Source organism: Rhodobacteraceae bacterium IMCC1335 (genome assembly GCA_039640495.1).
In the GTDB taxonomy this organism is placed as follows: domain Bacteria; phylum Pseudomonadota; class Alphaproteobacteria; order Rhodobacterales; family Rhodobacteraceae; genus Thalassovivens.
Genome location: CP046864.1, coordinates 2,304,516 through 2,358,776, shown reverse-complemented (window position 1 = coordinate 2,358,776; position 54,261 = coordinate 2,304,516). Strand labels below are relative to the sequence as shown.

Annotated in this window: 68 protein-coding genes and 3 tRNA genes (2 of these 71 running past the window's edge); 47 read left to right on the top strand and 24 right to left on the bottom strand. The window is 50.6% G+C overall.

Going from position 1 to position 54,261, the window contains the following annotated elements:
* The 5 genes in view from GN241_11345 to GN241_11325 are tightly spaced (at most 56 nt apart) and all read left to right on the top strand, a layout consistent with a single transcriptional unit that may run on beyond the window.
* A protein-coding gene (locus tag GN241_11345; protein XAT59267.1) for a glutaredoxin crosses the window boundary here: on the top strand, positions 1–462 show its 3' portion. 249 nt of this gene lie to the left of the window's left edge; the window shows 462 of its 711 coding nt (coding positions 250–711); the start codon falls outside the window, past its left edge; its stop codon occupies positions 460–462.
* A 56-nt stretch (positions 463–518) separates the two neighbouring features.
* Positions 519–938, top strand: a complete 420-nt coding sequence (locus tag GN241_11340) for a c-type cytochrome (GenBank protein ID XAT57901.1) — start codon at positions 519–521, stop codon at positions 936–938.
* A gap of 17 nt (positions 939–955) precedes the next feature.
* The gene (locus GN241_11335; GenBank protein ID XAT57900.1) at positions 956–1,384 is read left to right on the top strand and encodes a cytochrome c; all 429 of its coding nucleotides are present in this window, start codon (positions 956–958) and stop codon (positions 1,382–1,384) included.
* Positions 1,385–1,402: 18 nt separating this feature from the next.
* Entirely contained in the window at positions 1,403–2,269 is an 867-nt protein-coding gene (locus GN241_11330; protein XAT57899.1) for a c-type cytochrome, read from the top strand.
* The gene (locus GN241_11325) at positions 2,262–2,714 is read left to right on the top strand and encodes a c-type cytochrome (protein ID XAT57898.1); all 453 of its coding nucleotides are present in this window, start codon (positions 2,262–2,264) and stop codon (positions 2,712–2,714) included. The genes GN241_11330 and GN241_11325 overlap by 8 nt, the downstream gene beginning before the upstream one ends.
* Before the next feature lie 386 nt (positions 2,715–3,100).
* On the opposite strand, the gene GN241_11320 is transcribed toward GN241_11325, so the two are convergent.
* From GN241_11320 to GN241_11305, 4 genes are all read right to left on the bottom strand, one after another.
* Positions 3,101–4,156, bottom strand: coding sequence for a hypothetical protein (locus GN241_11320; GenBank protein XAT57897.1), 1,056 nt, complete (start codon positions 4,154–4,156; stop codon positions 3,101–3,103).
* On the bottom strand, positions 4,156–4,683 hold the full coding sequence (locus GN241_11315; protein ID XAT57896.1) for a hypothetical protein: 528 nt from the start codon (positions 4,681–4,683) through the stop codon (positions 4,156–4,158). The genes GN241_11320 and GN241_11315 overlap by 1 nt, the downstream gene beginning before the upstream one ends.
* Positions 4,684–4,710: 27 nt before the next feature.
* Positions 4,711–4,908: a hypothetical protein gene (locus GN241_11310; protein ID XAT57895.1), complete on the bottom strand. Its 198-nt coding sequence runs from the start codon at positions 4,906–4,908 to the stop codon at positions 4,711–4,713.
* Positions 4,909–5,524: 616 nt separating this feature from the next.
* A tRNA-Ile gene (locus GN241_11305) sits at positions 5,525–5,601 on the bottom strand.
* Between the two features lie 105 nt (positions 5,602–5,706).
* On the opposite strand from GN241_11305, the gene GN241_11300 reads away from it, so the two are divergent.
* From GN241_11300 to GN241_11285, 4 genes are all read left to right on the top strand, one after another.
* A complete protein-coding gene (locus tag GN241_11300; GenBank protein ID XAT57894.1) occupies positions 5,707–6,753 on the top strand; it encodes a phosphoribosylformylglycinamidine cyclo-ligase in 1,047 nt (348 codons plus the stop codon).
* Complete coding sequence (locus tag GN241_11295) at positions 6,750–7,349, top strand: phosphoribosylglycinamide formyltransferase (GenBank protein ID XAT57893.1); 600 nt, start codon at positions 6,750–6,752, stop codon at positions 7,347–7,349. Before GN241_11300 ends, GN241_11295 begins: the two co-directional genes overlap by 4 nt.
* Before the next feature lie 70 nt (positions 7,350–7,419).
* Complete coding sequence (gene rnd / locus GN241_11290; GenBank protein XAT57892.1) at positions 7,420–8,583, top strand: ribonuclease D; 1,164 nt, start codon at positions 7,420–7,422, stop codon at positions 8,581–8,583.
* An 87-nt stretch (positions 8,584–8,670) separates the two neighbouring features.
* Positions 8,671–9,087: a cysteine desulfuration protein SufE gene (locus GN241_11285; protein ID XAT57891.1), complete on the top strand. Its 417-nt coding sequence runs from the start codon at positions 8,671–8,673 to the stop codon at positions 9,085–9,087.
* On the opposite strand, the gene GN241_11280 is transcribed toward GN241_11285, so the two are convergent.
* The 3 genes from GN241_11280 to bmt all read right to left on the bottom strand — a co-directional run bounded on the left by GN241_11280 (position 9,078) and on the right by bmt (position 11,932).
* Positions 9,078–9,671, bottom strand: coding sequence for a DUF1638 domain-containing protein (locus tag GN241_11280; protein XAT59266.1), 594 nt, complete (start codon positions 9,669–9,671; stop codon positions 9,078–9,080). The genes GN241_11285 and GN241_11280 overlap by 10 nt on opposite strands.
* Before the next feature lie 121 nt (positions 9,672–9,792).
* On the bottom strand, positions 9,793–10,494 hold the full coding sequence (locus GN241_11275; protein XAT57890.1) for a cobalamin-binding protein: 702 nt from the start codon (positions 10,492–10,494) through the stop codon (positions 9,793–9,795).
* A 424-nt stretch (positions 10,495–10,918) separates the two neighbouring features.
* Positions 10,919–11,932: a betaine--homocysteine S-methyltransferase gene (gene bmt, locus GN241_11270; protein XAT57889.1), complete on the bottom strand. Its 1,014-nt coding sequence runs from the start codon at positions 11,930–11,932 to the stop codon at positions 10,919–10,921.
* A gap of 219 nt (positions 11,933–12,151) precedes the next feature.
* Here bmt and GN241_11265 point away from each other — a divergent pair, with 219 nt between their 5' ends.
* The 5 genes from GN241_11265 to GN241_11245 are packed head-to-tail and all read left to right on the top strand — an operon-like array spanning position 12,152 to position 17,027.
* Complete coding sequence (locus tag GN241_11265) at positions 12,152–12,913, top strand: phosphoribosylaminoimidazolesuccinocarboxamide synthase (GenBank protein XAT57888.1); 762 nt, start codon at positions 12,152–12,154, stop codon at positions 12,911–12,913.
* 36 nt (positions 12,914–12,949) lie between these two features.
* On the top strand, positions 12,950–13,192 hold the full coding sequence (purS, locus tag GN241_11260; protein ID XAT57887.1) for a phosphoribosylformylglycinamidine synthase subunit PurS: 243 nt from the start codon (positions 12,950–12,952) through the stop codon (positions 13,190–13,192).
* Positions 13,189–13,857 carry a phosphoribosylformylglycinamidine synthase subunit PurQ gene (gene purQ, locus GN241_11255; GenBank protein ID XAT57886.1) on the top strand — a complete coding sequence of 223 codons (669 nt, stop codon included), beginning with the start codon at positions 13,189–13,191 and terminating at the stop codon, positions 13,855–13,857. Before purS ends, purQ begins: the two co-directional genes overlap by 4 nt.
* A gap of 34 nt (positions 13,858–13,891) precedes the next feature.
* Positions 13,892–15,688: a sensor histidine kinase gene (locus tag GN241_11250; GenBank protein ID XAT57885.1), complete on the top strand. Its 1,797-nt coding sequence runs from the start codon at positions 13,892–13,894 to the stop codon at positions 15,686–15,688.
* Between the two features lie 4 nt (positions 15,689–15,692).
* Positions 15,693–17,027, top strand: a complete 1,335-nt coding sequence (locus tag GN241_11245; protein ID XAT57884.1) for a response regulator — start codon at positions 15,693–15,695, stop codon at positions 17,025–17,027.
* Here the strand turns inward: GN241_11245 and GN241_11240 are convergent.
* The 3 genes from GN241_11240 to GN241_11230 form a co-directional block, all read right to left on the bottom strand.
* Entirely contained in the window at positions 17,022–17,519 is a 498-nt protein-coding gene (locus GN241_11240) for a disulfide bond formation protein B (GenBank protein ID XAT57883.1), read from the bottom strand. The genes GN241_11245 and GN241_11240 overlap by 6 nt on opposite strands.
* Positions 17,510–18,088, bottom strand: a complete 579-nt coding sequence (locus GN241_11235; GenBank protein ID XAT57882.1) for a DedA family protein — start codon at positions 18,086–18,088, stop codon at positions 17,510–17,512. Before GN241_11235 ends, GN241_11240 begins: the two co-directional genes overlap by 10 nt.
* Before the next feature lie 114 nt (positions 18,089–18,202).
* Positions 18,203–18,658 (bottom strand): hypothetical protein, encoded by a 456-nt coding sequence (locus tag GN241_11230; protein ID XAT57881.1) that lies wholly within the window; start codon positions 18,656–18,658, stop codon positions 18,203–18,205.
* 573 nt (positions 18,659–19,231) lie between these two features.
* Between GN241_11230 and GN241_11225 the strand changes: the two genes are divergently transcribed.
* The gene (locus GN241_11225) at positions 19,232–19,528 is read left to right on the top strand and encodes a DUF1330 domain-containing protein (GenBank protein XAT57880.1); all 297 of its coding nucleotides are present in this window, start codon (positions 19,232–19,234) and stop codon (positions 19,526–19,528) included.
* A gap of 68 nt (positions 19,529–19,596) precedes the next feature.
* Here GN241_11225 and GN241_11220 read toward each other — a convergent pair whose 3' ends face one another.
* The 3 genes from GN241_11220 to GN241_11210 form a co-directional block, all read right to left on the bottom strand.
* A complete protein-coding gene (locus GN241_11220; protein XAT57879.1) occupies positions 19,597–20,055 on the bottom strand; it encodes a cupin domain-containing protein in 459 nt (152 codons plus the stop codon).
* Between the two features lie 55 nt (positions 20,056–20,110).
* Positions 20,111–21,115: an aldo/keto reductase gene (locus tag GN241_11215; GenBank protein XAT57878.1), complete on the bottom strand. Its 1,005-nt coding sequence runs from the start codon at positions 21,113–21,115 to the stop codon at positions 20,111–20,113.
* 224 nt (positions 21,116–21,339) lie between these two features.
* Positions 21,340–21,741 carry a hypothetical protein gene (locus tag GN241_11210; GenBank protein ID XAT57877.1) on the bottom strand — a complete coding sequence of 134 codons (402 nt, stop codon included), beginning with the start codon at positions 21,739–21,741 and terminating at the stop codon, positions 21,340–21,342.
* Positions 21,742–21,989: 248 nt separating this feature from the next.
* Here GN241_11210 and GN241_11205 point away from each other — a divergent pair.
* Positions 21,990–22,075: transfer RNA gene (locus GN241_11205), tRNA-Leu, on the top strand.
* A 618-nt stretch (positions 22,076–22,693) separates the two neighbouring features.
* Here GN241_11205 and GN241_11200 read toward each other — a convergent pair.
* Positions 22,694–23,521, bottom strand: coding sequence for a PhzF family phenazine biosynthesis isomerase (locus GN241_11200; GenBank protein ID XAT57876.1), 828 nt, complete (start codon positions 23,519–23,521; stop codon positions 22,694–22,696).
* Positions 23,522–23,922: 401 nt separating this feature from the next.
* On the opposite strand from GN241_11200, the gene GN241_11195 reads away from it, so the two are divergent.
* Positions 23,923–23,998: transfer RNA gene (locus tag GN241_11195), tRNA-Thr, on the top strand.
* 74 nt (positions 23,999–24,072) lie between these two features.
* Here the strand turns inward: GN241_11195 and GN241_11190 are convergent.
* From GN241_11190 to GN241_11150, 9 genes are all read right to left on the bottom strand, one after another.
* Entirely contained in the window at positions 24,073–24,960 is an 888-nt protein-coding gene (locus GN241_11190; GenBank protein XAT59265.1) for a tyrosine-type recombinase/integrase, read from the bottom strand.
* Between the two features lie 373 nt (positions 24,961–25,333).
* Complete coding sequence (locus tag GN241_11185; GenBank protein XAT57875.1) at positions 25,334–25,489, bottom strand: DUF5131 family protein; 156 nt, start codon at positions 25,487–25,489, stop codon at positions 25,334–25,336.
* 57 nt (positions 25,490–25,546) lie between these two features.
* On the bottom strand, positions 25,547–25,744 hold the full coding sequence (locus GN241_11180) for a hypothetical protein (protein ID XAT57874.1): 198 nt from the start codon (positions 25,742–25,744) through the stop codon (positions 25,547–25,549).
* Positions 25,745–25,807: 63 nt separating this feature from the next.
* Positions 25,808–26,827, bottom strand: a complete 1,020-nt coding sequence (locus tag GN241_11175) for a DUF2303 family protein (protein XAT57873.1) — start codon at positions 26,825–26,827, stop codon at positions 25,808–25,810.
* Between the two features lie 40 nt (positions 26,828–26,867).
* Positions 26,868–27,290, bottom strand: coding sequence for a hypothetical protein (locus GN241_11170; protein XAT57872.1), 423 nt, complete (start codon positions 27,288–27,290; stop codon positions 26,868–26,870).
* 18 nt (positions 27,291–27,308) lie between these two features.
* The gene (locus GN241_11165) at positions 27,309–27,584 is read right to left on the bottom strand and encodes a hypothetical protein (GenBank protein ID XAT57871.1); all 276 of its coding nucleotides are present in this window, start codon (positions 27,582–27,584) and stop codon (positions 27,309–27,311) included.
* Positions 27,581–27,871, bottom strand: coding sequence for a hypothetical protein (locus tag GN241_11160; protein ID XAT57870.1), 291 nt, complete (start codon positions 27,869–27,871; stop codon positions 27,581–27,583). Before GN241_11160 ends, GN241_11165 begins: the two co-directional genes overlap by 4 nt.
* 214 nt (positions 27,872–28,085) lie before the next feature.
* Complete coding sequence (locus GN241_11155; protein ID XAT57869.1) at positions 28,086–28,391, bottom strand: hypothetical protein; 306 nt, start codon at positions 28,389–28,391, stop codon at positions 28,086–28,088.
* Positions 28,392–28,734: 343 nt separating this feature from the next.
* Positions 28,735–29,073, bottom strand: coding sequence for a hypothetical protein (locus tag GN241_11150; GenBank protein ID XAT57868.1), 339 nt, complete (start codon positions 29,071–29,073; stop codon positions 28,735–28,737).
* Positions 29,074–29,159: 86 nt separating this feature from the next.
* Here GN241_11150 and GN241_11145 point away from each other — a divergent pair, with 86 nt between their 5' ends.
* Both GN241_11145 and GN241_11140 read left to right on the top strand, forming a co-directional pair.
* Positions 29,160–29,375, top strand: a complete 216-nt coding sequence (locus GN241_11145) for a hypothetical protein (GenBank protein ID XAT57867.1) — start codon at positions 29,160–29,162, stop codon at positions 29,373–29,375.
* 132 nt (positions 29,376–29,507) lie between these two features.
* Positions 29,508–29,948, top strand: a complete 441-nt coding sequence (locus GN241_11140; protein ID XAT57866.1) for a hypothetical protein — start codon at positions 29,508–29,510, stop codon at positions 29,946–29,948.
* A gap of 11 nt (positions 29,949–29,959) precedes the next feature.
* Here GN241_11140 and GN241_11135 read toward each other — a convergent pair whose 3' ends face one another.
* A complete protein-coding gene (locus GN241_11135; GenBank protein ID XAT57865.1) occupies positions 29,960–30,580 on the bottom strand; it encodes a hypothetical protein in 621 nt (206 codons plus the stop codon).
* A gap of 158 nt (positions 30,581–30,738) precedes the next feature.
* On the opposite strand from GN241_11135, the gene GN241_11130 reads away from it, so the two are divergent.
* The 28 genes from GN241_11130 to GN241_10995 all read left to right on the top strand — a co-directional run.
* The gene (locus GN241_11130; protein XAT57864.1) at positions 30,739–31,215 is read left to right on the top strand and encodes a hypothetical protein; all 477 of its coding nucleotides are present in this window, start codon (positions 30,739–30,741) and stop codon (positions 31,213–31,215) included.
* On the top strand, positions 31,212–31,550 hold the full coding sequence (locus GN241_11125; protein ID XAT57863.1) for a hypothetical protein: 339 nt from the start codon (positions 31,212–31,214) through the stop codon (positions 31,548–31,550). Before GN241_11130 ends, GN241_11125 begins: the two co-directional genes overlap by 4 nt.
* Positions 31,550–32,041 (top strand): hypothetical protein, encoded by a 492-nt coding sequence (locus tag GN241_11120; GenBank protein XAT57862.1) that lies wholly within the window; start codon positions 31,550–31,552, stop codon positions 32,039–32,041. Before GN241_11125 ends, GN241_11120 begins: the two co-directional genes overlap by 1 nt.
* Entirely contained in the window at positions 32,041–32,292 is a 252-nt protein-coding gene (locus GN241_11115; GenBank protein XAT57861.1) for a hypothetical protein, read from the top strand. The genes GN241_11120 and GN241_11115 overlap by 1 nt, the downstream gene beginning before the upstream one ends.
* Positions 32,289–32,900, top strand: a complete 612-nt coding sequence (locus tag GN241_11110) for a hypothetical protein (GenBank protein ID XAT57860.1) — start codon at positions 32,289–32,291, stop codon at positions 32,898–32,900. Before GN241_11115 ends, GN241_11110 begins: the two co-directional genes overlap by 4 nt.
* A gap of 221 nt (positions 32,901–33,121) precedes the next feature.
* Positions 33,122–33,703, top strand: a complete 582-nt coding sequence (locus GN241_11105; GenBank protein ID XAT57859.1) for a hypothetical protein — start codon at positions 33,122–33,124, stop codon at positions 33,701–33,703.
* A gap of 32 nt (positions 33,704–33,735) precedes the next feature.
* Positions 33,736–34,482: a hypothetical protein gene (locus GN241_11100; protein XAT59264.1), complete on the top strand. Its 747-nt coding sequence runs from the start codon at positions 33,736–33,738 to the stop codon at positions 34,480–34,482.
* A gap of 577 nt (positions 34,483–35,059) precedes the next feature.
* Positions 35,060–35,512, top strand: coding sequence for a hypothetical protein (locus GN241_11095; GenBank protein ID XAT57858.1), 453 nt, complete (start codon positions 35,060–35,062; stop codon positions 35,510–35,512).
* Positions 35,513–35,515: 3 nt separating this feature from the next.
* On the top strand, positions 35,516–37,264 hold the full coding sequence (locus GN241_11090; protein XAT57857.1) for a hypothetical protein: 1,749 nt from the start codon (positions 35,516–35,518) through the stop codon (positions 37,262–37,264).
* Positions 37,257–38,597, top strand: a complete 1,341-nt coding sequence (locus tag GN241_11085) for a phage portal protein (protein XAT57856.1) — start codon at positions 37,257–37,259, stop codon at positions 38,595–38,597. Before GN241_11090 ends, GN241_11085 begins: the two co-directional genes overlap by 8 nt.
* A gap of 98 nt (positions 38,598–38,695) precedes the next feature.
* Complete coding sequence (locus GN241_11080) at positions 38,696–39,331, top strand: Clp protease ClpP (protein XAT59263.1); 636 nt, start codon at positions 38,696–38,698, stop codon at positions 39,329–39,331.
* Positions 39,332–39,399: 68 nt separating this feature from the next.
* Positions 39,400–40,641, top strand: coding sequence for a phage major capsid protein (locus GN241_11075; GenBank protein ID XAT57855.1), 1,242 nt, complete (start codon positions 39,400–39,402; stop codon positions 40,639–40,641).
* 74 nt (positions 40,642–40,715) lie between these two features.
* Positions 40,716–41,327: a hypothetical protein gene (locus GN241_11070; protein XAT57854.1), complete on the top strand. Its 612-nt coding sequence runs from the start codon at positions 40,716–40,718 to the stop codon at positions 41,325–41,327.
* A gap of 11 nt (positions 41,328–41,338) precedes the next feature.
* A complete protein-coding gene (locus GN241_11065; GenBank protein ID XAT57853.1) occupies positions 41,339–41,929 on the top strand; it encodes a hypothetical protein in 591 nt (196 codons plus the stop codon).
* Positions 41,926–42,243, top strand: a complete 318-nt coding sequence (locus tag GN241_11060; protein XAT57852.1) for a head-tail adaptor protein — start codon at positions 41,926–41,928, stop codon at positions 42,241–42,243. Before GN241_11065 ends, GN241_11060 begins: the two co-directional genes overlap by 4 nt.
* The gene (locus GN241_11055) at positions 42,243–42,677 is read left to right on the top strand and encodes a hypothetical protein (GenBank protein ID XAT57851.1); all 435 of its coding nucleotides are present in this window, start codon (positions 42,243–42,245) and stop codon (positions 42,675–42,677) included. Before GN241_11060 ends, GN241_11055 begins: the two co-directional genes overlap by 1 nt.
* Positions 42,677–43,129, top strand: coding sequence for a hypothetical protein (locus GN241_11050; protein ID XAT57850.1), 453 nt, complete (start codon positions 42,677–42,679; stop codon positions 43,127–43,129). The genes GN241_11055 and GN241_11050 overlap by 1 nt, the downstream gene beginning before the upstream one ends.
* Position 43,130: 1 nt before the next feature.
* A complete protein-coding gene (locus GN241_11045) occupies positions 43,131–43,538 on the top strand; it encodes a hypothetical protein (protein XAT57849.1) in 408 nt (135 codons plus the stop codon).
* Positions 43,538–43,909, top strand: a complete 372-nt coding sequence (locus GN241_11040; protein XAT57848.1) for a hypothetical protein — start codon at positions 43,538–43,540, stop codon at positions 43,907–43,909. Before GN241_11045 ends, GN241_11040 begins: the two co-directional genes overlap by 1 nt.
* On the top strand, positions 43,816–44,043 hold the full coding sequence (locus tag GN241_11035) for a phage tail assembly chaperone (protein ID XAT59262.1): 228 nt from the start codon (positions 43,816–43,818) through the stop codon (positions 44,041–44,043). Before GN241_11040 ends, GN241_11035 begins: the two co-directional genes overlap by 94 nt.
* Positions 44,030–47,392, top strand: a complete 3,363-nt coding sequence (locus tag GN241_11030; GenBank protein XAT57847.1) for a tape measure protein — start codon at positions 44,030–44,032, stop codon at positions 47,390–47,392. Before GN241_11035 ends, GN241_11030 begins: the two co-directional genes overlap by 14 nt.
* A 20-nt stretch (positions 47,393–47,412) precedes the next feature.
* Entirely contained in the window at positions 47,413–47,754 is a 342-nt protein-coding gene (locus GN241_11025) for a hypothetical protein (protein XAT57846.1), read from the top strand.
* Complete coding sequence (locus GN241_11020; protein XAT57845.1) at positions 47,751–48,224, top strand: DUF1833 domain-containing protein; 474 nt, start codon at positions 47,751–47,753, stop codon at positions 48,222–48,224. Before GN241_11025 ends, GN241_11020 begins: the two co-directional genes overlap by 4 nt.
* 1 nt (position 48,225) lies before the next feature.
* Complete coding sequence (locus GN241_11015) at positions 48,226–48,606, top strand: peptidoglycan endopeptidase (GenBank protein XAT57844.1); 381 nt, start codon at positions 48,226–48,228, stop codon at positions 48,604–48,606.
* Positions 48,590–52,237: a hypothetical protein gene (locus GN241_11010; protein XAT57843.1), complete on the top strand. Its 3,648-nt coding sequence runs from the start codon at positions 48,590–48,592 to the stop codon at positions 52,235–52,237. Before GN241_11015 ends, GN241_11010 begins: the two co-directional genes overlap by 17 nt.
* A 10-nt stretch (positions 52,238–52,247) precedes the next feature.
* Positions 52,248–53,033, top strand: a complete 786-nt coding sequence (locus GN241_11005) for a hypothetical protein (GenBank protein XAT57842.1) — start codon at positions 52,248–52,250, stop codon at positions 53,031–53,033.
* A gap of 4 nt (positions 53,034–53,037) precedes the next feature.
* The gene (locus GN241_11000; GenBank protein ID XAT57841.1) at positions 53,038–53,499 is read left to right on the top strand and encodes a hypothetical protein; all 462 of its coding nucleotides are present in this window, start codon (positions 53,038–53,040) and stop codon (positions 53,497–53,499) included.
* Positions 53,492–54,261 carry the 5' portion of a hypothetical protein gene (locus GN241_10995; protein ID XAT57840.1) on the top strand. 103 nt of this gene lie beyond the right edge of the window, so 770 of the gene's 873 nt are visible here — the first part of the coding sequence; the start codon lies at positions 53,492–53,494; its stop codon lies beyond the right edge, outside the window. The genes GN241_11000 and GN241_10995 overlap by 8 nt, the downstream gene beginning before the upstream one ends.

Here is a 54,261-nt window from a genome sequence, read left to right as displayed (position 1 = left end):
ATTGCTTTATTTTTAATAGCTGGGTTTCTTGCATTAAATACCCTGTGGTTAGGTAATGCAGATAAAAGTTTGATCAGATTTTTGGAATTGTTTGTCTCTATTTCAATGGTCCTTTTAGGATTGCAAAAACTTCAAGATATCGAACGCTTTGCCACCATGTTTTTGAATTATGATTTGCTGGCCCAACGTTGGGTGCGTTATGCCTATATTTATCCTTTTATAGAAACACTGGCTGGCTTGCTGATGATGGTTGGAGCCTTCACGATTGTAATGGCCCCTGTAACCTTGATCGCGGCTTCGATTGGAGCGCTTAGTGTTTTTAAAGCCGTTTACATAGATAAACGCGACTTGAAATGCGCCTGTGTGGGAGGCGACAGCAAAGTCCCACTTGGTTTTATATCCCTGTTGGAAAATATCATGATGTTGGCAATGGCGAGTTGGATGCTCACGAAATTGTTATAAATGCCTGCTTGAGTTTCCTGTAAGTGGAAGCTGTACACGGAGTTGAGGAGCGAGTTATGAAAATTTTAGTAAGTTTATTTTTGGCCTTACTGTTTATCACCTTCGGTGTTCAATATTTCTCTAATGGTTCTGCTTCCGCTGCAATGGAAGAAGGGACAGCGCTTGTTGCAATTAAAACACCCGAGAGTTACTCGCAAAATGCACAAATCGGACAAAGGCTGTTTGAGGCTAAATGCGCCGATTGCCATGGGCCTAACGCGGTGGGTCAAGCAGGTGTGGCACCGCCGCTTATTCATATAATATACGAACCCAATCATCATGGTGATGAGAGCTTCCAGCGCGCTGTGGCACTGGGTGTGCGCGCACATCACTGGAAATTCGGCAATATGCCCGCAGTGGCAGGCCTTACCAGAGCGGAGGTCAAATCTATCATTGCCTACGTACGAGAATTACAAAAACATAACGGTATTTTCTAAGTTTGAGGGACATCTGAATGAAGAAAGTCTTTTCCGTATTCACATTACTTGTTTTAAGTGCATCGATTTTATGGGCGCATAGCGGTGTAAAAGACCCAAATGTGATGAAACGTATGAAGTTGATGTCTTCGATGGCTGAAAATTCGAAAATTCTTGGCCAAATGATGAAGAAGCAAATTCCTTTTGACGCCAAGGTTGCGATGTCAGCTCTGAGGGAAATTGGAGTATTGTCAGAGGCGACGCCAAAGGCGTTTAAGGTTAATGCGTCCGATCCGAAGTCCGAGGCCAAACCACTTATTTGGGAAGAGTTTGTCGCATTTACTGAGCTGGCGAACCAGCTAGCCGATGATTTAGAAACTAGCACGATAAAAACCTATGATGATTTACGGCCAGTATTGATGAAAACTGCCGGAAGCTGCAAAGCATGTCACACGAGATATCGTTAATAACACATGAGCCCCAAAATGTACATTTGGGCTGCCTCTGGCTTCATCTTGCTTGGTTCTTTAGCTCTTATATATTTCTTTGTGACCAATCCCCAAAAAGTAGAAATAGATACGGTTAATTTACGTGAAGCAAACTCTGATCGAGGTGCCTATATATTTTTGGCGACCGGTTGTAGCAATTGTCACGTTGCTGAAGGGGAGACGAAAAAAACGCGACTTGCCGGTGGTCAAAAATTTAAAACTGACTTTGGAGTTTTTATCGCTCCAAATATATCTAACAGCAGAGAATATGGAATCGGAGGTTGGAAATTTGATGATTTTTACACAGCGATAAAATTTGGACAAAGCCCAGAGGGACGGCACTATTTTCCTGCATTTCCTTATGTCGCCTACTCAAAAATTAGAGATCAAGATATTGCCGATCTTTGGTCGTTTTGGAAGACACTGCCCAGTATTGAAACGCCCAACATAGAACATGAAATCAAATTCCCTTTCAATATTAGACGCAATATTGGCATTTGGAAGCTGCTCTATATGCCTAAAAACTTTGTTGATCCGATAGACGACCGGGCAACTTATCTTGTTGAAGCCCTGAGCCATTGTGCTGAGTGTCACACTCCACGAAGCGTGATGGGTGGTTTGAATAAAAGCCAGTGGATGCGGGGTGCGGTAAATCCAAGTGGGCAGGGCCTTATTCCGAGTATTCATCCAAGCGATTTAGGATGGTCAGAAGCAGATATAATCGAATATTTATCGTCAGGGTTTACACCTGATTTTGATGTGGCTAGTGGAAAAATGGTATCGGTAATTGAGAATACATCGAAATTATCATTATCAGACCGAGCTTTAATCGCCGATTATCTAATGAGGATTTCAATTGATTAAAAAAATATGGGAATTAGCGTTTTTATTTTTACTTTTTGGCGGATCAAGCACTGCGCTTGCGCATCATGAATTGGCTAATCGCAACTTATCAAACGGGCAAAAAAACTATCAGAGATTTTGCGCAAGTTGTCATGGCGCAAATCTTGAAGGTCAACCTAATTGGAGAGACTTTAAAGAAGATGGGAGCCTGCCGGCACCACCGCATGATGAAACTGGGCACACCTGGCATCATGATACGGAAATGTTATTTAACTATACAAAACTTGGGGGGCAGGCGACTTTAGAAGCGGTTGGAGTAAATAACTATTTAAGCGGTATGCCAGCATTTGAAGAACTTCTTAGCGATGTGGAAATTTGGGAAATTTTATCTTACATCAGATCTACTTGGCCCGAGCACATTCAAGAGGCACACGCCACCAGACATCCGAAAAAAATTGAAGAGTAGCATAATTGATTATTTTTCAGTTTAGAACGCATTGCAATATAGCCTTAAATGCTAATTTGCTTTTTGATAGAAGTACGTTATACGATGAAGTTTCAAACAGTGTAGAGCGTTAATGGGGCTCGCTTCAGACAGTTTGAAAACCTATCTTTGTCAGTGTGACCAAACTTCTGATTTCCCTGCAAGCAGTTAGCTCTCAAAGCAATACTTTTATAAGGGTTAAATAATTTGCGTTTTCTAATTTAGATTAATTTAGAAAACATATTTATTTCCAAAATTTGAATGTTTTCTGAATATTCTGCCGTTAAATCATACATGTTCATGACTGTTTTTTATAAAAATACGATACTCTTTCGACTTGTCAAAAGCGGAACCAATGAAGTCAGCACCTACACGAAGAATGTAGAGCTTAGGTCTACATCGCCGAGTTGAATGAGTGTTAGGTCTGCGATGGTTGAGTTGGTAAGGCGGGTTACAAGCTGATCTGAGGTGTTAACGAGGGCGCATTGCTCGACTGTATCTAGACCTACAATATGTCGTAGGTTTGAGACAACATCACTGATTGCAACACCACCGTCACCATCGATATCTGCGGCAATTTTTTGAGTACCGCTCAAGTTGCTGAGACCCACAATGTCACGTAACTGTAAGACGACATCACTGATGGCGATCCCATGATCATAGCTTTGGCTGCTAAACTCAACATGAGTAAAGCTGATCTCTTGAGACAGCGGACCTAATGTTCCGCTTGTCATCGATACGGTCGTATTTTCTGAGCTGCTACTTACAAAAATTAGTGATTGATTGCCTAATGCTGTATGAGCGCCAGCGCTATCTTCATATCCTAACGTAATCGCTTGTACTACGTCATCTGGTGTAAGCGTTAAATCGATGCTGATATCGTCTTGTGATGCCGTTGATAAAGAATAACCTTCTTTGAGCCCATTACTGTCTGCAGAAAAGCGAAAGGAGATGGGGCTAGAGGTGTCTGTTACGGTGAAGTTTATGTCATAAAGTTTTACATCAGCTGATCCTGGCCAGGCTGACATTGAGTTTGTGCTGGCGTCATAAGTTGTGGTCCAATAGGCATCCACATAGGCTGTTGTTGCACTAGAGCCATCCAAATCTAATGTATCAGTTTTTTGTACATGGCCTGCAGCAGTAGAACTACCGTTGGTTAGAATAGCATCAATCCCTTTTCCTACAGTATCAGCTCCAGTGGCAGGGTTAAGGCTATAGGCCGTTTCTTCCGTATAACTGACCTTACTTGTATCATAATGTAGGTTAAGCCCAAGACTTGTGACATTAGTGGCATCAGAAAGCAGGCCAACAGACAGGGTGAGTAAGTTGGTATCACTGACCCAATTGACCTCATCAAGGTAGATTGCGAGTTTATTGGCCGTTGCCTGTGACGGTTTTTGAAGTGGATTAAAAAGCTGGGCCATTATGCGATCTCAAGAAGGTGAGTTAAGAGTTCATCCGATGTTGTGATTGGGGAGTCAGAAGAGATCAGTGGCAATAATAGATCTGCGGAGGCTCCGGCTATATAGGCATCAATAATCACACCGTCAGTTGACGCTTTGGTAACTCCATCTCCATCTACATCAAGAAGTGTTGTCGTATAGTCACTCATAAAGCTCTGCAGTGATGTGGCGCCTGCGCTTGCGTCTTCAAACAAGTTTCCGGCAACTTCACTGATTGTGGTATTGGAAAAGAGCGAGGCCAGAATAGCTTCGCCATCTGTGGCGCTGTTTACACTGCCACTACCATCCACATCATAATCAGCATGATGCAGATCCAGCTTATAGTCTAAAACCTTTCCAGAGCCTGATTTCATATTGATGAAGATATCCGAGGTATAATCTTCACAAATCACAGTCTCATTGCCACCAATTGCAATCGATGTTGCCAAAACAGTTCCGCTTGCCGTAGATTTGACCGCCGCCGGTAATTGTGTCGTTCCCACCTTCACCGTAAAGTTTTTGTCCTTCTGTGCTGGTCAAGTCCTCATCGCTGATAGATCATTGCCTTCACCGCCATAGATAACGTCATTACCTCGGCCGCCTTCAATCGTATCAGCCCCAGCTCCAGCCAGGATCTCATCATCACCACGATCACCGTCTAACGTGTCGTCATTTGAAGTTCCAACGTAACGATCTTCATCGTCAGTTCCCGTCCAATTAACTCCGTCCGCCATAGAACTATTCTTACAAAAACAGCTCTATTACAGTATCAAAGTGGAACAAATTGTAAAAGTAAAATCAGACAATAACGCAAAGCTATATTAAAACATCAATTTTCTTGATTTAAACTACCATTATTAAGACTCAGTGGTTGAAATTCCATCACCGACATTGTTCGTAACATCAGCGTCAAGGCGTTTTAAAAAACTCAAACTATCACACGTAATATTAGTAACTTACGCTAAAAATGTGTGGCATTGATTATCTACATAGACTTACAGTCGCGCGTAAAGTAGAGCATGGAGAATTAAAATTATTAGCATCCATGATTTTCATTTGTGGTGGCAACAGTGCAGTATTACGTACACAGATTTTCTAGTCGTTTGTGTACAGCCACTCTTCATTTAACTTAACGATATGCATTCAGACATTCAATCGAATCGTTTACAGTTAGTCTATACAAAGTTCATTTATTTCAGATTCTTGAAGCAACAAGCTATAAAGTTTCTCAATAACTTTTACAAAATAAATCGAAGGGTGAATAAATTTTTTAGTTTAGTGTGGAATAAGTAGTGACGTTTTTGGTTCTAAATAAACGCTTTACAATTACATGCAGATAAAAAGGCAGATTGGTAGGCCCGGAGGGACTCGAACCCCCAACCAAAGCGTTATGAGCGCTCTGCTCTAACCAGTTGAGCTACAGGCCCCACCTGACCGCTGTGCTATCATATGGAGAATGAAGGTCAAGTGTTTGAGATTGCGGTTGCGATATTTATCGGTTAACCCGCCGGTAAGTTTAGGAGAGCGCGAAAATGAGCAAAGCCGCCAAGGAAATCACCTATGCCGATGCTGGCGTGGATATCGACGCAGGAAATGCCTTGGTAGATAAAATCAAGCCTCTGGCAAAGCACACGATGCGCTCTGGTGTGATGTCGGGCCTAGGCGGGTTTGGCGGATTGTTTGATCTCAAAGCCGCGGGGTATAAAGATCCGATTTTGGTGGCAGCCACGGATGGCGTGGGCACCAAGCTTCGCATTGCGATAGAGACAGGGCAGCTTGAAACGATTGGTGTTGATTTGGTTGCGATGTGCGTGAATGACTTGGTCTGCCAAGGCGCTGAGCCTTTATTCTTCTTGGATTACTTTGCAACTGGAAAACTGGATGTCACCGAGGCGGCGCGGGTGGTGTCTGGAATTGCAGATGGCTGCGCACAATCAGGCTGTGCATTGATCGGCGGTGAAACCGCTGAAATGCCGGGTATGTATCAAGAGAATGATTTTGATCTGGCCGGGTTTTCTGTGGGCGCGTTAGAACGTGGCAGCTCTTTGCCCGCCAATGTCGCCGAAGGGGATATATTGCTTGGATTGAAGTCCAGCGGTGTTCATTCTAACGGGTATTCTTTGGTGCGCAAATTGGTCGAACTGTCTGGCTTGGCTTGGGATGCGCCAAGTCCTTTTGGATCTGGAACTTTAGGGGAGGCCTTGCTGATGCCAACGCGGCTTTATGTAAAGCAGGTGCTTGCGGCTCTGGCTCGGGGGGGCTTGCATGGTTTGGCGCATATCACCGGTGGTGGTCTTTCAGAAAATATTCCCCGCGTGTTGAACGGGCAGCAAGGGGTTTCGATCAATCTCGAGAACTGGGCCTTGCCTGAGCTGTTCCAGTGGCTGGCACAGCAAGGTGGCCTGTCGCAGGCGGAAATGTTAAAAACGTTCAATTGCGGTATTGGTATGGTTTTGGTTGTGGCGCCAGAGGCGCAAGCTCAAATCACCGCTCTGCTGAAGGAAATGGGCGAAGACGTTATTGAACTTGGCCGGGTGACTGATCACCCCGGTGTGCAGTTTCAAGGCACGCTTTTGTGAGTGAAAAGAAAGTTGCAATTTTTATATCGGGCGGCGGCTCAAACATGCTGCAACTGATTGACAGCATGCAGGGTATGCAGGCAGCTTCCCCCGTTTTGGTGGTGTCAAACGATCCCAATGCCGCAGGTTTAGCCAGTGCGGCGCAGCGCGGTGTGGCGACTGGCGCGGTTGATCATAAACCCTTCGGGCAAGATCGCGCCGCGTTTGAAGCAAAAATAAGTGATCTCTTGGCGCCATATCAACCAGATATTATCTGTTTGGCTGGCTTCATGCGCATCCTCTCCGCCGATTTCGTGGCTGCATGGGCTGGAAAAATATTGAACATCCATCCTTCTTTGCTGCCCAAATATAAGGGGCTTCATACGCATGCGCGTGCCATTAAGGCCGGAGATGCTGAGGCGGGATGCAGCGTGCATCAAGTGACTGCTGATTTGGATGATGGCCCTATTTTAGGGCAGGCAAAATTATCAATACAACCGGCTGATACGCCGGAAAGCCTTGCGCAGCGCGTTTTACAGCTTGAGCATAAGCTTTATCCTGCCGTGTTGGCTCGGTTTGCGAGCGATGACTTGCGGCCTGTTTTTATCACTGGCTAACCAGCCTTTCTATTCTGCCCAGACTGGTCTAGATTGCGCGGGGCAGAGCCGAAAATAAGAATATTAACAGATGAAAACAATTACCAAAACCGATGAGTTGATAGCGTTTTGCGAAGCGGCCAAAGCTTTTGACTACGTCACAATTGATACCGAATTTTTGCGCGAGCGCACCTATTATTCCAAGCTCTGTTTGATCCAAATGGCGCTGCCGAGCAAAAGCGATGATCACGCTGTCTTGGTGGATCCTTTGGCGCAAGGGCTTAAGCTTGATGCGCTTTACGCTTTGTTTGAAGATGAAACGGTGGTCAAAGTGTTTCACGCGGCGCGCCAGGATCTAGAGATTTTTTGCGTGGATGCGGGCGTCTTGCCAAAACCGCTTTTTGACACGCAAGTGGCCGCGATGGTCTGTGGGTTTGGCGAGCAGGTCGGATATGAAACCTTGGTGCGCAAAATCACCAAAAACACGATTGATAAGAGCTCTCGTTTTACGGATTGGTCACGCCGCCCCTTAAGCGAAGCCCAAAAAAGCTATGCGTTGGCCGATGTCACCCATTTGCGGCAGGTTTACGAGTTTTTGCGCGCAAAAATCGAAAAAACCGGACGTGGCCCATGGGTTGAGGAAGAATTGCAAATTCTGACCAATCCAGAAACTTATCATGTGCGCCCCTCAGAGGCTTGGCGGCGGGTGAAAACCCGCACCAGCTCACCGCGGGTGATTGCCGTGGTGCAAGCCCTTGCTGATTTCCGTGAAGATTATGCGCAGACGCGCAATGTGCCCCGCAGCAGGGTGTTTAAGGATGATGCTCTGATCGAATTGGCCTCTACCAAGCCCACATCTATGGAAGAGTTGGGCCGTGCGCGCTTATTGCTGAGAGAGGCGCGTAAAGGCGATATAGCATCGGGCATATTGAAGGCAATCAATGCGGCTTTGGCCTTGCCAAAAGAAGACCTGCCGGCTGCGCCCGCGCAGGATACGCAGGCACAAACCAATCCCGCGCTCGCGGATTTGCTGAGGGTTTTGTTAAAGGCGAAAGCCGAAAATATCGGTGTGGCGGCCAAATTGATCGCGGCCACCTCTGAATTGGATGCTCTGGCAATGGGGCGGCGCGATGTGGCCTCTCTTAAAGGGTGGCGGTTAGATGTGTTTGGCGATGAGGCGCTAAAGCTCTGTCAGGGCGAAATTGCATTGGTGGCAGATGGCAGTATGGTGAAGACCATTCCGGTGCTGTCCTGAGGCGTCGTGCCGCGTTGTTCTTGGCTGGTTGATTTTGTACCCCTTCGGCGCGTGCTTGTGGTGTGAAAATAGAGAATTGGACTTTTTATGGCGAACCCGTCCTTTGAGGAAATTGTTGAGGATTTTGAGTTCTTAGAAGATTGGGAAGATCGCTACCGATATGTGATCGAACAGGGAAAAGCCATGCCCCCCCTGAATGATGCTTTAAAAGTACCGGCCACAAAAGTTGATGGATGCGCCAGCCAAGTTTGGCTTCATCCAAAAATCGAGGGCAATCTTTTTTCTTTTGAGGGCGATAGTGATGCTGTGATTGTACGCGGGCTTATTGCGGTCCTGCGGCGTTTGTACAATCATCTCAGTTTAGACGAGGTGCTGGCGATCGACGCTGCGGGTCAATTGGCGCGGCTGGGCTTGGATGAGCATTTGTCGTCGCAGCGCTCAAACGGGGTAAGAGCAATGATAGACCGCATTCGTTTGGTGGCCGGGCAGGCGCGTCAAGCTTGAGCTTGTAAACCCGTTTGCAAGTCACCATAGCCGGTAAAGCGGCGCTCAAAGGCCAGGCCCATGCGTTGGGCATGGGCGTGAGCAAGCTGGGTTAATTGGGCATCATCGGTCTGTGCTTGGTAGACCAAAGTTGTATAATTTCCAAAATAAGTCGTTAACAATTCGGGGTGCTGCTCAAGTCCAAGCGGCTTCCAGATGAAGGCATCGAATTGGCGCACCAAAAAATCAGTCAAATAAAACGCTGTAAATTCATCGCGCTCGGCAAACTGACGATTGCCCTCGAAAAACGAATAGCAATGTGGGCCTTCCAGCATTTCAACGCCCTGCGAGGCGCATAAGCGCTGCAAAGCGCCCCCGGTGCCGCAATCTGCATAGACCACAAAGATTTTTTCATAGCCTTGTTTATACTTGCCAATCGCTGCTTCTATGGCAGGCGTTATCTTTTCAGGATGGTTGTGAAAGATTGCGGGCAGGCATTGCAGATCAATATGCAGCCAGTTGTTGATTGTCAGAATATCCAAGATTTCGCGGGCCAACGCCCCGCAGGCCAACAGCAGGATTTTTCCGCCTTGCTTGGCGTTCATTCCATGCAAGGCCAAGTCTTGGTCATTGGGCGTTTCCACAGCTTTTTCCACGCCGAGCTCGCTTTTGGTTCAGCTTCGTCAAACACGCGTGCCGCGTTTCGCGGCACGTTAAGGTATAAGGTTAACCGGCCAATCGGTTATGCTTGCGGGCCATGAACTCTTTCGCAGTTTCCACGGCAACCGCGGCATCCCTACAATAGGCATCTGCGCCAATCGCGCGGCCAAACTCTTCGTTTAAGGGGGCACCGCCCACTAGCACAACGTAATCGTCGCGCCGGCCCTGTTCGATTAAAGTGTCGATCACCACTTTCATGTAGGGCATTGTGGTGGTTAACAATGCTGACATACCCAGAATATCTGGCTGTTCGGTGTCGAGCGCCTCTAAGTAGTTTTCAACAGGATTGTTGATCCCAAGATCTACAACTTCAAAGCCGGCCCCTTCCATCATCATCGATACAAGGTTTTTTCCAATGTCATGGATATCGCCTTTGACGGTGCCAATGACCATTTTGCCAACGCGCGGGGCACCGGTTTCCGCCAGCAAAGGTTTTAATATGCTCATACCGCCTTTCATCGCGTTTGCCGCCAAGAGCACTTCGGGCACAAATAAGATGCCATCGCGGAAATCTTGCCCAACGATTGTCATCCCGCCCACCAAGGCTTCTGTCAGAACGCGATATGGCTCCCACTTGCGCTCAAGCAGGATATGCACAGCCTCTTCTATTTCCTCTTTCAACCCATCATACAGGTCGTCAAACATCTGTTGAACGAGTTCTTCATCATCCAATTCTGAGAGGATAATTTCATCTTCTTGATCGGCCATTCGCAACATCCTTCGTTACATGATCCAAGCGCTCGGTTGCTCTTTTTGTGTCACCTTTTGCGGAAACCTATGTTTTAGACTTTCCGGTTTACGACACCAATCGTCGTAAAGCCGACTTAGCGAAGGATAATTAAAAAAGCGATGCTCAAATTTTGCATATTTTTTATGAATTAAGCCGTTTCTATGCGTTTGCGCTTGTCTGTTGCGTTGAAAATTTCTAGCGGTTTGGCAAACAAATTGGGCTTTAAAAAAGGCTTCAGGTTGGCGCGTCAAACCTTATTTTTCTTGAGCTTTCATGGAGATGAAGCGCAGGTGAATTTCGCCAATACCATGCAATCCTTTTCAAAATGCGGCGTTAATAACCGTTTATAGCGGCAGCTTTGCTGCCAATTTTAAAGGCTTTTGGGGTGGCGGTGCGGGGTGTTTATTTACGCCGCCCGTGCCGCACCCGTGTCGGTGGAGCGCTGCCCGGTCCTGTGCCATCCGTTTCAGAAGAAAACGCCCCCAAAGCCTTTGTGATGTCTTGATGGCTTGGCTTGTCTGCGCTGGGCCGCGTTTCAAGCGCTTTGCGCATCGCCGAGAGATGTTCTGGCATGGTCCCGCAGCACCCACCGATTATTGTCGCCCCGCTGTCACGCGCCATCACAGCATAATCGGCCATAAGTTCTGGGGTTCCGTCATAGTGAATATGACCGTCGACATATTTTGGAATTCCGGCATTGCCTTTGGCGATCAATGCTTGTGCGGGCGAATGCGCTGCCAAGCCTTGCAGCGTACGTAAAAGATCCGCCGCGCCCGTGCCGCAATTTGCCCCAAATCCAAGCGGAGGGTTGGGCAAGCCACTGGCAAGCTTAACAAAAGCGGTTGAGGTGACGCCCATCATTGTGCGCCCCGCAGTGTCAAAGCTCATTGTGCCGCACCACGCCATTTCGGCGCGTGCAAAGGCCTCAGCCGCGGCGCGATATTCTTCCGGCGCTGAGATCGTTTCCAGCCAAAGTATATCGGCGCCACCTGCTTTCAATCCCTCGGCTTGTTCGTGAAAAATTTCTACGGCATCAGAATGGCTAAGTGGTCCCACGGGTTGCATAATATCACCCGTTGGACCAACCGACCCTGCAACAATAATGTCTCGCTCTGATTTATCTGCAACATCGCGCCCAATCTCTGCGGAAATTTTAGAAAGGTGGAACGCGCGATGGGCCTGGTCGTGTAATTTGAGGCGGGAGGCGTTGCCCCCAAAGCTGTTGGTCAGAAATAGATCACTGCCGGCGTCAACGGCCAATTGATAGAGTTTTCTGATACGCTCGGGATGTTGTTCATTCCATAATTCTGGCGCATCGCCGGACAGAAGCCCCATATTAAAGAGATTTGTACCGGTTGCGCCATCCGCCAAAATCCAGGGCCGTTCGGATAACATTTTTTCAAAGGGAGTATTCATTTTTTGGCCATTGCTTTTTTAGGTGCATTGAAAGACCGATGGCACCCGGGCGCTTTGCGTACAAGGCCATAATTTTCATGATAAACATGAAAAAATTGGTCTATCTTAAGCGAATAATCCGATCAAAAGCTTATGCAATCTGCGCGGCGCTTGCGGCTCTTGGCTGCATGATTTAAGGGAGGTCAACCCTGCAGACAGATTCCTTAGGAAAGAGAGCCGATGGCGCGCCGTGTGAAAATCTATGAAGGCAAAGCGAAAATTCTTTATGAAGGTCCCGAACCGGGCACGTTAGTGCAATATTTTAAGGATGATGCGACCGCTTATAACGCAGAGAAGAAAGATGTGATCGACGGCAAAGGTGTTCTGAACAACCGCCTGTCAGAGTTTTTCATGGCAGGGCTGAACGAGATAGGGGTGCCAACCCATTTCATCAAGCGGTTGAACATGCGTGAGCAATTGGTGCGCAATTGCGAAATAATTCCGCTCGAGGTGATTGTCCGAAATTTTGCTGCGGGCAGTATTTGCAAGCGTTTGGGGCTGGAAGAAGGTGCGCGCTTGCCGCGCCCGATCGTTGAATATTGCTACAAAGATGATGCGCTGGGCGACCCACTGGTCACCGAGGAACATATCGCAGCCTTTGGGTGGGCCTCGCAACAGGATATGGATGATATTCTATCGCTGGCGCTGCGGGTGAATGACTTTATTTCGGGGATTATGCTGGGGGTTGGGATCCGTTTGGCGGATTTTAAAATCGAGATTGGCCGCGTCTATGATGGCGATTTCCAACGCTTGGTGATTGCTGATGAAATTAGCCCGGACAGTTGCCGTTTATGGGATTTTGAAACCGGGCAAAAACTGGATAAAGACGTGTTTCGCCGCGATTTGGGCAGCCTAACCGATGCCTACACAGAGGTAGCGCGCAGGCTCGGTGTTCTGCCGAAAAACGCAACCAATATCACCAAACCTACCTTAATCAATTAGGCGCCTTTTTAAGCGTGATGAAAGAAAGAAAATGCGATGAAAGCCAGAGTACTTGTAATGCTGAAAGCCGGCGTTCTTGATCCACAGGGCGATGCGGTTCAGCACGCGTTAGGGACATTGGGTTTTGACGGGGTAGAGCAAGTGCGGCAGGGCAAAGTGATCGATTTAGAGCTTGCCGATATGGAGGAAGCTGCCGCAAAAAGCGCTGTGACGGACATGTGCGAAAAGCTTTTGGCCAATACGGTCATCGAAAGCTACACAGTCGAGATTCTACCATGAAAGTGACGGTTGTCGTTTTTCCTGGATCCAATTGCGATCGCGATATGGCCGTTGCGTTCCGGGCAGCAGGCTTTGAAGTCGCGATGGTGTGGCATAAAGAGGCCAGTTTGCCCGAGCGGATTGATCTGGTTGCGATCCCAGGCGGCTTTTCTTTTGGCGATTATCTTCGTTGCGGCGCGATCGCGGCAAAATCACCGATTTGTCAATCAGTCATCGCACATGCGCAGCGCGGTGGCTTTGTTTTGGGCGTATGTAATGGATTTCAAGTGCTAACAGAAACCGGCCTGTTGCCGGGCGCGCTAATCCGTAATTCGCACTTAAAGTTTCTTTGTAAAGACGTTGATCTCAAAGTCCAATCAACGGCCAGCAGTTTCACCTCGGGTTATCAGCAAGGTCAGGTGATTTCTTTGCCGATTGCGCATCATGATGGCAATTACCGGCTTGATGCAGAGGGCGTAAAGCGGCTTCAGGACCAGGATCGGATCGCCTTTACTTATCAATCTAACCCCAATGGTTCGGCAAGTGATATTGCCGGTGTTCTGTCTAAAAACAAACGGGTTCTGGGGTTGATGCCGCATCCAGAGCGTGCGGTTGAGCCGGCGCATGGTGGCATCGATGGGCAGGCTATGTTTCAAGGATGTATTAACCAGCTTGCAAGCGCCTGACAGAGCGAAGAATTTAGGTTAACTTGCATGCAAGATGGCGCAATTCTTTACTGATTCTTTAAAATCTTCAAAAACCGCCAAAACCCGAGCGCGCCGACCAAGCTGGCAAGTTCGGTTGGTGGTGCTGGCGTTATTGGCCTTTGCAGCGGCAACGTTATGGCTGACCAACCGCGTGCTGACGGATCGTTTTACGTTGTCGATGCGCAATCAGGCCGAACTTCGCTTGGCGCTTTATGGCAGTAACGTGATGAGCGAATTGCAGCGCGCTTCGATTTTGCCGCAAATTCTCGCGCAGGATTCCGAGGTGATCTGGGCGTTACGCGCCTCTGATTTTTCTGATATCACGGCGCGGTTTTCTGGCTTTGTCGAGGAAATTGGCGCGGTTTCACTTGTTTTGGCCGATTTGCAAGGCCGGGTTGTGGCCTCTACGCATGGCGAGGTCATCGGCTTGTCGCATCAGGCGCAAAGTTATTTTACCGCAGCGATGAGTTCTCCTCGAACTGCGTTTACCCTTGTGCAGTCGCCATCTGGCCAGACCCGGTTTTTTTACGCGCGGCGGATACTTTCTTATGATCAGCCGATTGGTGTCATCGCGGTAGAAGTAGACTTACAAAAATTTGAGCAAGCTTGGCGCGGTATTTCCGACACCGTATTGGTTGCTGATGCGCAAGGGCAGATTTTACTTGCGACCGAGCCACGTTGGCGCGGGATCAATATCGCCGCCGCTTTGATGCGCGAGCCACCAAAAAACGCGATTGAGCGGGCGATGCGCGTCACCAGTGATTGGACGAGCGTGGCGGCAGATACCTATCTGAAAGGCGCGGCGGTACTACGCATGGAGAGTAAGATCCCTTTTCAGGATTGGCGCGTCATCTCCTTTACCGCCTATTCCGGGGTGCGCGAAAAAGTGAATGGCTGGCTGGCATTAGAAACGATGAGTTTCGCGTTATTTTTTGCGATCTTATTTTATCTAATCAATCGGCGTATGGCCGGCCGCTTAATATCGTTTCAAAAAGAATCCGAAGAGCTAAAGCTGTTAAACCAGCAATTGCATTGGGAGGTGTTGGAACGCAAAAAAATTCAAGAAACGCTGGCGGTGGCCGAACAATCCTTGGCCCAGCATTCAAAGCTTGCGGCTTTGGGGGAAATGTCGGCTGCTGTGAGCCATGAGCTTAATCAACCGCTTGCGGCGATGAAAACATATCTGGCTGGAGCCTCGCTTTTATTGAAGCGCAAGCGCCCGGAGGAAGCCTTGGCGGCGCTTGGGCGTATTGATGGTTTGATCGAACGCATGGGGGCAATCACCACACAACTTAAAAGTTATGCGCGCAAAGGCGGTGAAAAGTTGCAGCCGGTGGATATGGTTGAGGCTTTGGGATCTGCCTTGGCCATCATGGAGCCTCAGTTGAGCCACTCGAAAGTTGCGCTAGCCAAAATACTGCCAAAAGAAAGCGCGGTAGTGATGGCGGATCGATTGCGCATCGAACAGGTGTTGATCAATCTTTTGCGAAATGCGATCGACGCGGTGAAGGCGTCAGAAAATCCAGAGATCGTAGTATCTATTACCAGCAGTGACGATATTGTTTTGACCGTACGGGATAACGGCATTGGCCTAAGCGATCTTGACACGTTATTTGAGCCGTTTCACACAACAAAACCTGCTGGTGATGGGGTTGGTTTGGGCTTAGCTATCTCATCTGGGATTCTGTCCGAGTTGGATGGTAGGCTAACGGCCCGAAACGCGGCTGCGGGGGGGGCCGTGTTCGAGATCACAATGCCCGCCTTCACTAAAAATACGGTTGATATTTCCGGTGCCGAAGCGGCAGAGTGAGAATATGGGACAGGCAATGAAAATCGCGATCGTGGATGACGAAGTTGATATGCGCGAGTCGATCGGGCAATGGCTGGCTTTGGCGGGATATGATGCGCAAACCTATGCAAGCGCGCGCGATGCATTAAAGCAGATTGATGCCAATTACCCCGGTATCGTAATCACAGACCTAAAAATGCCAGAGATTGATGGGATGCAATTTTTAAAAAAATTGCTGGCTCAAGATAGCAGTCTGCCGGTGATTATGATCACCGGGCATGGCGATGTTCCGATGGCGGTTGAGGCCATGCGGTTGGGGGCGTTTGATTTTTTAGAAAAACCGTTTGACCCTCAGAGGTTGAGCGCATTGGCGAAAAAAGCCAGTGCAAGCCGTCGCGTGACCCTCGACAATCGTCAATTGCGCCGCGAGCTTTCGGATACCGCGCAATTATCAAAAAAACTCATTGGCAAATCAAAACCGATGAACAAGCTGCGCGAAGATATTTTGGATTTCGGTCTGTCGGATGGGCCTGTTTTGATTTCGGGCGAAACGGGAACGGGTAAAACGCTCGTCGCGCATGCATTGCACGCGGTCGGCAACAGGGCGGGCAAAGCCTGCATCTTGATGTCCTGCAGCGCTTTTGATGAGGCCAGCCTTGCGCGGCGCCTTTTTGGGCCGATCTTGCCCGAGGATGATTTTTTGCCAGCGGTCGAATTGGCGCGGGGAGGCAGCTTGATTTTGGAAGACTTTCACGTTTTGGGCGCGGTGGCACAATCCCAATTGTTGAACTTTCTTAACAAACAAGGTGATCCAGCTGACGTTAAGATTATCGCGATTAGCAATCTTCAAGCCGTCGGGCAGAGCCTTCGGGATTGTTTGCGCAAAGACCTGTTTTACAGATTTGATGCGCTGCAAATGACCTTGCCGCCCCTGCGCCAGCGCGGAGATGACATCTTGTTGATGTTTAACCAATTTTGTTGTGATTTCGCCGATGAGTATGGCAGCGAAATTCGCGGTTTGAAGCCTCAGGAAGCGGCGCAGATTTTACAGGCGCCCTGGCCAGGAAATGTTCGTCAATTGATCAATGTTGCAGAGCAGGCGGTTTTGCAATGGCGCTCTGGCGAGGGGAATATTTCGGCGCTTTTGCTGGATGAAAATGAGGATGCCTCGAGCGTGGTAACCACTGAGGGAAAGCCGCTGAAAGAATATGTTGAGGCGTTTGAAAAAATGCTGATCGACAACACGATGCGGCGGCATCGAGGCTCGGTGTCAAAAGTGATGGAAGAGCTTAGCCTGCCGCGGCGCACGTTGAATGAAAAAATGGCGAAATACAAGCTGCAACGCAGCAGTTACTTATGAGTATATCGAAGCTGAAATGTCTTGTCTGGGCCAAATCCGCCATGCATAAAACCAAAGAGCGGCAAGAAGCAGCGATGCAATTAGGTTCCAGCTGGCCATTGATAGGCTCAAAAAGCTCCAGGCAATTTCATCGCAACGGATGATTGGCGCGGCCATAATTTGCGCCATAAGCTGTTCCGTGCTGAGCCCGTCAATAGAGCCGGAGGTGCAGGTATCTGGTCCCTGCCACCATTTTTGTTCAATACCGCTATGATAGGCAGCAATTGCTGCCGTGCTTAGCGATGCAACGCCGCCAAGCCAAAGCAGTAAGCGGTGTTTCACTCGCGCAAAGAGCACGGCCAAAACGATTGCCAGACCATGCGGATATCTTTGCCAAAGGCACAACTTGCAGGGGGCAAGCTCGCCAATATATTGAAACCCAAAGGCGGCCAGTAAAATGACCAATGATCCGGTGCCGGCCAAAAGCGCCAAGCGGCTCGCGGTTACATCCATTTTGTTCCCCAAAATCCTAACGCCAAAAGGCATAGAAACGCCAGAAATGTCCAGCCCAAATACCGTTCAATGAAATTGCGGATGGGCTCTCCATATACTCGCAACAAAAGCGCAACCGTAAAAAAACGAAGAGTCCTAGCCAGAATTGCCGTGCTTATAAAAAGGCCCAAGGGCATTGCGCTCGCGCCTGACATGATTGTAATCACTTTGAACGGAAATGGCGTGACACCGGCGCCCAAAACGGCCCAAAATCCCGTATCATTGAAACGCTCGGCATAGGCGGCGATTGCGTCGGCCTTGCCCATAGACAACAAGATTGGCTGGGCAATTTGTTCAAATGCAAACGCGCCAAGCATATATCCGAACAAACCTCCGAGCACAGAGCTTACCATCGTGACCGCGGCTAAAAAGAATGCCCGCTTGGGCGTAGCAATAATCATCGGGATCAACATGACATCGGGAGGGATTGGAAAAATCGAGCTTTCGATAAAGGCGATAAACGCCAAAACCAAAACGGCTTTTGGATGTTTTGCTAAACCCATCGTCCAATTGTAAAGTGTCCTTAGCATCTGCATTGACCTATTATTTCTGATCGCATTCAGCACGTTCTTACAGATTGGTCAAGTTGCGTGGCGAGGCTCTAGCTTAAAACGCCGCCCCCCCCCCTGAAGGCGGGGGTGGCTTTAGGGTTTAGCGGCTTTGGCCAAGCTTTTTAGCACCCCAACTAAAACTGCCATTTTATTCAGCTCATGCTTGGCAAGATGCGGTTTTAAAGCGCTCTCTACGGCTGAAGCCAGGCGCTGTTTGGCCGCTGGGCGATGCCAGCCATAAAACTCAACCGCATTCAGGTTTTCATAAAGGCGAAAGCTAATATAGGTGTGGTTTGCATCCAGCGTGAAAAATTGATCTTCCTGCTCTGCGGATTTTAATAGCGGAAGAAATTTGCTGCGATCACTGCGCTGGGGCAGTTCAATAAAAAAATATTTACGTTGGCTTTTTGCAAAACGCGCAAATCCCCAACTATTTTCGGGTTGAGAAAACTGAACCGCGCATCCGCTGATATGGCCCAGAGCCAAAGCGGCAATATGAGCTGGAGTTTGTGTTTCGCTGCTTGCCAATTCTATAATAGGAACCAGCATAACTTGTTCACGCTCCTGTCGGTTGCTTGATATATATTGGGATAAGGCTTTTGGATCAGTCCTGCTACTTTTTATTTTACGCGCTGTTTTAACTTTCTGAGTAATCACCAAGGGCTAGCGCCATGCCGTAAGGCAGAAAGTTTGTTTTTAAATTTTAATAAATAGGATTGTCATTTTTATTTTTCATTTATATATCATATTGATACTAATTAAAAGTAAGCGATCTACTGCTTCAAAGGAGAAGGTTGTTCTATCTTGCCTAGATCATCATATATTATGCTTTGTATAATATGCATTTTTAAAGTTTTAAGCGGGTGCTTGTCGCAGATGCAAGAAAATAAAGAAATTTCCAACTTGTCAACAAGCCCGAGCAACCCCTTAAAGTCTTTGATGATTGATACATGTCAAAACTGCCCGTTAACTTATCGCGGATCAGATTTAAGTTATGAGTCTATTCTGGCGCAAAACAAGCTATGCGGTTATAAATAAAGCGGCATCACCTCTTATTTTATGATGGAAAGCCAGGTCGCGATGCGTATATATGAACGCGCTCAAGCATAAGGGGTCACTGATATGTCACAGGCTTATTTGATCGCTGACACAAAAATCCATGATCCAGAGAAATATGAAGCCTATAAACGGCTCGCAAAACCAATCGTCGAAGAATTTGGCGGTGAATATATCGTAAGAGGAGGGCGTCTTGACGTGGCGCAGGCCGATCTATGGTCGCCATCGCGTTTGGTCGTGATACGCTTTCCCAATCGAGATGCAGCCTTGGCTTTTTTAAGCAGTGAGGCGTATCAACCGGTGAAGGCTATTCGGTTGCAAGCCTCTGAGGCCACGGTTACTGTCGTAGAAGGCTTTGCTTAAGCGCGATCAAGGCAGCTATCGAGCGCTGTTCGCCGATCGGTTAAGGATGGACTGTAAGTGCACTTTAGTTAATTCGCTGTGTGGCTTTGGTGCTGGCTGCGCGCGTGACTTGTCGCCTGCAGCGTGGCAACGCTTTGCTCGTATTCTTCATCTGTAAGTTTATTCAGCCAATCTGCCATTGTTCCATCCAAGCGTTCTTGAATGGCAATATGGGTCATCGCATGCGTAGGCATCGCGCCGTGCCAATGCTCTTCGCCCGGGTCTATCCAAACCGTATCGCCGGCCGTTATTTGTTGCGCGGCTTGGCCACGCAGTTGAACCAACCCAACACCTGAAAGGACATGGAGCGTTTGCCCCAAAGGATGCGTGTGCCAGGCCGTTCGCGCGCCGGGTTCAAACGCAACCTTGAGCGCATGCACCCGGGCCGGGGCCGGGGCTTCGATGATAGGGTCTTGCCAGACGGTTCCTGAAAACCAATTGGATGAGGCTTTTTTGCTAGGACGAGTTTCCGCACTATAAGTTTTCATATGACAATCTTCCCAAGTTTCATCTACGCACGGCGGCGCATGTCTGATCAAGCTATCAGCAATACCGCTCGGGGCCAATCCATTGCTGCTGGGAATATCGATCGCCATGGGCCCAGCCCACAGGCAATATGCTTTCGATTTGTGCAATATCCTCTTTTGACAAGTTAAGACGTGCGCCCGCGCAATGTTCCAAGAAATGCGGCACAGAGCGCGTGCCAGGGATGGCAATAATATGCTCGCTTTGATGCAGCAACCAAGCAATTGATAGGGCCGCCGCCGATGTGCCCATCTCTGCAGCCAATGCGCGAAACTTTGCGGTTGCTTCAATATTCGCACTTAAATTTGGCTCAATAAAGCGCGGATTGCTTTTCAAAAACCCCATTTTTGCGATCTTCTGCGTTGTGTGAGGGCGGTCGGTTAACAAGGATCGCCCCAAAGGAGAAAAGGCAATAAGCGCCGTTCCCAAGTGTTTGGTGGCTTGAACCAACCCAAGTTCGGGGCTGCGAACTGATAAGGAATATTCAGATTGAACCGCAGCAACATGATGAATTTCTGACGCTTTTTTCAAAGAACTGGGCGCGATTTCTGAAAATCCAAAAGATCGAATTTTTCCAGCTTTAATGAAGCCGGCCAGTGTTTGCGTCACCTCTTCTATTGGGCGATTTGCATCGCGCCGATGAACGTAGAATAGGTCGATTGTTTCGACCTTCAGCCGCTGTAAGCTTTTATCTAATTCTTCTGTCAAATGCTTTGCGCTGTTGTCAAAAAAATTATTGCCCGTTTCGGAATCGCGGCGAATGCCCGCTTTTGTGGCAAGTGTGAACTTGCCCGCTGCCGACGCTTTGTTTTGTGTCAAGAAGTTTCCAATTGCTGCTTCCGATACCCCCATTCCATAGACATTCGCGGTATCGATATGGCTAATACCTTGCTCGAGCGCGGCGTAAAGAATGCGATGCGACTGGGTTTCCGTGGTGGTGCCATAAAAATTACTGAATGACATCGCACCGATCCCTATTGGCGAGATATCAGGGCCAAACTTGCCAAGTTTTCTTAATTTCATATTTGCCCGAACCTCGTTTAATTAGAGCTTATTCTCTGCACTTAATCTGCGCCTAGTTTGGTATTATAAAAACGTTAGAGCAAGGGCATAGGGAAGCGTTTTGCGCCGCGAGGTTCCGCTTTTCAGCGATATTTTAGCTCTTTTTTAGAATGCAAAAGGGAAAACGTTCCTGACATGGCGATGACGTGTTTCAGGTCTAGCTCTCAGACAGTCGCGGTAAAACGCTAATCACCAAGGCTTTCATTTAGGGATTTGAACGTATCTTGCATTCGTTGCGAGTCGGAGCAGTCAAATTCCATAACCATAGTCGAAGTTGCTTTTTGGCTTGGAAGGTCAATCCAAACTGCCTTATATTTTGAATTTAATTGCAGCTGGATTGGGTTATCCTGTTTGGTCATAAGGCGCGCTTTTCCGTTTGAGAATGGCACGGTGCGCCCGGTGGTCAAATCACTCACTTGAAACGCTGTATCTGGAACTGAACATGCGTTTTTCAAACTAATCATGGAAATGATATCTTGTTTTTCAGGCTCAAAAATCGCCTTGAGCCGCGCGTGATTTTCATAAGCGAAATAGGCTGACAAAGGTGCAATCAGCAACGCGGTGAGAAGGGCAGTAATTAATCGCATTGGGTGTCTGTCCTAATGGATTACCGGAAATATACGCACGATGTCGATGGTAAATGAACTTCTGGGTTTACGCTAGGTGGAAACTTCGATATCGAAGCATCAAGATTCGAGCCTCACAGCTACCATCGGTTCGAATTGGTTCGATCAAATAGGCGCCATCTAAAGATGGGGAGTTTCAAAACGAAACCTGACGGGCTTGTTTTGCGTTTCCTGGGGTTTTTTACGCCCTCGCATAAAAAGCTGATTGGGCCCAAGTGGCGGAATGGTAGACGCAGGGGATTCAAAATCCCCCGCCTTAACGGGCGTGCCGGTTCGAGTCCGGCCTTGGGTACCAGCAAAATCAATGACTTACACGATTTTCTCATTTTGGGATAAACAGAAAAAAGTAGTTTACTCACAATGCTACTCACAATGTCTCGTTCTGTTCTTGTTCTGTTTTCATTCCTATAATTTTCCAAGGCTTCAGTGTTATTGAAATTTTAGTTTTTCCGTTTGAAGGCATTTCGCGAAAGCACTTTGCGGTTCGCCATCTTTCTGTAATAGGCAACCGTTTCAATTGATTGGTTTGTGATAGCTTGGATTTCTGCGTCTGAAGCACCGCTCTCTGCAATCTGAATGATCGCAAGTTTTCTTCGGCCATGAAGGGTATAAGGTTTTGCCTTTAAAGCCAGCGTAGACCTCCAATTTCTAAACTGTTTTTCAATCTGATTATAGCCAATTGGTTCTTTTTGACAAAGGAAAATCCGTTTACAGAGCGAAGAGCAAGGGGCAGCTGGTAGACCTTCTTGGCACCCTTTATTTTGGCATGCTGTCTGGTAAGCTCGTAACGATTAACGAAGTCCAGCGAGAGCATATGCGACATCAAGCGCGATTGGTTAAAGTGGTTGGTGAGGCATTGATGGAAACTAACAAATAGTTTGCTTAGATCATCAAGGCAGTGAGAAGAACCATTCTAGAGCTTTCTTACTTGCCCAGATATTTTAATTGATGCTCCTTTTTGAGTAGAAACTTCAGCTATAAGCTTTGATTTTGCTCCCATATCTTCTCCTTGTATAAATTCCACTCTCCGATTATGCGGCCAGTTGATATCGTTTAAATATCCTGCATATGCGGCAGTTGCAGCTCCGGTTGCAGGGTCTTCATAAACACCCCCTGACGCGAATGGATTTCGAGAATGGAATAGCTGTACGGTTTCTGAATATGCCAACATGATTGTAGTCCAACCTTCGCGCAGCATCAGCGTTTTGCCTTTATTCAGATCATATTTCATAGATGCTAATTTATCACGATTAGCCAGTGTAATAGCCAAATGATCTGCGCCTGCAAAAATAAGTTGTGGCCGTAATTGTGGGTTAAGATCATCTTTTGAAAAACCGAATAGATCAAGTGCGCTTTGAAGAACACTATCCTCCGGCTCTTTATTTTTTGTAGGTGGTGATTGCAGAGCTGCTTGGAATTGATCTCCGATAGAATGCCCTTCCACTGTTATGGCAGCATCGTTCAGCTGTAGTGAAAACAACCCATCACCTTTTTTCATTGCAAGAGCAACTCCTAAAGCAATTGTTGCATGGCCGCAGAATGGAACTTCATTCTCAGGAGAAAAATATCGCACCCTCCATTTTTGGCCAACAGGGCAAGCAAATGCTGTTTCGGAAAAACCAACCTCTTTCGCGCAAGCTTGCATATTTGAAACGCTTGGTAGTTCATTTAAGATACAAACTCCTGCTGGGTTTCCTCCAATGCCATCTTCTGAAAATGAGGCTAGCCGCAAGACATTCATAAACGTTTTCCACTTGAGGTCCTTTGATTAGGTCCAAAAAGGTAAAGTGGTGAGTAAAGCAAAAATAGAAACTAACAAATAGTTTGTCTAGAGTACCCAGGTTCTAGAATGCAAAAACCTCGGATTTCAAATTCTTTAAATACGCCTGATGCTTCAGTCTCAACACGAGCCATCATTACACGGTTTTGCATGAAAATGGCATGAACGGTGTGAATCTTATTTCCAGCCATGTCGTGAAAGCGGAATTTGGCGTTGAAGGTGGAAAAAAATAATTTTGCTTTAAAAAGGCACATTTTGGGGCTTGCGAAACCGTTTTCTTACTATTAACCACGCTGTTAGGGTGACAATGGCTCGGGCAGCGCCGGATTAACTGCTATGTCCAGTACGAGCTAATATCATTTGCCCCTATAGCTCAGCTGGTAGAGCAACTGATTTGTAATCAGTAGGTCCGCGGTTCGAGTCCGTGTGGGGGCACCATATCAAAAATAACCTGTTGATATTGTTGAATTATTCTTGATTGTGGACCGCATTGAAATTGCGCGTGGTCCACATTACCAAGAAAACCCTCGAATCGAGCGCATCGCCTCTGCTGCCATTGCGCGGCGTTCTGCGCCTTTTGTGTAAATTGCAGACGTGCTGGGCTGTGTGTGAGACAGCACCGCCATGATTTGATGTTCGCTGCAGCCTTCTTCTGCAAGTAGTTCGGCCAAGGCTTTCCTGACGCCATGCGATGATCTGCCCTGTAATCCAGCTTCATCACAGCGTTTTCTGAACCAGTTGCGATAGCTGTCGGCGTTGTTGAAGGAATTCCCATGCTCATTTAGAATATAGGAATCACCAATTCTGGCCACTGCTGCGATGGCTTCGCGCAATGGTGTCGCTGTTGGAATTTCAACAAAGGCTGCACCACGCTTCTTTGGTTGCCATCCTAGCCATCGGGTGCCGTGGCTTTCAAATTCTTGTTTGCGACCCAGCCAAATTGCATCGTTCGATCTGGCGGCAGTGAACATGTGTAGGGTCAGTGCGAGATGAGCCATGGTTCCTACTGGGTGCGCCTCTTTGAACTTGCGTAGGTCTTCAGATGTCCATGGTGTTGCGCCGCCTTGGCTTCGGTGGATCTTCTTTATCCCAACCAGCGGATTCAATTCTGCATGTCCAGCATCGCAGGCCCAGTGATACATTGATCGGGCTGCTTTCATCATATTGTCAGCTTCGGCTGGCGTTGCTGCACGCGCATCCCTGACCTTCACAAAGGCAGATGATGGTGCATTCATGCTCATTTCCCCATATTCATCGCCATCATCTGTTTTGTGTTGGCATAGACGGGTCAGAAGGCTTTTGCGTTGCCGTAGTGTTGCAGCAGCAGCTTGCCCAGCTTCCACCATGCGTTCCAAGTGTAGAAGATACTTGTCAGTCAACCATTGGATCGATTGGCGCACAGCTGTTGTTTCTGGCTCATATTCGAGTTCCACGCCTGCGCGGGCGTTCCAATAGTGTTCTGAAAACTTTGGGTGATCGATCCCGATATGCAGGCGAATTTTGCGATTTGGGTGACCTTCGACGCGCACCCGAATGCGTTGTTTTCCTGATTTCAATGTTTCAACCGTTAGGCCGGGGTAGTTCTTGCGCACATCGCTTACCATTGTTTCGGTTCCTGACCTTTACGCTTTTTTTCGGTTACGTCTACTGGGAAGCAGATTTTGATAGTTCCATCGGGGCCGATTTCAACGGCAGAAATTACCAGATCACAAGCTTTTGCGGCCTCTACAGCCCGTGTGATTTCTGCCTTTGTGAACCGAGTTGCTGCCATGATTATTTAGCTGCAGCCTGTTCGATGTTCTGATGCAAAACCTCGAACTTTGTGACATCGACCCAAGGATTGGCATCCCATGCGTGGAAGCCGGGGCTAACGATTGAGCATCCGACAATCGGGTTCCATGTGTCTTCGGTCCATTCAATCTTGCTCATGGTGTGCCTTTCTGGTTTCCGTCGCTGGCCCCTGTTTCCAAGGGCCAGAAAGAGAAGTCAGTTCGCTGCTGCAAGCGCGCTTTCAGGCCACCATGCTTCGACGCAGCGGCCATCGGCGGCGCGGTAGCGAAGATAGTAATTGTCCTCACTGTGTTCGTATTGCGCACAGCCTATGATCCGGCCTTCTTCGGTGCCGCCGCTTTCTGCGAGGGCTGTGCGGTGTCCAATGTCGAACTTGAATGTTTTATCGCTCATGTTGCTTCCTTCGGGAGGTTTGCTTGATGTTGACCAGCCCCGCATGTCGGGACTGGGAGGGTTTTAGGATTCAGGTGTGCCCATGAATGTGGGCAGTTCTGTTGCGCTAGTGGCTTCTTCCACGGCCTCTTTGAAGGCGGCTTCGAATGCTTTTTCAGGGTTGTAGATCGACATGATGAACCGAACGCTGCCGCCCATTTTGCTGTAACGGAAACGCACTGGCATGCGGTACGGAGCACCGCCCATGAACACTGGAATCGCAATGATGATCAGGTTTGGTATGTTCAGTGGTTTGCCATCAACAGCTTTGTGTTCGTTCAGGAACTGGATTTCCTGTTCGCCGGTGTCACGGTTGGTTTTTACCTGCAGGTTGCTGGTTTCAAACACCTGAAACTGCTTTGACATGGCCAGCAACTGGGTCAGTTGACCATAACGGCCTTCGATCTGTTGCGCCGTTTGGATAAGACGGTTTTCCCATTTCTGGTTCTTGTCGCTTTCCTTGCCTTCCATAACGGCAGGCGTCGGATCCATGATGTCTTTGGCTTGTGCTTCGATGAATTCACCCAAGTCATCTTTTTCCAGCAAAAGCGGTTTACCATTATTGCCGCAAGAAACTGCCATCCATGCCTTCCATTCTTCCGACAATGGGAAGTTGTAGATTGCGCGGTGGTGGCAGTGCCGGGCTGTTGGGTCACCTGCTGCAGTGGCTTGGTCCACGGGGCCTTCAGCGTGGTAGTCCGCAATGCATGTGAGCGTGGGGGCTGTCAGGTCTGGTTTTGCAAACAGCGCAGACGTTTCGCCTTTAAAGCGGTTTGACCATTCGATAATGCTTTGAAGATCGTCAAGGCGAGCGGTGCCCTTGCGGCGCGCTGGCTTCAGGTATTCAGCGGCGCTGCGGTGTTTGTCTGTCAGGTCTTGAACTGCACGGTGGCTTGGTGTGGCTACTAAGTGTGCTTTGGTCAGGTCAAAATTATCGGGCGCGGTGATGTGTTCTGTGCCCCCGATCTGTTCCATCACATCGCGCATGGTTTCTGCGGTGTTTGCCAGTGGGTGTGCTGTCATTTCGTCAGTGTTGCCTGTCATGGTATTTTTCCTTTTGTGGCAGGTTTGGTTTTTTGGGTGATTAGTCTACGTCGCGGACTTCGCCCGTTTCTGGGTCGTGGTCGCTGACATCGCGAACGGGTTGGTGCATCTTGGCCATGAAGGGGCTGTAAAGTGTCAGTTCGCCATCATCGTTTATGAACGCCGCTGCGCTGGATGCTGGTTTCTTCGGGGCTTTGAAGCTGACGCTTGCGCCCATGGCAACATCGCCAGATTTGCCAAGGGCGTAGTTTACCTGCAGCGTCATGCTGCCGTTGCACCCTTTGGTGCCGTGTTCGGCCTTGTGTTCTAGCAAATCCAGCTGCAAGGTTTTGTGGCCTTCAAGCACTTCGATCAGGAAATCACCACCATCGAACAGGGCAAGAATCTGCTCGATTGTGCGCATTTTGTATGGGTCGTGCGGTTCGGCCTTTGTGATTTCGGCTGGGGGTTTGTGTTGGGTCATCACGGGATGGTTCCTTTTCTAACGTGGGGTTGCGATTTTGCCGGTCCATGCGTCGAATTCTGTGCGCAGGGTTTGGAAGCGGTGTTGTGCGGCGCTGCTGGTGTTCAGTTGGCGGCGGCTGTCGATCTGGCAGATGGTGCGCAGGTATTCTGCGGCGGCTGTGGCGCTGAATTGTTCATCTGGCATTCCGCTGCGTGTGGCTGCGAAGCGCTGGAAGCGATCATCGTTGCAGATTATGCCTGCCTGTGTGGCTGGCGGCATGTCGTCAAAACGTTGGCGGGCTGGTGCGTTCATTTCACACCTGTGCGGCTTTTCAGGTCGGGGCATTCGGGGCGCATTGTTCCGCCGGGGTAGTTGCATTCTGGCCAGAGTGGGCAATGGAATGTCTGGTGGTTTTCATCCGAGGGCGCGCGCGTGGTTTCATCGTGAGTGGTGGCAGCTGCGCGCGCCCCGGCCAGCGCCACGGCAAACGGGCCGCGCGCAATGGAAAGAAAAGAACCGGGAACGGCGAGCAGTCCGCCCCCGGTCAGTTTACCAGCGGGTTTCAGGTCGCCGGTTGTTGGTGTTGCCAGAACAGCCATCATGCTGCGCCGTCATAATGCGAGTGCTTACGGCAAGGCTGGCACATCCGATGATGCGGGCCGATGCTGCGAAAAACGGTCTGACAGGTGATGCAAGGCCGATCCTTTTTGACCTGATCAGGTTTGCTTGCTTCGCAAACAGGGCAATGGTCCCGATGCGCAGGCATCTTTGGATCATCGGTGCAGTTGCAATCCGAGCTATCATGGCCCGATTTCATAGCAATGCCCCCTGTGTCGCGTCTGTGGGGCGGGCTGTGGCGACGGTTTCCAGAACATGGAACTGCGCATCGTTTTCCTTGGCCAGCTTCTGGGCCGCGCCCATTGCATCGTCAAAAGTGGAGTAGCGAGTGCGCGGTTCGGTTTTGGAATGTGGGCCAGTTGGCTTGCGACAAACCATCCAGAAGCGGGCGAATTGTGGGAGGTCAGCCATCAGGCCACCTGCTTCTGTTGGGCGGCTGGCTTTGCCTGAAGGCGGCGCTGGCAAACGGTTTGGCCGCGTTCTGATTTCAGTGTGGCCCATGCCAGAAGCCGCAGGCTTGCACTTTGGCTTGGGTGTGGGTTCCCGATGATGTTAAAGGCGTCGGTGATGTTTTGGTTTGTTGTGTGGGTTTTTGTCATTGCTGGCCTCCTGTGTGATTTGGAGGCATATAGTAGGAAAAAACCTACGTCAATAAAATAAGTAGGAAATATCCTACGATAGCATTATAAGGTAAGCGCCCGTTAGACGGGAGTAAATATGTGTGCACCTATGTTATTGCCGCGTTATCCAAGGTAGGATTGAAATATGAAAACTGATTCTCTTAATGAATTGTTGAAGGAATTTACTGCAGTTTCGCTGCGATTGTTCGCTGCGAGGTTGTCACTTATTCCTCTTTTTGCGCCTCTTGCGCAGCAAGAAGGCCTTTTAACTGAGGCACTATCTGTTCTTGTACTGAAGGATCCAGTTGCCCCAGTAGATAGGTGACTTCTGGAAGTATTGTTCCTGTTTCGGGTTGCGTACTTAACAGCTCTGAAGCCGGGACGCCTAGTACCTCTGCCAGCTTATCCCATGTTTTGGATGTTGGGCTATATGTGTTTCGCAAGATTATGTCGCGAACGAGCGTTGGATTTGAACCAACCTTCAGCGAAAGCGATCTTGGGTTAAACCCCTTTGCCTCTAAAATGACCTTTAGGTAGGCCGCTCTTTTGTCATTTATGTCCATGTGGGAAATATCCTACGTTAATGTGGTTTGTGCAAATTGTTAAAAACCTATTTACAATATAGGAAAAAACCTACATTGATGCAGGCATGTTAGAATTTGCCAAAGACTTCATAGCTCAAATTGACACATACTGCCGTGTAATGGGCATTAGCGCTTCCACTTATGGTGAGCGGGCGATGAATGACCGTAGCTTTGTTCATCAAGTTCGTTCTGGTGCAAGAAACCCAAGTTTGCGCACCATTGATCGCAATGGGAAATACATGGCTGCACATCCGCCTGTTGAAAATGAGGATGCCGCATGATTGGCCGCGTTCTTTATTTCTCTGGTCAATTAGCTGTTCCATGCGCTGACTATCGCGCGGCTGATGGCTGTGGCCAAGGAAACGAGGTTTCCCTTGATGGGCAACGCGCCCTTTTAAAGAAAGGACGCAGGAATGGCTGATCCGGTAACACGCGGGATATTTGATAGTTTGGTTCGCCGCTCTGGCGGAGTTGAGGCCGTCGCGGCAGTGTTGGAAGCCCGGTATGGTGTCGGATTCAAAGGCACAGTCAGTAAGATGTGTTCCGGCCAGATCGGTGTGACGGTCGATGCGGCTGTTGCCGTCGAAGATTTCGTTGGGGCGTTTCCCCTGACCAATCGGATGTTTGAGCGCACAGGCCGTGAAGGGGTGCGTGTTGGATGTTTGCAGAGCCTAGCGGCGATAAGCACGGTTGCCAGTGGTCAAGCACATGCGGCGTTGATCCGTGCATTTTCGCATCTAAGTGATGATCCTGAAAAGATGACCGCCAAAGAACGTACTGACGTTATCGCGGAAATGCGCGCCGCCCGTCAGGCGCTGACAGACATCATTGATGTTGCGGAGGCGGCGGAATGATTGATCTGACGTTAGAAATCCCATTCTTCAAGCGCGTTGGCAAATCCATTAACGCAAGCGCCCAAAAACAAGATGTACCCATTCGAGCCAGCGGGCGCAGATGCGTATCGTCCATAACGGGGGTGCTTGATGCAGATCATGACTCCCATATTCAAAAGATTGTCGCGGTTGCCAATGAATTCTCTAATTCCTTCTTCGTGGGGCATTTCTTCTTCCCAGCCACCTGCTTCTTGAAGTGCGGTGAGGCATTCGAAAGCAGAGACCCAGTTTGTGGGTTCTTTTTTGTTGGCATTGCAGGCTGGGATCAGACTTTCAAGCATCGGGTTTTCGAAACCGTGCAAGTTTACCAAAATCCTTGCCGAAGTGCGGTGGGCGAGTTCTTGTGTTGCGATGCAACTGGTCAAATCAATATTGTCAGTACTTGGTTGTGGCGATTCTTTAAGTGCGCGTTCGTGGCAGATACGAAAGCTATCTGTGGGGTCAAATTCCCACGTTTGTTCGGCAAGAGTTATGCTTGGGATGGTCAACAATACCAACATCACCATGAACCATTTCATCTGAAATCCTTTTTTGTCGTTAAAGTTGTAACAGCAGTTATGCGCCGTGCGGTCGAATTGTCCAGCATAACCCATTTATTCGCTACATCTTGGCGGAGCCGCTTTGGCGGAGCCGAAAGCGCCATACCGTGGGGGGCGTGGTGGCCCAATAAATGTGCCCCCCTTACCACTCCCTGTTGGACTTGGGTGCGCGGTCAGTTTTGCGCACCCCTTTTTTCCTTTGGGGGTGAAGTATGATTTCTTGGCTGCTTTCTAAACGTGCAAAGGCCTTGATGGCGCGGCGCGGTCCTGATTTTGTAATTGGGCCTGCTGATGATCCGTACATGCTGCGTTGGTGGTGGATTCCGCGCAATCGGTTTTTGAATGTCTATGTCCACTGCGTTTTGAAGGATGATGATGACCGTGCGTTGCATGACCATCCTTGGGCAAGCCTGTCATTGATGGTCGAGTCTGGTTTGCTGGAAGAATACATTGATGCTTTTGCTGTGCGCCGTTCGCGCCTGATTGGCGTTGGGTGCTGGGTGTATCGTGATGCGCGGTTTGCACATCGCTTGATCGTCAGAAATGCCCCCGCTGTCACCATCTTCATCACCGGCCCGCGTGTCCGTGAATGGGGTTTTCTTTGCCCAAAAGGTTGGCGGCATTGGAAGGACTTTGTTGCAGATGGCAGTGCCGGTGAAGTCGGTCGGGGATGTGGGGAAATGGAATGACGTTTCTTGATGTGCCAATCGCCACGGAGATTGCAGGGCAAGTGGCTGATACACGCGCCTGTTTGATGGACATGGATGCGCCAATCACTGATCGGGAATTCTGTGAGGAAATGGATCCAGATGCCTGCCGCGCTCTTTGGTGCGAGGTCATTTATGATCAGTGGCAGTTGGTTTTTGGGAAGCGATGGAGCGTCAACAAGAATGAACGGGCCTTCGCTCTGAATTGGTTTGGGACGCCTGGCTTTGCGGATGCTGCCAACTTGGCTGGGTTCGATCCGGCATGGCTTTATGCTGTGTTCCTGCATCGCCTTGATCAAGTCGAGGGTGGTTTGTGATGGGTGGTCGGAAATATCAAAACATCGAAATCTGCGGTCGCATTTATGCGCATGCAGATGAAGCGGGTGCTGCGCTTGGCGTAACGGGAACAACTGTGCGTCAACATATCCGCGCAGGCACCTTGCATCGCATGGCGCGGGGTTTGTCCGGTCCTGAACCTATGCCCGTTCGTATTCGCGGCATTGACTATGACAGCCCTGCACAGGCGGCAAAGGCTTTGGGGATTGGGATTGATCAGGTGTACCGCCGTTTGGCAGATGGTTGCCCTGATAGCATTGGCTTGCGCAATGATCGTGGGCAGCACTGTGCAAAGCCTTTCAAAATCGGGCCACTTGAGTTTCGTTCCTTATCTGAGGCTTCACGTGTCTTGGGGTTGGGGAAGGATTATGTTGGGCGGGCCTATCGGCGTGGGTCCAAGCGGATGCAAGAGCGCGTATTGGCTGCGGCGATTTTGCATGCTGCTGAGTGTTCATCTGCGGGTGCAGCATGATGGGTATTCAGCGTGAAGTCACCATCGGTAACTGCCGCCTGATCTTGGGCGATATGCGTGAAGTGCTGCCGCAGCTTGATGTTCGCGCCAAAATGGTCATGTCAGCCCTGATTTGGCGCATGGGTAAATATGAACAACATGACGCGGGCATCCGCGATCTGACCCGCGCCGCGCGGCGGCATGTGACCCATGTGCAGTCGGCGTGGTTGTCAGATCGGCAAGCCCGCGCAGCAGAAAGAAGGCAGTTATGAATGTTTCAAAGGCCGTCCAACTTATCGATGCTGATGTACTGGAAGAATACCCAATCGCAACGGACCAAAGGTTGGAAAGTCATTTCTATGTTGAAATGCATTTCCGGCGCTGGCTGAATAGTCGGTTCTGCTTGTTGGCGGAACCAGAAGTCGGTTTTTACGGATTCAACCTGTTCTTTGTGTCGCAGGATCAATCACCCGTTGGCACGTTGCCTTGTGATGATCGGTTGCTGGCCAAGTATCTGAACATCGACATCGAGCGCTGGCAGGGTCTGTGTAAGCGCGAAATCTCGCCCCTGTATAACTGGCATAAGGTCCGGTGCAGCAACGGTGAAGTGCGTTGGGCGCATCCTGTGGTCACTGAAATGGCCGTGAAGGCATTGGGGTCCAAGCGCAAGAATGCAGAGGCCAAGGCTAAGATGCGGGAACGCAAGCGCCTGAAGGATCTGACGCAGATGCTGGAACGCATTGGGGCCAAGCATCTGATGGCAAACCCCAGCTTTGTTGAACGCCTTGATTCTTGGTTGGTTGAGCACCGCCCTGAATGCAATCGCACAGAGCCTATCATCCGCGAAGCGTTGGATGTGATCGTGACTGAGCGCCCATGACGTTCTGTAAGGTTCTGTCACAGTTACAGAATATTACGGAATAGTTACGAGACTTTACGGATCAATACGGAAAAAACACGGAATTTTCCATCATTTTTAGTCAGTTCTGTCACCTCTGATAAGAAATGAAACGAAAAGAAAAGAAACGAAATAGACGGAACCCAAACGGCCAGTGCAGTGCCTGTGGATAAGTCGGATTTGCTTAGAAAGGGATTGGGGCAGTGGAAGGCGCAGAACAAAAAGAAGGCAAAGAGCGGGTCAGGCAGTGCTTGATTGAACCGTTGAACCAAAGGGGCATGGTGCGCAAGCGCGGTCGATCCGTCGAGGATCATGATAAGATGTTGGCCAGTCTTGAGGCGCGTTTGGCTTATATGTTTGAGGACCGATTGAAGGCGTTGGCTGAAGTTGTTGAACGATATGCGAGTGGTCCAAAAAAAAACATCTGGCCTGCTGAGGTGTCCATTTGCAATTGGGCTGTTCTGTTGCAAAAGCCACCAGCCAGTGAAAGTCGTTTGGTTCGGTCCTATTTGCAATCCGGTGCTGGTGACGCTGCAAAGTCAGGCGGCTATCTTGTCGAACTGTTCTTCTATCTGAAGAAGTTTGGCGCGCCACCCAATGGATATGCGGCCAGTCAGATCAAGCAGCAGGCCGAAGGCAATCAGCGCAAGCGGGCAAGCATACAGCGCGATCAGGAGCGAGGACGTGCAGACGCACGGGATCTGGTGTGGGTTCAAGGATACATGGACGCGCGGCGGCGCTGTCTAGACATCATCAATGCAAAACCAAAAGGGGCAGCAGCATGAGTGCTAACGGTTTTAATGAAGTGATTGAACGAATGGAGCGACGCGCGGCGGTGTTGATGGCTGAACAGGCGCGCATGAATGAAGTGCGTTCATTAGGCTTTGTACCTGATGCGGTTGGCCCTGAAATCCCTATGGCTCCAGCGCGTGGTCCTGTGCGCATGTTTGAATCTATGGCGTACTATCCCAAGGGTGAAGATGACTTCGAATTGAAGGCGGCGGGATACATGGGGCGCAAGACGCTGCAGCGTGCTGACAGCTTCGATAATATGGCGGCAAAGGCTGCGCGCCATAAGAAGCCTTCACCCTTCAGCCCTGCGCAGGTGGCTATGGGTCGCTTCTATCGGGATCTGGTGGAAAAGCATTCATGTGCTGGCGTGAAGTGTTCATCGTTAGAAAGCGTGTCGCAAGGTGGTGGCAGTGGCGGCGGTGAGTTCATGGACGCTGTGTTGCGTGATCGGCAGCGCATTGATGTTCTGCGGCAACGCATCGGTAGTGGGTCAGCGATGGTAGTTCGGCGCATCCGCCCGTCTGATCGTGGGTCGAAGGCAACCATCATGGATCGGCGGTTGATTGATGCTGTGTGCATTGAGGATAGTTCGTTGACTGATGTGCTGCGCGCGCATGGCTGGGTGCGCGAGGGACATAGCGCAAAGGGTGACCATATCAAAGCGTTAGCTACGGCATTAGCTGCGGCTTTAGATAGGATGATGGGACCAGTAAAGCGCGGTGGAATCTCTGTCATTCACTTTGGTTCTGGGCAGTCACCAATCTGGGATTGAAAATAATCGTTGACGGTTAGGTCGTCAGCCCCTTAGTAAATGTGCATCATCTACAAAAGCGCCCGCAGGAAACTGTTGGGCGCTTTTGCGTTGGTAGTTCTCAAACATTGTGGGTGGTGCGGTGCCAAAGAAACCTTGTGCGCATTCGGGTTGTGCCCGTCTGATCGAGGTAGGCGAAAGTTACTGCCCCAAACATGCAGTCGTTGATCAGAAGGAACGCAGCGCGCGATCCGAAGTGTCACGCGGCAAGCGGCCCTATGCTAAATGGTATTCGCGTAAGGCATGGCAAGACAAGCGGCGCAAGCAACTGAATGCTGAACCGTTGTGTGCAATGTGCCCAGATCATTCAAGGCAACTGGCAACAGTCGCTGACCATGTGATTCCACACAACGGTGATCATGGATTGTTCTGGTTTGGTGGTTTGCAATCGCTTTGCGCGCATTGCCACTCGTCAAAGAAACAACGGATGGAGCGCAGGGCCAAGCGGTAGGGGGGGATGAAAAGTTCACATCCCCCAAAGGCTAGACCTGCGTGTGTAATGAGATTTTTGCGCGCACAAGTTTAAGGGGGGGGTCTTATGGCTGCTGCAGTATCTAGCATTGAACATCTGGTCACCTTACTGGGCGGCTGGCCCGATCACTTCGGTGATGGTGAGCGAAAGCACGGTGAAAGTATCCTTGCTGAATTACGCCGTGAGCGTGTTTTGTCTGAAGCGGTTTTCGGGATGGTTGTTCGCTATGCTGTTCACCGCGCCGCATACGATAAGGTTTCAGCTGAAATCGCGAATGAAGAATTTGAGGCCACGGCCAGCAACTACCTTTCTGGGAAAGAACAAAGCCGCGCCTTCCACGAAAACAAGCTGTTGACACTGGAACGGGAATTGTTGGCCACGCCTTATGCGCGGGCCAAAAATGGCCAATCGGCGCAAACGTCCTTCATGGACACGCTGGATAAGCTGCCACCTGAAAGTGGCTATGGTAAGAAGGTTGTCACGCCATTCAGGCCGATGGCCAAAAAGACGCGCGGTTGATTTATGCTTGATGCATCGGTCGAAACGCCGATCACATTGCGGGCGCTGGATTGGGTTGAAGACATCCTTTCTGGCAAGGTGCCCAGCTGTAAGCGGAACAAACAGGCCTGTAAACGGTTCCGCAAGGATCTGAAGCGGGCTGGCACAGATCAGTTCCCATTCGTTTTCGATATGGAAGCGGCGGAACATATGTGTGGGTTCATGGAAGCCTTGCCCCATATCGAAGGGGCGTGGGCAGCGCGGAATGAAACCATAAGGCTGTTGGGTTGGCAGTCGTTTATGATTTCGCAGATCGGCGGCTGGCGGCACATGGTCACCGGTATTCGACGGTTCCGCACTGCCTATGTCGAGGTGCCACGCAAAAACGGCAAGTCTACATTGCTGGCGGGTGTGGGTTTGTACTTCTTGGGGCCGGATGGTGAGCCGGGTGCAAAGGTTTATTCTGCCGCGTCATCAACCGCGCAGGCGCGTATCGTTTTCGATTGTGCCCGCGTGATGGCCCAGACTGGTCGCGCTGAAGGAATGGGCCTTGATGAATTGCTTGGCCTGCATATCGAAGAACACAAGATTAAGACGGCTGACCCGGCTGCTGTATTTCAACCGATTGCCAGTCAAACCAAATCGAAGGACGGCAAAAATCCGCATTGTGCAATCGTTGATGAATTGCATGAGCACGACAAACGGGATGTTTGGGATTCGATGGCATCGGCTTTGGGTGCGCGCGAACAACCCTTGCTGATTGCGATCACAACGGCGGGATATAACACCGCAGGCATCTGCTATGAGCAGCGGAAATATTTGCAACGCATTCTGGATGGTGCGTTTGAAGATGACAGCTATTTCGGGTTGATCTTTGAAGCGGATGAAGGGGATGACCCTGCCGAACAGGCGACATGGGAAAAGGCAAACCCAAGCCTGCATGCCGCAAAGTCACTGCAGTACATGCAGGACGAATGGAAAAAGGCTGCTGCCAGTCTTGCGGCCATGGGTGAGTTTTTACGCAAGCATCTGGATATTTGGACTAGTGTTGGCGCTTCGGCCATCGACATGGAAGCATGGCGCGCCGCAGAAGATCACGAAATGAAACTGGCTGACTATGCTGGGTGCAAAGCCTACATCGGCGTCGATCTTGCGACCCGCCATGACTTTTCCAGCGTCGTTGTCGTGATACCGGAGGGGCGCAGCTACCGCGTGTTCAGTTGGCATTTTATGCCCCAGAAGAATGTTGATGCGCCGGGGAATGAACACATCTGGGCATGGGTCAGGGATGAATTTGTTCGCACGACGCCGGGCGCTGAATTGGATCTGCATATTGTAGAATCTTTGGTGCTTCAGTTGGCGGGCGTTGGCGATGATGAATGGGGTTGGGCTGACCTTCCACATTTGGATGTCGAAATGGTCATCTATGATCCGATGTATGCCAACCAGATGGCCGCGACATGGGATGAAGCTGGGTTGAATGCAGTTGAACTACGGCCCCGCGCTTCAAATTTGAATGAACCTTTCCACGCGCTGATTGCGGGTGTTGAGGATCGCCGGGTCATCAATGATGGCAATCCGGTATTAACTTGGATGGCCAGCAACACATTGCTGAAACAGGTGCAGGGTGGTGATTTCATCTACCCAGCCAAGCTGGCCCCAGAAGACAAGATCGACGGCATCGCAGCGCTGATCAATGGGATTTGGCCACTTAGTCAAGTTGTTGAATTGGAAAGCAAGGGCGTCATAACGCAGGGGTTCGTGGATGTTTGACCGTATATTTGGAAGACAGCAGTCAACAGCAGAATCTGCGCGCGCGGAACCTGTTGTTGCGGCACTTGTCCAACAGGAAGCCCGACCCGTAAACTTGCAGTCATCTGCGAGTATGGAGGAATGGCAAGAACTGTTTGGGTCGATTGGTGGTGATGCTGTGACGCGTGAATCGGCTATGAAGCTGACAGCGGTTTTCGGGTGCGTTTCGTTGTTGTCAGGTACAATTGGAACCTGCCCAGTTCGAGTGGTGAAAAAGGATTCAGAAAAAGGCAGCGAAGTTCTGCGTGATCATCCAGTTCAGTATCTGGTGAACATCGATCCACATGCGTTGTGGTCCCCTGAAGTGTTCTTTGAAGGCTTGGGCGCTGTCGCGTTTGTAGATGGAAATTCATATGCCGACATTGAACGCAATCGACGTGGCGAAGCGATTGGTTTGCGTCCATTGTTCGATGCTAATGTCCGCCCGTTCAAACGTGCTGGTCGAGCGGCTTATAGCGTCACTGAAAACGGTGAAACTGTAGGTCGTGATCAAGATGATATTTTACATTTCAGGGCGTCGATCACGATGCAGGGTCTGGAAGCATTATCGCCACTGAAGTGTTTTGCGCGTTCCATGGGGATTGGCCTTGATGCTGATCTGTATGCTTCGAAGTTCTATAAGCAGGGCATCAACCCGCCGGGCTACATAAGCTATGATGGCAAGGTTGACGAAAAGATGGCTGATGAAGTTCGGGCATATTGGGTTCGTAAGTTTGGCGGTGTCCAGAATTCTCACATCCCTGCGGTTTTGTCAGAAGGTGGTAAGTTTACGTCATTGATGACGGATCCAGAAACGGCGCAGTTGTTCCAGTCACGGTCTTATCAGGCCTTAGACATGGCCCGCGCATATGGGGTTCCTCCACATCTGATCGGCATTACTGAAAAATCGACCAGTTGGGGAACGGGTATCAATGCCCAAACCGCCCAATTCTACATCTTGGCAGTGCGTAAGCACGTTAAGCGGTTTGAGGCGGAATTGTCGCGCAAACTTTTATCGCGTGAAGAACGAATGTCTGGGATTTCGATCAAGTTCAACATGGACGCATTGCTGCGGGCTGATCTGGCCGCGCGTTACGATGCGCATAAAATTGCGGTTGGTGGCACCCAGCATCCGGGGTGGATGACGGTTAATGAAATTCGTTCTTTAGAACGCCTTTCCAAGTTGGATGACCCTGATGCGGATAAATTATACCGCCCGGTGGCTAAGGCTGCAGGGGAAAAGCAAGATGAGGGTGATGGTGGTGAGAAGCCGCCCGCGCCATATTTCCAGACAACGCGAGAGGAAGCGCAATGAACTTCAAAGAAATCATGGCCCGCGCATTACAGGCTATAGATGGCGATGCAACTGGCCTGCAGGTGCGGGCAATGGATGAAGAAGGCACCGCAGTCGAGATCATGCTTTATGATTCCATCGGCTATTGGGGTGTGACTTCAGCTGAGTTTCGCACCGAACTGAACAGTATCGAGGCCGATGTTATTCACCTGCGTTTGGATTGTCCGGGTGGCGATGTGTTCATGGCCCGCGCTATGAAAACCGCCTTAGAGCAACACAGCGCCCGCGTCGTGGTGCATATTGACGGAGTCGCCGCTTCTGCAGCGTCCTATCTGATGATGGGCGGTGATGAGATCGAAATTGCGCAGGGTGCGCAGATTATGATTCACAACGCTTGGGGTTGGACTGTAGGCGATAACCGTGAACATCAAAAAGGTTCCGATCTTCTGCTGAAAATCGATAATGGCATCCGCCGCGACTACGCAACTAAAACTGGCAAGTCTGCTGACCAATTCACCGAATTAATGAATGAAGAAACTTGGTTCGAAGCAGATGAAGCCTTGGATATGGGGTTGGTGGATAGTGTTTATGACAAGCAGGGCGGTGCCAATGACCGCTTTGATCTAAGCATTTATAAAAATGCCCCGAAGAAGACGCCCCCGGCAGACGCGCTGGATAAGGGTGACAAGGCTGTGGCTGCGCATCGTGCAGCCCAGAAGCGCAAGCTTGAGTTCTTTGAACGCACTGCGCCTTAAACTGCGGCGCGTCCGCAATATTTGAAACCGACCCGCCATTGAGCGGGTTTTTTTATGGAGGTTTGGCAATGGCCAAGACTATCAAACAGCTGCGTGAGCAGCGTGACGCGCTTGCAAAAGAAGCGCGCGGAAATCTCGACAAGGCGACTGGGGATTACAACGCCAGCCGTCAAGATGAAATTTATGCGGAAATCGAAACTATCGATTCACGTATTCTGGCAGAACAATCGCAGCTTGATTTAGAGGCACGGCTACAATCCGAAGCGCTCGACCCCGATACTCTAGCACCGCAAGGTAATGGTGGGCGTCAAGAGCAGCCCGGTGATGAGGTTCGTTCATTGGTCTTTGATGCCTATGTACGTGGCGGCGAAGCGGCAGTTAATCGCTTACCTGAATCTGTGCTGAATGATTATTCAAAGCAGGTTCAAAATGCACAATCTACAGGTACGGCCAGCGAGGGTGGCTATCTTGTCCCGACAACCTTCAGCGGCGTGATGCTTGAAGCGATGGCTGAATATGGCGGTGTGCGGTCTGTTGCAACGGTGCAATCAACAACAAGCGGTGAAACCATTCAGTGGCCAACCGTGGACGAAACCGCTGTGATCGGCGAATGGCTGGCCGAAAACACTGAAGTTGGTGATGAAGATGTCGCCTTTGGTACAGCCTCTATCGGTGCGCATTTGGCGAGTTCCAAGGGTGTGGCTGTGCCGCTGGCTTTGCTGCAAGACACGGGTATTGGTGACATGGAAGGTATGCTGAACGGCTTGCTTTCATCGCGTTTGGCGCGCCTTACCAACAAGGCCTATACGGTTGGCGACGGCGTCGGCAAGCCATCTGGTATCGTCAACGGGTCGGCTATTGGTCACACTACAGCAGGTGGGCTGGTTGCTGGCTTTACATGGGATGATTTCACGGAACTGGAGCACTCCGTTGACCCAGTATACCGCCGTGATGCCAGTTGGATGTTCCACGACACTGTGCTGAAAATTGCCAAAAAGCTGAAAGATGCTGACAACCGTCCGATCTGGGTGCCGGGTGTTACCAGTGAAGCACCTGCAGAAATCAATGGTTTTGGGTATGCGATCAACCAAGACATGGCTGAACCTGCGGCTGGAAAAGATACGGTTTTGTTCGGCGATATGAGCAAATATCTGATCCGCGATGTCATGGACATTCAACTCTATCGCTTCACGGATTCGGCCTATGCCCGCAAGGGACAGGTCGGTTTCCTTGCCATGTTGCGCACAGACGGCAAGGTCATTGCCGCCACCAACAAGGCCATCAAAAAGATGCGTCAAGCCGCCGCCTAATCAGCATCGGTAATAATCTTCTGCCGTCCGGGTGTCCGGGCGGTGGTTTTTCTTAGATTGAAAGGGCGTCTATCATGGCGAAGAAAAATCAACAGGCCTCAGTGGATGAAGCAACTGACGTGATCGTGGTGGCGTTTATGCTGGTCGATCACACTGAAGGTGAAGATGGTGACGCAGTCGTTTTGACTGCTGGCCAGCGTATTGAGGTGTCTGAAGACACTTTTGCGGAAATGGCCAAGGAAAAACTCTGCGAACGTGGTGTCTACGTGACAATGTTGACGGGGATCGAGGGCGGAAAATACAGCCTGAAACCGCACGACAATACTTGGCTTGCCCCATCGGTTTATGAGGCGTGGAAGACTGCAGGCTATTGTGAGCCGACCGCAGATGACCCGTCGGTTGCGGCAACTTTGCAAGCGCGCGCAGATGGTGAACGTGAAGCTGTCGCTGCGCGTGATGCTGCGCTTATCCGTGTGGCGAATTTAGAAAGCGGATTGCAAGCGATGGGGTTGGAGCTTGCAGCAGCTCGCGAACAAGCCCTGAAGGTGAAATCCATGATCGAACCTGAGCAAGATTCAGGTGATGTTCTGGGCGATGAAACTGTAGCTCTTTTGGGAGAAGTGGTTGCTTTGGTCGGGATGTTCCCAGAGCCTGATGTTTCCGACCCTGAACTGAACTTGAAATAAGGGGTCATCTGATGTGGTTGGAACGGATTTCAGGTGGTTCGGTCGATTTGATCGAGCCTGAAGACGCTAAAGCGCACCTTAGAATTTTGGTCGATGATTTTGAGGCTGAAATTACACGTGCGATCAATGCATCTACTGCATATTTGGATGTTGATGAAGATGGTTTTGGTGGGCTTGGGTTCCCGCTGATTCAGCAAATGTGGGCGTCGAAATCTTCATCATTCTGTGCTGATGTTTTGCGCCTGCCCTTTGGTCGGGTTACTGCCATCAATGAAATCCGTTTCAAAGACCCCGCTGGAAATTCTAGTGTTGTTTCATCTGCAAATTATCAACTTACGCGACAGGGGCGTAGCTGTTTTGTCAGTTTACTTCCGGGGCGAGCTTGGCCGCAATTGGCGAACCTTCCTGATGCCGTGGAGGTCCGATTTTCTGCCGGATTTTCAGATGTTGATGTAGTTCCTGCTGACATTAAGTCGGCGGCGCGATTATTGATCACACATTTTTTTGAGATAAGACAGGCTACTGGTGATGTGGGGGTGCCGAATGAAACCAAAATTGCTGTGGAGAATTTGGTTAGCCGTTACCGCAGGTTTGCAGCATGAAACCAGTGCGTTCAATGGGTCAAAAAGTGAAGTTCTCTTTTCAAAAGAGAGGTTCTGAGCGTTGGGATACCCAATTTCAAGATTTTGCAGAAGTTGTTTTTTTGCGTGGAGCAGAGTCTGTAATCGCAGGGCGGCTTGAGGGTAAAAATACGGCGATTTTAGTGGTCCGGCGCGGGCCAACTTCGAGCCTTGTCGATACCAACTGGCGCATAAAGAATTCCTCTTCGGGGACAGTCTTTAATATCCGATCTATTATTCCTAGCTCTGACGGCGGCAATCTTGAGTTCACCTGTGAAACTGGCGTTCCAACCTAATGCGCGTCAGTGGTCACAAACAATCAAGGGCGCGGTCACGACGGCGTTCTAAAGCGGTTGATGCCAATGTTGCAGCGGCAATATCAGAGACGGTGGTTGATGTGCATCGCGCGGGCGTGGAAAACATTGATGCTATGGTTTCCAAACGATCAGGACGGCTGCGCAAGTTTTACAAGAAGAGTTTGAGAGCCAAAGGCACGCGAGGGCTTGTTGGTTATGTCAGCGCAAAGGCACGGCGGGCTGCGTTCTATGCACGGTTTGTTCATGATGGGACTAGCCGTCAAAAGGCGCGCCCATTTCACGACCATGCAGTTTTGGAATTTGAGGGCAAGCATACTGGTCGTATGCGCGCAGCCCTTAGAAAAGCGCTTTCTGGAAGGGCATCGCCTAGTGGCTTGGCTCGAACTGGTGGCGGAAGAGAAAGGAACATTTGATGACGATTCACAACCGGTGGGAACTTCAAAAAGCGTTGATTGCACGGCTTGAAGAAGCGCTAGAAAATCAGGCATTCCCGCCAGATGATCCAGATGACGAAACTGGCGATGTTCCAGTTGTCGTGGATATCACTGAGGGCAATCACCCGTTGTTTGTGCGGATCGATGGCTTTGGAGTTTTGCAGGGCGCAAGTGGTGCTGGTCATATCGATCGTCATACATTTATGGCCCATGTTTTCTGCGTAAATACCCCCAGCGACAGCGATTTGATTGTCGATGGGGGAAAAGAGGTCGCGCGCATTCAATCCCTTGTGGTGTCTGCGCTTGATGGCTGGGAGCCGCTTACTGGTGCAAGCGGCATTGAACATATCAGCACTGCCGACGCACCAGATGAGGATCCCGCGACACATCACGGGGTTAGCAAATTTAAAGTCATGATACACGGAGGCTGATATGTCAGCAGTAAAAGGAAAAGACATCCTGATTTCCATCGATGATGGTTCGGGTACGATGTTGGAAGTCGAATACCAAAATGATGCGACTTTCAATTCAGGGAAGGCACAAGAAAAAGCGCGTAGCAAAAATGGGACGCTACCGTACCAAACCGAAGAAGGTGCTACGATCACCTTCGATTTCAACAAGGTGCGCCCACTTTCGGCTGGTCAAAACCGCCTTTACGCATTGTCGGACAGCGGAGAAACGGCAGCGCTGACTTACGATGACGAAAATACTGGCGGCCATAAGATTGCAGGCGATGTGAATGTCACCATTTCGGAAGAATCTTCCGGCACGGATGGCGTGGTTTCGATCAGTGTGGTCATTGCGTTTGCCGATGATCCAGTGCGCACGGTAAACACATAATGAAATCTGGTTACGTTACCGTGGCCTTGGGGGGCGTGTCGTATTCGATGCGCCCTACCTATGGCGTGATGCGCGATATCGAGGCGCGCACAGAGATGACCGTGCAAGAACTTTTGGAACTTGTACTTGCGCAGCGGATGAAGATTGAAGAAGCGGTCCTTATTTTTTGGTATGCCTGTCAGGCTGCGGGTGAAGAGTTTGATGGAATTGAGGCGCTAGGAAATGTGGTTTTTGCAGAGCGCATTACGTCCGTTTCTATCCGAACGTCACTTTCAAAATTCTTACTAAATTGTCTGTATGCGCCGAAAGATGCGCAGGGAAAGTGGTCAGCCGAGGTGGCCCCGATGATCACATCGGAAGAGATTGGGTAGAAGAAACCTATGCTTTTGCAACGGTTCATCTCGGCTGGCCCCCAAGTGACTTCTGGGCGGCAACGCCACAGGAATTCTGGCCTTCTCAAAAGGCATTCGAACAAAAGGTACGGGCAATAAATGCAAGCACATGATACCATCCTGACGGAATATCGGGCGGATACCCGGAATTTCAAACGCGGGGCGAATGTATATGACCGTACCCTTGCACGTCAGGAGCGGTTGACCAATGATCGGTTGGGTCGCGTTGATAAGCGTTGGGACCGTTCAACGCGATCAATACTGCAATCACGCACGGCGCTTGTTGGTTTGACTTCGGTTGTGGGTGGTGCAGCGATCAATCAGCTACGCAATTATGCGGAGCAATGGCGCGATGTTGAGCGCCGCTTGCAATCCATAGGGGCAGCGTCCTCGGAGGCCCAGCAGAGCATAATCGACTTGGCGATCCGCACGCGCAGTGCGGTTGGCAGTACTGCGGAAGCGGTGCAGGGAATGGCCCGCGCGACCGATTCAAGTTTTGAGAGCGCTGCGCGGCGTGTCGAGACGCTTCAAAAATTGCTTAAAGTTGGCGGTGCGGGATCGAGTGAGGCGGATTCGGTGTCAACGCAGCTTGGGCAAGCCTTAAAATCTGGGGTATTGGCTGGCGATGAATATAAATCGCTTTCTGAGAATGCGCCGACTGAATTATTGGATGCGATTGCAAAAGCTGCGGGTGCAACGCGATCAGAGTTAAAGGCCTTTGCAGCAGATGGTAAATTAACGGCAGACGTTGTTTTGGTGGCGCTGGATAATTTGGCATCAACTGCAGATGCTAAATTTGGTGCATTGGCATTATCTGGCTCAGAGGCATTCAGTGTTCTGACGACGGGTTTGATTGCATATGTTGGCAATGTTGATGAAGGCCTTGGCGCGACAGAGACGTTCAACGGAGCGATTGCATCGCTTGGCGAGTATGCGGCTGGTGCTGGCGAGAGTGCCCAGACAATGGCACAGGCCATCAAAGTGGTTGGTTCGGTTGCTTTGGCAACAGCAGGCAGTCGCGGTGTTGGCGCATTAAGCGGTGCGTTCCGCAAGGCAGCGCAAGAAAGACGTGACGATGTGGTCGCCGCTAAAGCGCAACATGCTGTCAGCAGGCAAACCGTGCTTGATACGCGAAAAGAACTGGCCGCAATACGGGAAAAACAGCGCGTTCGCGGTGCAGATCATCAACTTCGGTTGCTGGAAGGGCGAGCTTCTGTGGCCTCTGGCAAAAAATTACAAGCCTCGATTGATGCCGAAGCAAAGGCGATTGCTCGGTTACAGGGCGCTCATGCCCGTGCAGTGGTAACAACAGCGGGGTTGACTGCGGCGCAGGCGCGATTGTCGATTGCAACGCGGCTCACCACAGGTGCGGTTCGGGCATTTAACGGAGTGATGGCTTTCTTTGGCGGGCCGATTGGGCTGGCGATTACAGCGATTACGTTGGTTGTTGCCGTTATGGCAAATATGAAAACAGGGACGGAACGCCTACAAAATTCTCTCGACGGACTGTCCAATACGCTTGGTAAGTTGGAGGGCGTTAATACTTCTCTTGCATCTGATTATGGTGTTTTGAAGGATGCACAGGAACAATTGGCAGAAGCGACCCGCAAGGGAGGCGATGCATCCGTTGAGGCTGCAACAAAGGATGTTGCGGCTGTGAACGAGCGAATCCGTGCAAACGAACGTTTGCGTCAGGATTTGGCTATACTGGCGCAAGCAGAATTGAATGCCGCGCAGCGCGAATTAGAAGCGCAGCAAAATCAATTGCAAAGAGATGCTCGAACGTCGCTCTTGGAGTCGTTTCATGAACGTACTGGCAGTTTCAAAAGTTCAGCGGAATGGGAAGAATATAGGCAAATTCAAAGCGCTACCACAGAGGAACTTTCTCGACATATTGAGGTAGAAAAAGAACTCGCACGGCAATTGATTCAATCTGGTGCCACGATGGGTGATCTAACGGATTTCCAGCGAGAATTACTTGAGAGCACCACAGAGTCAGAAGCCAAAGTCGAAGAACTCTCACAGAGATTGGAACTGTTGAATACGGCAGGTAAGACCGCCGCCATTGGGTTAGATCAAGCGATTGCATCTGCGCGCCAGTTGGCGGCGGATGCAGCTGCCGCACAGGCTGGTGTAGCAGGTCTCATCGCGGCCATTCCTGCCTTGAATAGGGCTGCAAGGGCGCAGCAGGGGATTACCAAGGCAAACCTTGATTATCAAGCAGCGCTGAAGGGCTTGAATGGTCAAGGTCTATCTGGTTTGGAGCGCATTGAAGCTGAGCGGGAATTGGCAAATCTTCGCTCGCAAGCTATCTCTGAAATTAGTGGCGAAGCGGCGGCTATTCGGTTGGCAGATAAGGCTCAATCTGATTATTTAGATAGTGCGCGTCTAGGGGCTATGGATGCCCGCAACCAAGCATTATCGCGGGAAACAGCCCAATATCTTGAAGTAGCTGCGGCGATGACTACGGCTGGGAGATCACAAGAAGATCTTGCGAAGGCTGAGGCTGCGTACCAACAGCGTGTCGGGCAAATCAATTCTAGTTTTGATAAGCGTGATACCGAGTCTGGTGGTGGTACTGGTGGCGCACGTGCGGCGGAACGTGCTGCTGAAAAGGATCTTGCGGCGGCGCGGGGTTTGTTGGTCGAAAATGGCCATAAAGCATTGTTCATCGAGCAGGAGTTGAATCGTGAGCGTGAGCGCCTGCGCGGTCTGTTGCCAGAACTGATCAGCTTGGGTTTGTCACGTGCTGATGCGGAGTCTGTTCTTGGTGCTGAACTGGAACGGACTGAGGATCGACTGAAACGTGTCAAAACCGCAGGTGAACAAGCTGCTAAGGCATTTGCTAAGAACGTCTTGCAGGACATTCGGGCGGCAGATGATTTGAACGATGCCTTGGGCCGCATTTCTGAACGGCTGTTGGATTTGGCTTTTGACAAGTCATTTGATCTGCTGGCAGAGCAATTCGCTCGGTTGGGAACGGGGTCAAGCCAAAGCGGTGGCGGTGGTATAGGCGGTTTTCTGGGGAATATTTTTGGGAGTCTCTTCGGCGGCGGTGTGAAAGCGGCAACGGGCGGTTTGATACGCGGTCCGGGTACTGCGACTTCTGACAGCATTCCAGCAAGGCTTTCGAACGGTGAATTTGTTATGCGGGCCTCATCTGTCACGCCGCAATCTCTGCCCTTTCTTGAGGCAATTAACCGAGGCGCGGTTGTACCTAAGTTTGCGACTGGCGGCTTGGTTGGGGGAGGTGGGAGTTCGTCACCCGCTGTCGGTTCGTTAATGAAGGTCGAAATTCACAATCATGCCAGTAACGCACGAGTTGAGGCGCGTCCTTCTAGTGATGGTCGTGGCCTTGAAGTGATGGTTCATGATTTGGTGAATGGCGGCATCATTGGTGGAAAATATACAAAATCTATGGGGCAGAAGTTTGGCCTTCGTCCTACTGCGAAAGGTACATAATGCCCAGTTGGCCTGTATTTATGGCTGCGCCGATCTATGATCAGATCAGCATTGGCGCACCGATAGGTGCTGTATTACGCACGGACATGGATGCGGGACCAGCAAAGCAACGTAAACGCTTCACTGCCGCGCCACGTCCAGTTGCCTTGATTTTCGAGCCTTTGAGTGTGGCCACATTGTATGGGTTTGAGAATTTTTTTGAGAACGACATAGCTTCTGGCGCATTGGCTTTTGAAATGGAACATCCAATAACGGATGTGGTGGGCAAATTTAGGTTTGTCGGTGGCGATGAGCCTTGGCAGATTGTGCCGATTGGCAAGAATGCTTATCGGCTCACGGTTTCTTTGGAACTCTTGCCATGAGGACGACACTCAGCACTCAGATGCTGACAGCGGCCCATGCGGAAAGCTCTGGCGAAGTTGTTTTGCCGTTGGTGAAGTTGACGCAGGCAGGATGGGATGATGCGATCTGCATTGTTCCTAACTGGGAGCCTGTCACGCATCAGGACGATGTGTATGAGCCGTTGGCTTTTCAAATGGATTTGCCTGATGAAGAGGCTGAGGGTGTACCAGTGCTGAACTGGATCGCTGACAATGTGGATCGGCGGCTGGTTGAGGCACTTCGCACGGTTTCGGGGGCTGTCGCTGCTCGGATTGTGTGGGTTCTGGCATCCAGTCCTGATCATATCGAGGTTGGCCCATTTGAGTTGGAAATGCGGGCGGCCCAATATGACGCCCAACAAATCAGCGGGACACTTGGTGTTGAGCCGATCTTAGAAACACAGTTTGGACACCTGATTATGAATCCCAAAAATACGCCAGCGTTGTTCTGACATGTGGACGGATGATTGGATTGGCATCCCCTATGCAGAACTTGGCAGGGGGCCGGATAGCTATGACTGCCTTGGGCTGTTTGTTGCGTTGCAGCGGGTCCGGCATGGGCGTGTGATCTTTGATCCATTGTGCTTGGCAGGTGTGGCAGCGCGGCTAAAACTGGCGGCTGCGGCTAAATCCGATTGGACGCCCGTGCGTGAGGCCAGTGAGGGCGATGCGTTGCTGTTTGAAGTGCGCGGTATGCCCTTGCATGTGGGCTACGCACTGGATGGACGGCTGATGCTGCACACCAGTCAGGACACGGGCGAAGTTGTGATTGAAGATTTTAAATCACCCTCTTGGGGTGACAGGCTGGAAGGGGTCTATGCGTATGCTGCCTGAATGCTTTGATCTTGCCGCCTACAACCATCCGTTCAAAAACGATGGCGCGTTACTTGGCCCGATGCCAGAGGGCGTCACCATCGCTGAAATCGTGCGCGGTGCTGAGATCGATCCACGGTTTTTGATGGACGTGCAGGTTACAGTCAGTCGCGGGCTGAATTCTTCGGTTGTTCCAATGAGTGACTGGCACAAGGTCCGCCCACGCGCTGGCGCACATGTATTGGTGACGCCAAGGGTGCAGGGTCCGGCTGCTGCATTACTGTTGGGGGCTTTGCTGCCTTCTGCTGCTGGTTACGTGGCGGGAACGCTATTTGGTTTTGCGGCGACATCATTGGGCTATGCGTTGACCTATGCGGCTGTGACAATTGTTGGTGCACTTCTCATCAATGCGCTGATCCCGCCGCCCTCTACGCCTAACGCTGCCAAGCAAGATGATCCCAATTTTTCCATCACGGGTTCAGGGAATGCAGAAAACCGATATGGGGTTTACCCCACAGTTTTAGGTCGCCATTTGATCTACCCGCCTAAGACCGCGCGTGGCTATACTGAGGGCGAAGGCGACAACATCCACTTTCGGGGTCGCTACACATTTGGCTATGGGCCAGTGGCGTTGGAAACTCTGAATATTGGCACAACACCTATCACCGAATTTGAAGGCGTTGAGATTGAGTTTCTGAATGTCGATCAGACAGAAACGCTGGCGCATATGCCTGAATTAGCTGATTTAGTCACAGCGTGGCGGACGGGCGATGCGGCGTTGTCACTTTATCCCGATGACATTGCAGAGGATACCTATTCCGTAAAGCTGACCCAAGATACGGCAGTGGTGCGCGCCACGCGGGATCGGGCAGTGTCGGTCTCGGTTGATGTTACCTATCAGGGGTTGGTCAAGTTTGATGGCAGCAATGCCAAGCAAGATCATTCGGTAGAGGTTAAATATCGCTACCGCAAGGTGGGGGCGGTTGACTGGATCGATGCGAGTACGGAAACGCATACAGGCCGCTCAACGGCGTCTCTGCGCTACACCAAAACCATCGCTTTGCCAGATGAGGGTGAGTACGATATCGAGGTGACGCGCCTGAGTGCTGACAGCGACGAAACCACAGTGCGCGATGATGCATTCCTGTCTGCGATCCGTTCTGTCCAGGCGGGGGCATTGCCAAGCCATAGCGACATTGCAGAAATCGCGGTGCGTATCAAAGCCAGTGATCAGTTAAACGGCCAGATTGAGACACTAAATGCTGTGGCGCATCAAATGGCCCCTGTTTGGGATGGCGCTTCGTGGAGTGCGCCCCAACCCGTGCGCCATCCCGCTTGGATTTACGCGCGCGCGTTAATGGGGCCGATGCTGAGTAAGCCAATTGAGGATCTGCGCATCCAGTTGGATGATTTGCGCGATTGGGCGCAGCAAGAGCCGCACTGGACCTGTGACGCGGTGATCGATCAATCCACCACTGTCGCTGAGGTTCTGGATTTAATCTGTGCCACGGGTCGCGCCCGGCGCACGTTGCGGGATTTGAAATATTCCGTCATCCGCGACGGCGGTGTTGGCCCTATTGTGCAGCAGTTCAGCCCACGTAATTCGTGGGGGTTCACCGGATCGATCCAGTTTCCAAAGGTCATCCATGGATTCCGTGTGCGCTGTTTGTCAGAACGTCTGGAATGGCAGCAAGATGAAATCACAGTGTATGCCGATGGCTATGACGCAACCACGGCCACAGAGTTTGAAACGCTGGAACTTCGCGGCGTTGTCTTGGCAAAGGCTGAGGCTACAGGCGGCAATGCATGGCGTCTAGGGCGTTATCACCTCGCGCAAGCCATCTTGAGGCCCGAGGAATTTAGCTGGCAGTGCGATCTAGACCACTTGCGGGTCAATATGGGCGACAAGGTGCGGCTGATCCATGACGTGCCACTGATCGGCGTGGGTGCAGGTCGCATTACACAGTTTGAAACGAATGGGGACGGCACTTTGGCCGCGTTCGTTCTTGACGAGTTGATGACGTTAGCTGGTTCAGATTATCGGATATGCCTACGCCTGCAAGGAGGTGACGACATGGTATTCCGTTCAGCACCGCCAACAAGCTATGACGGTCGCTGGACAGTAAGTGATGTGGTTGAGGGTTACGATCTGCGCGTTGGTGATTTGGTCAGCGTTGAGGAAATGACGCAAGAAGGCATGGAAGTGCTGATTAAGTCGATCACGCACCAAGGAGACATGAAGGCAACACTAACTGGCGTTCCGGCAGCACCAGCGGTTTTGTTGGCAGATCAAGGGTACATTCCAGAATATGTGCCGTTGTTGACGAAGATAACCCCTCGCGAAAGCCTTGATCCGGTTGCGCCACGCATCATCGGCACTGACATTACCGTGCGGGCTGATCCTGCGCGTGTGGTCGCGGAGGTCGAAATTGCGCCAGAGGATCGGTTCTTGGTTGCCTCAAATCTGACTGTTCTGCGCGACAAATCGGGCAATGAGATTGAACGTTTTGAATTCACCGGGACTGTCGCTGAGGTGGTCCTGACTGAGGTGGGCACATATGCCCTGAGTATTTACGCTAAGGATCGTCAGGGGCGACTTTCCGCCCCGGCTGTTGAAACAATCTATCGCAGCGCGGCGCTGACTGTGCCTAGCGCGGTTGAGGGGTTCGCTATCAACGTGGTGGAGCAGCAAGCATTCCTGACATGGACGGCGCTGCTTGAAGTTCTGGTGAGCCACTACCATGTCCGGTTCTTGGCAGATGGGCTTGATGGCGGATGGGATCGCGCAGTTGATGTAGAAACCCAAGTGCGCGGCGGCTCATTAGTCGCACCAGCTTTGAAAGGACGCTACCTGATCAAGGCCGTGTCGATTTTCGGGCAGGCAAGTGTCGATGCCCGTGTGGTTGAAAGCGATATTGATCCGCTGGCCTATTACAACGCTGTTCTATTGGTCTCTGAGGGACCGGATTATACAGGATCAAAGGGCGCGGGGCTGGTTGCTGATGTCGTGTCACTCAAACTGCCGGAAAGTGGTCTGCAAGGGGGTGCTGAGGCGGACTATGCCTTTGCCCAAGAGGTTGATCTTGGCGAGGTCTACACCTCGCGTTTGACGTTCACGCTGCAAGCCTACGGCTATCGATCTGACAATCTGATCGGCAACTGGTCCTCACTGGCCTCAGTGCAAAGCCTGTCGGGTGTCGATGCAGATAGCAATTTGGCTTGGGTGGAAATATCCGTCCGCACCACTTCGGATGATCCGGCTTCGCCTTCTGCGGTCTGGTCGGACTGGAAGCCCCTGCGGATTGGGGAATATGTTGCGCGGGGCTATCAGTTTAAGTTGCGGCTGGTCTCAACTGACCCGAATGTTGGGGTGCGCGTTGATCGCGCGGATGTGCAGATTGACATGCCGGATAGGAACCTTTCCGCGCGGGATGTAAATTGCCCATCAGGTGGTGTTTCAATCAGTTTCGATCCGCCGTTCAAGGAAATCCCTGCCATTTTTGTAAATGGTCAGGGCCTGCCTACAGGCGCGGTTTCGGTGCAAAGCGCTGTGACCCGTTCGGGGTTCCATCAGAAATTCACAGATAAGGACGGAAATGACATCGCGGCCAGCTTTGATTGGCAGGCGGTTGGTTTCGGTCGCATGGGGTAAGGAGACAAGCGTGAGTCAATATGATCGAGACATAGGTGGGCAAACAAGCGGCCTGCAATTGGTTGATGATTTCAACCTGTCCATGTCAGCAATCCATTCGGGGCATATCGGGCCGACGCGCCCGCCCTATGCGGAACGGGGCATGACGTGGACGCGCGAGGGATCGCCGGACCAGTTAATGTATTTCGATGGCACCACCGATATTGCGCTGTTCAGTCTGAATGAGAGCCTTGCAGGCCAGATCGGAACGCCACCCGGTGGGATCATCATGTGGCACGGTTCAGTTGCAAACATTCCGGTCGGGTGGTCGCTGTGTGACGGTCAGAACGGAACGCCTGATCTGCGGGGCCGGTTCCTAATTGGCGCGGGTGGTGATTATGCGCCGGGGGCAACAGGCGGATCGGATGAAATCACACTGAGCATGGCGAATCTGCCGCCTCATAGCCATGGGGCCGGAACCCTTAGCGCTTCGCAAGCGGGCGAACATTCACACACTGGGACTATTTCTGCAGCAGGGAACCACAATCACGTGCTGGATAGGCCAATCTTGCTTTCTGGCTCAATTATTAATGTTGCCAATTCATATTCGGCTGATGGGTATGCAGTTGGCAGAACAGATCTTTATGGATCAAGCGATACCGTGCCGAGTGGTGGAACTCACAGTCACGCACTTAATCTCAACAGTGCAGATGGACACAACCACGGTGTGACAGGCGACACCGCTTCCACAGGCAGCGGTCAGCCGTTCGGGGTTCTGCCACCGTATTACGCGCTCTGCTATATCATGAAGGTCTAAGTCAATGTCATTCTCTATCACAATAAAGGCAGGAGACAGCTACGCTTTTCGCTTCCCTGTGCTTGAACCAAAAAGCAATGCGGAGATTTGGGCGGAGGCTGGCGGGTCTGGCGGCATAGATGGCTATTGGGCCGACTATGCCACTTGGATCGCGGCAGGAAACACTGCCGATGAGGCGGCGTTCCTGAAAAATCGCGCGGGAGATGTGGTTTCCCTTCGCGCCATGGATTTGGCGGGCTGGTCGGTGCGCGGGCATATGCGAGAGGGCGGCACGAAGATCGCCGATCTGGATGTGCGTGTGGAGAGCGAAGATTGGGGTGGAATGGTGCTGCACCTGCCTGCCTCGCAAACCGCTGAATGGGACGCGAAAACCTATGACGCGCAAATCGAATACGCGAAAGACAACAGCGTGTTTTCGTCGGATGTGATCAAGATCACGGTTCAGAAGGATGTGACATATGACTAATGCGGTTTTACTGGGGCAACCATCTCTTGGCGGCTTGCCGGGAGCAACAGGCACGGATGGCCTTGATGGGGCTAGTGCTTATGAGATTGCCGTTGCAAACGGCTTTCAGGGGACAGAAGCGGAATGGCTGGCAAGCCTTGAGATGCAAGCTGGCTTCATGGTTCTGGCAAAGGCGGAGCAGTCATTTCCGGGGTTTCTGGAATGTGATGGGTCAACATATGATGAGACCCTGTACCCTGATCTGGCCGCGTTAGGGTTTTCTGAACTTGGTCCTGCGAGCGTCATTGATCTTGGATTGAACGGTCAACTGATCTTGCCTGTAACGGTTAAGTGGGGCGGTCAAGATTATACCTACTACGCTTACGATAAGGGTAAGAATGGTGCATCTGACGAGGGTGTGCGGTTTGCAGACTTAGCCGTTCTTATCAATGGCGGCACACCAATAGATGAAACCCTCGCAAACCGGAGCGGAACAATCAACGGGGTCGAGGTCATCGTGCCTTTGCTTGGTAGGACATACAGCGGCGGCGCAACCACGCCAACTGCTACAGCCGACCCTACGGTAAACAATACTACCTACACGGACCTTTTGGCTGTTTGGGACGCATATGCTACGCCAGCTACGCCCGCTGCTTGGCCCGCAGGGTGGAAACTCTATCACTGGATGACGGCCACCGATTCGGGGAGGGTTAGCTCCCCTTATGCGATACTCTGGCGCACTGGTTCCGTGGGTTCTGCGAACGCCTTGAGTGTTTACCCTGT

What these genes read in the sequence shown, in the direction of transcription:
- GN241_11340 (XAT57901.1), top strand. Translation starts at nt 519, where the DNA reads ATGAAAATTTTAGTAAGTTTATTTTTGGCCTTACTGTTTATCACCTTC.
- GN241_11335 (XAT57900.1), top strand. Translation starts at nt 956, where the DNA reads ATGAAGAAAGTCTTTTCCGTATTCACATTACTTGTTTTAAGTGCATCG.
- GN241_11330 (XAT57899.1), top strand. Translation starts at nt 1,403, where the DNA reads ATGTACATTTGGGCTGCCTCTGGCTTCATCTTGCTTGGTTCTTTAGCT.
- GN241_11320 (XAT57897.1), bottom strand. Translation starts at nt 4,156, where the DNA reads ATGGCCCAGCTTTTTAATCCACTTCAAAAACCGTCACAGGCAACGGCC.
- GN241_11310 (XAT57895.1), bottom strand. Translation starts at nt 4,908, where the DNA reads ATGGCGGACGGAGTTAATTGGACGGGAACTGACGATGAAGATCGTTAC.
- GN241_11300 (XAT57894.1), top strand. Translation starts at nt 5,707, where the DNA reads ATGAGCAAAGCCGCCAAGGAAATCACCTATGCCGATGCTGGCGTGGAT.
- rnd (XAT57892.1), top strand. Translation starts at nt 7,420, where the DNA reads ATGAAAACAATTACCAAAACCGATGAGTTGATAGCGTTTTGCGAAGCG.
- GN241_11285 (XAT57891.1), top strand. Translation starts at nt 8,671, where the DNA reads ATGGCGAACCCGTCCTTTGAGGAAATTGTTGAGGATTTTGAGTTCTTA.
- GN241_11280 (XAT59266.1), bottom strand. Translation starts at nt 9,671, where the DNA reads ATGAACGCCAAGCAAGGCGGAAAAATCCTGCTGTTGGCCTGCGGGGCG.
- GN241_11275 (XAT57890.1), bottom strand. Translation starts at nt 10,494, where the DNA reads ATGGCCGATCAAGAAGATGAAATTATCCTCTCAGAATTGGATGATGAA.
- bmt (XAT57889.1), bottom strand. Translation starts at nt 11,932, where the DNA reads ATGAATACTCCCTTTGAAAAAATGTTATCCGAACGGCCCTGGATTTTG.
- GN241_11265 (XAT57888.1), top strand. Translation starts at nt 12,152, where the DNA reads ATGGCGCGCCGTGTGAAAATCTATGAAGGCAAAGCGAAAATTCTTTAT.
- purS (XAT57887.1), top strand. Translation starts at nt 12,950, where the DNA reads ATGAAAGCCAGAGTACTTGTAATGCTGAAAGCCGGCGTTCTTGATCCA.
- purQ (XAT57886.1), top strand. Translation starts at nt 13,189, where the DNA reads ATGAAAGTGACGGTTGTCGTTTTTCCTGGATCCAATTGCGATCGCGAT.
- GN241_11250 (XAT57885.1), top strand. Translation starts at nt 13,892, where the DNA reads ATGGCGCAATTCTTTACTGATTCTTTAAAATCTTCAAAAACCGCCAAA.
- GN241_11245 (XAT57884.1), top strand. Translation starts at nt 15,693, where the DNA reads ATGGGACAGGCAATGAAAATCGCGATCGTGGATGACGAAGTTGATATG.
- GN241_11240 (XAT57883.1), bottom strand. Translation starts at nt 17,519, where the DNA reads ATGGATGTAACCGCGAGCCGCTTGGCGCTTTTGGCCGGCACCGGATCA.
- GN241_11235 (XAT57882.1), bottom strand. Translation starts at nt 18,088, where the DNA reads ATGCTAAGGACACTTTACAATTGGACGATGGGTTTAGCAAAACATCCA.
- GN241_11230 (XAT57881.1), bottom strand. Translation starts at nt 18,658, where the DNA reads ATGCTGGTTCCTATTATAGAATTGGCAAGCAGCGAAACACAAACTCCA.
- GN241_11225 (XAT57880.1), top strand. Translation starts at nt 19,232, where the DNA reads ATGTCACAGGCTTATTTGATCGCTGACACAAAAATCCATGATCCAGAG.
- GN241_11220 (XAT57879.1), bottom strand. Translation starts at nt 20,055, where the DNA reads ATGAAAACTTATAGTGCGGAAACTCGTCCTAGCAAAAAAGCCTCATCC.
- GN241_11215 (XAT57878.1), bottom strand. Translation starts at nt 21,115, where the DNA reads ATGAAATTAAGAAAACTTGGCAAGTTTGGCCCTGATATCTCGCCAATA.
- GN241_11210 (XAT57877.1), bottom strand. Translation starts at nt 21,741, where the DNA reads ATGCGATTAATTACTGCCCTTCTCACCGCGTTGCTGATTGCACCTTTG.
- GN241_11200 (XAT57876.1), bottom strand. Translation starts at nt 23,521, where the DNA reads ATGAATGTCTTGCGGCTAGCCTCATTTTCAGAAGATGGCATTGGAGGA.
- GN241_11185 (XAT57875.1), bottom strand. Translation starts at nt 25,489, where the DNA reads ATGAGCAAGATTGAATGGACCGAAGACACATGGAACCCGATTGTCGGA.
- GN241_11180 (XAT57874.1), bottom strand. Translation starts at nt 25,744, where the DNA reads ATGAGCGATAAAACATTCAAGTTCGACATTGGACACCGCACAGCCCTC.
- GN241_11175 (XAT57873.1), bottom strand. Translation starts at nt 26,827, where the DNA reads ATGACAGGCAACACTGACGAAATGACAGCACACCCACTGGCAAACACC.
- GN241_11170 (XAT57872.1), bottom strand. Translation starts at nt 27,290, where the DNA reads ATGACCCAACACAAACCCCCAGCCGAAATCACAAAGGCCGAACCGCAC.
- GN241_11165 (XAT57871.1), bottom strand. Translation starts at nt 27,584, where the DNA reads ATGAACGCACCAGCCCGCCAACGTTTTGACGACATGCCGCCAGCCACA.
- GN241_11160 (XAT57870.1), bottom strand. Translation starts at nt 27,871, where the DNA reads ATGGCTGTTCTGGCAACACCAACAACCGGCGACCTGAAACCCGCTGGT.
- GN241_11155 (XAT57869.1), bottom strand. Translation starts at nt 28,391, where the DNA reads ATGGGCCACACTGAAATCAGAACGCGGCCAAACCGTTTGCCAGCGCCG.
- GN241_11150 (XAT57868.1), bottom strand. Translation starts at nt 29,073, where the DNA reads ATGGACATAAATGACAAAAGAGCGGCCTACCTAAAGGTCATTTTAGAG.
- GN241_11145 (XAT57867.1), top strand. Translation starts at nt 29,160, where the DNA reads ATGTTAGAATTTGCCAAAGACTTCATAGCTCAAATTGACACATACTGC.
- GN241_11140 (XAT57866.1), top strand. Translation starts at nt 29,508, where the DNA reads ATGGCTGATCCGGTAACACGCGGGATATTTGATAGTTTGGTTCGCCGC.
- GN241_11135 (XAT57865.1), bottom strand. Translation starts at nt 30,580, where the DNA reads ATGGGTTATGCTGGACAATTCGACCGCACGGCGCATAACTGCTGTTAC.
- GN241_11130 (XAT57864.1), top strand. Translation starts at nt 30,739, where the DNA reads ATGATTTCTTGGCTGCTTTCTAAACGTGCAAAGGCCTTGATGGCGCGG.
- GN241_11125 (XAT57863.1), top strand. Translation starts at nt 31,212, where the DNA reads ATGACGTTTCTTGATGTGCCAATCGCCACGGAGATTGCAGGGCAAGTG.
- GN241_11120 (XAT57862.1), top strand. Translation starts at nt 31,550, where the DNA reads ATGGGTGGTCGGAAATATCAAAACATCGAAATCTGCGGTCGCATTTAT.
- GN241_11115 (XAT57861.1), top strand. Translation starts at nt 32,041, where the DNA reads ATGGGTATTCAGCGTGAAGTCACCATCGGTAACTGCCGCCTGATCTTG.
- GN241_11110 (XAT57860.1), top strand. Translation starts at nt 32,289, where the DNA reads ATGAATGTTTCAAAGGCCGTCCAACTTATCGATGCTGATGTACTGGAA.
- GN241_11100 (XAT59264.1), top strand. Translation starts at nt 33,736, where the DNA reads ATGGAGCGACGCGCGGCGGTGTTGATGGCTGAACAGGCGCGCATGAAT.
- GN241_11095 (XAT57858.1), top strand. Translation starts at nt 35,060, where the DNA reads ATGGCTGCTGCAGTATCTAGCATTGAACATCTGGTCACCTTACTGGGC.
- GN241_11090 (XAT57857.1), top strand. Translation starts at nt 35,516, where the DNA reads ATGCTTGATGCATCGGTCGAAACGCCGATCACATTGCGGGCGCTGGAT.
- GN241_11085 (XAT57856.1), top strand. Translation starts at nt 37,257, where the DNA reads ATGTTTGACCGTATATTTGGAAGACAGCAGTCAACAGCAGAATCTGCG.
- GN241_11075 (XAT57855.1), top strand. Translation starts at nt 39,400, where the DNA reads ATGGCCAAGACTATCAAACAGCTGCGTGAGCAGCGTGACGCGCTTGCA.
- GN241_11070 (XAT57854.1), top strand. Translation starts at nt 40,716, where the DNA reads ATGGCGAAGAAAAATCAACAGGCCTCAGTGGATGAAGCAACTGACGTG.
- GN241_11065 (XAT57853.1), top strand. Translation starts at nt 41,339, where the DNA reads ATGTGGTTGGAACGGATTTCAGGTGGTTCGGTCGATTTGATCGAGCCT.
- GN241_11060 (XAT57852.1), top strand. Translation starts at nt 41,926, where the DNA reads ATGAAACCAGTGCGTTCAATGGGTCAAAAAGTGAAGTTCTCTTTTCAA.
- GN241_11055 (XAT57851.1), top strand. Translation starts at nt 42,243, where the DNA reads ATGCGCGTCAGTGGTCACAAACAATCAAGGGCGCGGTCACGACGGCGT.
- GN241_11050 (XAT57850.1), top strand. Translation starts at nt 42,677, where the DNA reads ATGACGATTCACAACCGGTGGGAACTTCAAAAAGCGTTGATTGCACGG.
- GN241_11045 (XAT57849.1), top strand. Translation starts at nt 43,131, where the DNA reads ATGTCAGCAGTAAAAGGAAAAGACATCCTGATTTCCATCGATGATGGT.
- GN241_11040 (XAT57848.1), top strand. Translation starts at nt 43,538, where the DNA reads ATGAAATCTGGTTACGTTACCGTGGCCTTGGGGGGCGTGTCGTATTCG.
- GN241_11030 (XAT57847.1), top strand. Translation starts at nt 44,030, where the DNA reads ATGCAAGCACATGATACCATCCTGACGGAATATCGGGCGGATACCCGG.
- GN241_11025 (XAT57846.1), top strand. Translation starts at nt 47,413, where the DNA reads ATGGCTGCGCCGATCTATGATCAGATCAGCATTGGCGCACCGATAGGT.
- GN241_11020 (XAT57845.1), top strand. Translation starts at nt 47,751, where the DNA reads ATGAGGACGACACTCAGCACTCAGATGCTGACAGCGGCCCATGCGGAA.
- GN241_11015 (XAT57844.1), top strand. Translation starts at nt 48,226, where the DNA reads ATGTGGACGGATGATTGGATTGGCATCCCCTATGCAGAACTTGGCAGG.
- GN241_11010 (XAT57843.1), top strand. Translation starts at nt 48,590, where the DNA reads ATGCGTATGCTGCCTGAATGCTTTGATCTTGCCGCCTACAACCATCCG.
- GN241_11000 (XAT57841.1), top strand. Translation starts at nt 53,038, where the DNA reads ATGTCATTCTCTATCACAATAAAGGCAGGAGACAGCTACGCTTTTCGC.